57 protein-coding genes (2 of these 57 cut by a window edge) are annotated in these 55,732 nt (G+C 71.1%); 36 read left to right on the top strand and 21 right to left on the bottom strand.

Features of this window, described 5'->3' with window-relative positions; translation table 11 throughout:
• On the bottom strand, positions 1–1,635 hold the 5' portion of the coding sequence (locus HJG52_RS07905) for an ABC transporter substrate-binding protein (protein WP_171242894.1). The gene continues 42 nt to the left of window position 1, outside the view; the window shows 1,635 of its 1,677 coding nt (coding positions 1–1,635); its start codon is at positions 1,633–1,635; its stop codon lies beyond the left edge, outside the window.
• Positions 1,636–1,811: 176 nt separating this feature from the next.
• On the opposite strand from HJG52_RS07905, the gene HJG52_RS07900 reads away from it, so the two are divergent.
• The 6 genes from HJG52_RS07900 (at position 1,812) to HJG52_RS07875 (ending at position 9,041) form a co-directional block, all read left to right on the top strand.
• On the top strand, positions 1,812–2,243 hold the full coding sequence (locus tag HJG52_RS07900) for a (deoxy)nucleoside triphosphate pyrophosphohydrolase (protein WP_171242893.1): 432 nt from the start codon (positions 1,812–1,814) through the stop codon (positions 2,241–2,243).
• A 75-nt stretch (positions 2,244–2,318) separates the two neighbouring features.
• Positions 2,319–4,208 (top strand): translational GTPase TypA, encoded by a 1,890-nt coding sequence (gene typA, locus HJG52_RS07895; protein ID WP_206069982.1) that lies wholly within the window; start codon positions 2,319–2,321, stop codon positions 4,206–4,208.
• Positions 4,209–4,211: 3 nt separating this feature from the next.
• The gene (locus HJG52_RS20700; protein ID WP_171242891.1) at positions 4,212–5,954 is read left to right on the top strand and encodes an ABC transporter substrate-binding protein; all 1,743 of its coding nucleotides are present in this window, start codon (positions 4,212–4,214) and stop codon (positions 5,952–5,954) included.
• Positions 5,951–6,868 carry an N-acetyl-1-D-myo-inositol-2-amino-2-deoxy-alpha-D-glucopyranoside deacetylase gene (mshB, locus tag HJG52_RS07885; RefSeq protein ID WP_171242890.1) on the top strand — a complete coding sequence of 306 codons (918 nt, stop codon included), beginning with the start codon at positions 5,951–5,953 and terminating at the stop codon, positions 6,866–6,868. The genes HJG52_RS20700 and mshB overlap by 4 nt, the downstream gene beginning before the upstream one ends.
• Positions 6,865–7,359 (top strand): flavin reductase family protein, encoded by a 495-nt coding sequence (locus HJG52_RS07880; protein WP_346767622.1) that lies wholly within the window; start codon positions 6,865–6,867, stop codon positions 7,357–7,359. The genes mshB and HJG52_RS07880 overlap by 4 nt, the downstream gene beginning before the upstream one ends.
• A gap of 11 nt (positions 7,360–7,370) precedes the next feature.
• The gene (locus HJG52_RS07875; RefSeq protein ID WP_171242889.1) at positions 7,371–9,041 is read left to right on the top strand and encodes a VanW family protein; all 1,671 of its coding nucleotides are present in this window, start codon (positions 7,371–7,373) and stop codon (positions 9,039–9,041) included.
• Between the two features lie 103 nt (positions 9,042–9,144).
• Here the strand turns inward: HJG52_RS07875 and HJG52_RS07870 are convergent, their stop codons facing one another.
• Positions 9,145–9,555 (bottom strand): VOC family protein, encoded by a 411-nt coding sequence (locus tag HJG52_RS07870; RefSeq protein WP_171242888.1) that lies wholly within the window; start codon positions 9,553–9,555, stop codon positions 9,145–9,147.
• A 135-nt stretch (positions 9,556–9,690) separates the two neighbouring features.
• Positions 9,691–10,725, bottom strand: a complete 1,035-nt coding sequence (locus HJG52_RS07865) for a GNAT family N-acetyltransferase (RefSeq protein ID WP_171242887.1) — start codon at positions 10,723–10,725, stop codon at positions 9,691–9,693.
• Between the two features lie 21 nt (positions 10,726–10,746).
• Here HJG52_RS07865 and fdxA point away from each other — a divergent pair, with 21 nt between their 5' ends.
• On the top strand, positions 10,747–11,073 hold the full coding sequence (gene fdxA / locus HJG52_RS20365) for a ferredoxin (protein ID WP_206069980.1): 327 nt from the start codon (positions 10,747–10,749) through the stop codon (positions 11,071–11,073).
• Entirely contained in the window at positions 11,070–12,194 is a 1,125-nt protein-coding gene (gene dapC / locus HJG52_RS07855) for a succinyldiaminopimelate transaminase (RefSeq protein ID WP_346767621.1), read from the top strand. Before fdxA ends, dapC begins: the two co-directional genes overlap by 4 nt.
• 42 nt (positions 12,195–12,236) lie before the next feature.
• Here dapC and HJG52_RS07850 read toward each other — a convergent pair whose 3' ends face one another.
• The 5 genes from HJG52_RS07850 to HJG52_RS07830 all read right to left on the bottom strand — a co-directional run bounded on the left by HJG52_RS07850 (position 12,237) and on the right by HJG52_RS07830 (position 16,818).
• Positions 12,237–12,680 (bottom strand): DoxX family protein, encoded by a 444-nt coding sequence (locus tag HJG52_RS07850; RefSeq protein WP_171242885.1) that lies wholly within the window; start codon positions 12,678–12,680, stop codon positions 12,237–12,239.
• Positions 12,681–12,795: 115 nt separating this feature from the next.
• Positions 12,796–13,434 (bottom strand): maleylpyruvate isomerase family mycothiol-dependent enzyme, encoded by a 639-nt coding sequence (locus HJG52_RS07845; protein WP_346767620.1) that lies wholly within the window; start codon positions 13,432–13,434, stop codon positions 12,796–12,798.
• Complete coding sequence (locus HJG52_RS07840; RefSeq protein ID WP_171242884.1) at positions 13,431–14,303, bottom strand: fumarylacetoacetate hydrolase family protein; 873 nt, start codon at positions 14,301–14,303, stop codon at positions 13,431–13,433. The genes HJG52_RS07845 and HJG52_RS07840 overlap by 4 nt, the downstream gene beginning before the upstream one ends.
• Complete coding sequence (locus HJG52_RS07835; RefSeq protein WP_430413329.1) at positions 14,303–15,448, bottom strand: cupin domain-containing protein; 1,146 nt, start codon at positions 15,446–15,448, stop codon at positions 14,303–14,305. Before HJG52_RS07835 ends, HJG52_RS07840 begins: the two co-directional genes overlap by 1 nt.
• Positions 15,445–16,818 carry an MFS transporter gene (locus tag HJG52_RS07830; RefSeq protein ID WP_171242883.1) on the bottom strand — a complete coding sequence of 458 codons (1,374 nt, stop codon included), beginning with the start codon at positions 16,816–16,818 and terminating at the stop codon, positions 15,445–15,447. Before HJG52_RS07830 ends, HJG52_RS07835 begins: the two co-directional genes overlap by 4 nt.
• 49 nt (positions 16,819–16,867) lie before the next feature.
• On the opposite strand from HJG52_RS07830, the gene HJG52_RS07825 reads away from it, so the two are divergent.
• The 3 genes from HJG52_RS07825 (at position 16,868) to HJG52_RS07815 (ending at position 20,737) form a co-directional block, all read left to right on the top strand.
• Positions 16,868–17,668 (top strand): IclR family transcriptional regulator domain-containing protein, encoded by an 801-nt coding sequence (locus tag HJG52_RS07825; RefSeq protein WP_171242882.1) that lies wholly within the window; start codon positions 16,868–16,870, stop codon positions 17,666–17,668.
• Positions 17,669–17,773: 105 nt separating this feature from the next.
• Entirely contained in the window at positions 17,774–19,063 is a 1,290-nt protein-coding gene (locus HJG52_RS07820) for a citrate synthase (RefSeq protein WP_171242881.1), read from the top strand.
• 57 nt (positions 19,064–19,120) lie between these two features.
• Positions 19,121–20,737: a phosphodiester glycosidase family protein gene (locus HJG52_RS07815; protein WP_171242880.1), complete on the top strand. Its 1,617-nt coding sequence runs from the start codon at positions 19,121–19,123 to the stop codon at positions 20,735–20,737.
• An 83-nt stretch (positions 20,738–20,820) separates the two neighbouring features.
• Here HJG52_RS07815 and HJG52_RS07810 read toward each other — a convergent pair whose 3' ends face one another.
• Positions 20,821–21,708: a hypothetical protein gene (locus tag HJG52_RS07810; protein ID WP_240977205.1), complete on the bottom strand. Its 888-nt coding sequence runs from the start codon at positions 21,706–21,708 to the stop codon at positions 20,821–20,823.
• Positions 21,709–21,711: 3 nt separating this feature from the next.
• Complete coding sequence (dapD, locus tag HJG52_RS07805; protein ID WP_171242879.1) at positions 21,712–22,644, bottom strand: 2,3,4,5-tetrahydropyridine-2,6-dicarboxylate N-succinyltransferase; 933 nt, start codon at positions 22,642–22,644, stop codon at positions 21,712–21,714.
• A 194-nt stretch (positions 22,645–22,838) separates the two neighbouring features.
• On the opposite strand from dapD, the gene dapE reads away from it, so the two are divergent.
• From dapE to HJG52_RS07765, 8 genes are all read left to right on the top strand, one after another.
• Positions 22,839–23,930 (top strand): succinyl-diaminopimelate desuccinylase, encoded by a 1,092-nt coding sequence (gene dapE, locus HJG52_RS07800; RefSeq protein ID WP_171242878.1) that lies wholly within the window; start codon positions 22,839–22,841, stop codon positions 23,928–23,930.
• 70 nt (positions 23,931–24,000) lie between these two features.
• Positions 24,001–24,795 carry an LOG family protein gene (locus HJG52_RS07795; protein WP_171243151.1) on the top strand — a complete coding sequence of 265 codons (795 nt, stop codon included), beginning with the start codon at positions 24,001–24,003 and terminating at the stop codon, positions 24,793–24,795.
• A 63-nt stretch (positions 24,796–24,858) separates the two neighbouring features.
• Positions 24,859–25,101, top strand: a complete 243-nt coding sequence (locus HJG52_RS07790; protein WP_171242877.1) for a hypothetical protein — start codon at positions 24,859–24,861, stop codon at positions 25,099–25,101.
• 38 nt (positions 25,102–25,139) lie between these two features.
• Positions 25,140–25,448: a DivIVA domain-containing protein gene (locus HJG52_RS07785; RefSeq protein ID WP_346767619.1), complete on the top strand. Its 309-nt coding sequence runs from the start codon at positions 25,140–25,142 to the stop codon at positions 25,446–25,448.
• Between the two features lie 3 nt (positions 25,449–25,451).
• The gene (locus HJG52_RS07780) at positions 25,452–25,922 is read left to right on the top strand and encodes an SRPBCC family protein (RefSeq protein ID WP_171242876.1); all 471 of its coding nucleotides are present in this window, start codon (positions 25,452–25,454) and stop codon (positions 25,920–25,922) included.
• The gene (locus HJG52_RS07775; RefSeq protein ID WP_171242875.1) at positions 25,919–26,500 is read left to right on the top strand and encodes a DNA-3-methyladenine glycosylase I; all 582 of its coding nucleotides are present in this window, start codon (positions 25,919–25,921) and stop codon (positions 26,498–26,500) included. The genes HJG52_RS07780 and HJG52_RS07775 overlap by 4 nt, the downstream gene beginning before the upstream one ends.
• The gene (locus HJG52_RS07770) at positions 26,500–27,690 is read left to right on the top strand and encodes a hypothetical protein (protein ID WP_240977203.1); all 1,191 of its coding nucleotides are present in this window, start codon (positions 26,500–26,502) and stop codon (positions 27,688–27,690) included. The genes HJG52_RS07775 and HJG52_RS07770 overlap by 1 nt, the downstream gene beginning before the upstream one ends.
• A complete protein-coding gene (locus HJG52_RS07765) occupies positions 27,687–28,961 on the top strand; it encodes a hypothetical protein (protein WP_171242873.1) in 1,275 nt (424 codons plus the stop codon). Before HJG52_RS07770 ends, HJG52_RS07765 begins: the two co-directional genes overlap by 4 nt.
• Positions 28,962–29,058: 97 nt before the next feature.
• Here the strand turns inward: HJG52_RS07765 and HJG52_RS07760 are convergent, their stop codons facing one another.
• Positions 29,059–29,868 (bottom strand): enoyl-CoA hydratase/isomerase family protein, encoded by an 810-nt coding sequence (locus tag HJG52_RS07760; protein ID WP_171242872.1) that lies wholly within the window; start codon positions 29,866–29,868, stop codon positions 29,059–29,061.
• A 160-nt stretch (positions 29,869–30,028) separates the two neighbouring features.
• Between HJG52_RS07760 and HJG52_RS07755 the strand changes: the two genes are divergently transcribed.
• The 3 genes from HJG52_RS07755 to HJG52_RS07745 all read left to right on the top strand — a co-directional run bounded on the left by HJG52_RS07755 (position 30,029) and on the right by HJG52_RS07745 (position 32,163).
• Positions 30,029–30,202 carry a DUF3117 domain-containing protein gene (locus HJG52_RS07755; RefSeq protein WP_171242871.1) on the top strand — a complete coding sequence of 58 codons (174 nt, stop codon included), beginning with the start codon at positions 30,029–30,031 and terminating at the stop codon, positions 30,200–30,202.
• A gap of 84 nt (positions 30,203–30,286) precedes the next feature.
• The gene (locus HJG52_RS07750) at positions 30,287–31,810 is read left to right on the top strand and encodes a leucyl aminopeptidase family protein (RefSeq protein WP_346767618.1); all 1,524 of its coding nucleotides are present in this window, start codon (positions 30,287–30,289) and stop codon (positions 31,808–31,810) included.
• Entirely contained in the window at positions 31,807–32,163 is a 357-nt protein-coding gene (locus tag HJG52_RS07745; RefSeq protein ID WP_171242870.1) for a hypothetical protein, read from the top strand. The genes HJG52_RS07750 and HJG52_RS07745 overlap by 4 nt, the downstream gene beginning before the upstream one ends.
• 78 nt (positions 32,164–32,241) lie before the next feature.
• On the opposite strand, the gene HJG52_RS07740 is transcribed toward HJG52_RS07745, so the two are convergent.
• Positions 32,242–32,874 (bottom strand): O-methyltransferase, encoded by a 633-nt coding sequence (locus tag HJG52_RS07740; RefSeq protein ID WP_171242869.1) that lies wholly within the window; start codon positions 32,872–32,874, stop codon positions 32,242–32,244.
• Positions 32,875–33,129: 255 nt separating this feature from the next.
• Here HJG52_RS07740 and sigE point away from each other — a divergent pair, with 255 nt between their 5' ends.
• From sigE to HJG52_RS07720, 4 genes are read left to right on the top strand one after another with little or no spacing between them, the layout of a single operon-like run.
• Positions 33,130–33,786: an RNA polymerase sigma factor SigE gene (gene sigE, locus HJG52_RS07735; RefSeq protein ID WP_346767617.1), complete on the top strand. Its 657-nt coding sequence runs from the start codon at positions 33,130–33,132 to the stop codon at positions 33,784–33,786.
• Positions 33,783–34,445, top strand: a complete 663-nt coding sequence (locus HJG52_RS07730; RefSeq protein ID WP_171242867.1) for an anti-sigma factor — start codon at positions 33,783–33,785, stop codon at positions 34,443–34,445. The genes sigE and HJG52_RS07730 overlap by 4 nt, the downstream gene beginning before the upstream one ends.
• Positions 34,442–36,142: a S1C family serine protease gene (locus HJG52_RS20695; protein WP_240977202.1), complete on the top strand. Its 1,701-nt coding sequence runs from the start codon at positions 34,442–34,444 to the stop codon at positions 36,140–36,142. Before HJG52_RS07730 ends, HJG52_RS20695 begins: the two co-directional genes overlap by 4 nt.
• A 14-nt stretch (positions 36,143–36,156) precedes the next feature.
• Positions 36,157–36,546, top strand: a complete 390-nt coding sequence (locus tag HJG52_RS07720; protein WP_171242866.1) for a twin-arginine translocase TatA/TatE family subunit — start codon at positions 36,157–36,159, stop codon at positions 36,544–36,546.
• A gap of 124 nt (positions 36,547–36,670) precedes the next feature.
• On the opposite strand, the gene HJG52_RS07715 is transcribed toward HJG52_RS07720, so the two are convergent.
• From HJG52_RS07715 to HJG52_RS07700, 4 genes are all read right to left on the bottom strand, one after another.
• Positions 36,671–37,828 (bottom strand): Mrp/NBP35 family ATP-binding protein, encoded by a 1,158-nt coding sequence (locus HJG52_RS07715; RefSeq protein WP_206069977.1) that lies wholly within the window; start codon positions 37,826–37,828, stop codon positions 36,671–36,673.
• Position 37,829: 1 nt separating this feature from the next.
• A complete protein-coding gene (locus tag HJG52_RS07710; protein WP_171242864.1) occupies positions 37,830–38,408 on the bottom strand; it encodes a DUF1003 domain-containing protein in 579 nt (192 codons plus the stop codon).
• Positions 38,401–39,675 carry a magnesium transporter MgtE N-terminal domain-containing protein gene (locus HJG52_RS07705; RefSeq protein WP_171242863.1) on the bottom strand — a complete coding sequence of 425 codons (1,275 nt, stop codon included), beginning with the start codon at positions 39,673–39,675 and terminating at the stop codon, positions 38,401–38,403. Before HJG52_RS07705 ends, HJG52_RS07710 begins: the two co-directional genes overlap by 8 nt.
• Before the next feature lie 99 nt (positions 39,676–39,774).
• Positions 39,775–40,320, bottom strand: coding sequence for a hypothetical protein (locus tag HJG52_RS07700; RefSeq protein ID WP_171242862.1), 546 nt, complete (start codon positions 40,318–40,320; stop codon positions 39,775–39,777).
• A 52-nt stretch (positions 40,321–40,372) separates the two neighbouring features.
• On the opposite strand from HJG52_RS07700, the gene HJG52_RS07695 reads away from it, so the two are divergent.
• From HJG52_RS07695 to HJG52_RS07685, 3 genes are all read left to right on the top strand, one after another.
• Entirely contained in the window at positions 40,373–41,515 is a 1,143-nt protein-coding gene (locus tag HJG52_RS07695) for an HpcH/HpaI aldolase/citrate lyase family protein (RefSeq protein WP_346767616.1), read from the top strand.
• Positions 41,512–42,393 carry an aldolase/citrate lyase family protein gene (locus HJG52_RS07690; RefSeq protein ID WP_171242861.1) on the top strand — a complete coding sequence of 294 codons (882 nt, stop codon included), beginning with the start codon at positions 41,512–41,514 and terminating at the stop codon, positions 42,391–42,393. The genes HJG52_RS07695 and HJG52_RS07690 overlap by 4 nt, the downstream gene beginning before the upstream one ends.
• A gap of 316 nt (positions 42,394–42,709) precedes the next feature.
• Positions 42,710–43,696 carry a L,D-transpeptidase family protein gene (locus HJG52_RS07685; RefSeq protein WP_240977200.1) on the top strand — a complete coding sequence of 329 codons (987 nt, stop codon included), beginning with the start codon at positions 42,710–42,712 and terminating at the stop codon, positions 43,694–43,696.
• Here the strand turns inward: HJG52_RS07685 and HJG52_RS07680 are convergent.
• Positions 43,693–44,472: an alpha/beta fold hydrolase gene (locus HJG52_RS07680; RefSeq protein WP_171242860.1), complete on the bottom strand. Its 780-nt coding sequence runs from the start codon at positions 44,470–44,472 to the stop codon at positions 43,693–43,695. The genes HJG52_RS07685 and HJG52_RS07680 overlap by 4 nt on opposite strands.
• Positions 44,473–44,537: 65 nt before the next feature.
• Positions 44,538–45,377: a serine protein kinase RIO gene (locus HJG52_RS07675; protein ID WP_240977198.1), complete on the bottom strand. Its 840-nt coding sequence runs from the start codon at positions 45,375–45,377 to the stop codon at positions 44,538–44,540.
• Between the two features lie 244 nt (positions 45,378–45,621).
• On the opposite strand from HJG52_RS07675, the gene HJG52_RS07670 reads away from it, so the two are divergent.
• From HJG52_RS07670 to HJG52_RS07645, 6 genes are all read left to right on the top strand, one after another.
• A complete protein-coding gene (locus tag HJG52_RS07670) occupies positions 45,622–46,497 on the top strand; it encodes a hypothetical protein (protein ID WP_171242858.1) in 876 nt (291 codons plus the stop codon).
• Positions 46,497–46,853 carry a GntR family transcriptional regulator gene (locus tag HJG52_RS07665; protein WP_171242857.1) on the top strand — a complete coding sequence of 119 codons (357 nt, stop codon included), beginning with the start codon at positions 46,497–46,499 and terminating at the stop codon, positions 46,851–46,853. The genes HJG52_RS07670 and HJG52_RS07665 overlap by 1 nt, the downstream gene beginning before the upstream one ends.
• A gap of 26 nt (positions 46,854–46,879) precedes the next feature.
• Entirely contained in the window at positions 46,880–47,860 is a 981-nt protein-coding gene (locus HJG52_RS07660; protein WP_171242856.1) for an amino acid permease, read from the top strand.
• Positions 47,861–47,881: 21 nt separating this feature from the next.
• On the top strand, positions 47,882–49,093 hold the full coding sequence (locus HJG52_RS07655; RefSeq protein ID WP_171242855.1) for an acyl-CoA dehydrogenase family protein: 1,212 nt from the start codon (positions 47,882–47,884) through the stop codon (positions 49,091–49,093).
• Between the two features lie 156 nt (positions 49,094–49,249).
• Entirely contained in the window at positions 49,250–49,864 is a 615-nt protein-coding gene (locus tag HJG52_RS07650; RefSeq protein ID WP_171242854.1) for a YflT domain-containing protein, read from the top strand.
• Between the two features lie 39 nt (positions 49,865–49,903).
• Complete coding sequence (locus tag HJG52_RS07645; protein WP_171242853.1) at positions 49,904–50,659, top strand: PIG-L deacetylase family protein; 756 nt, start codon at positions 49,904–49,906, stop codon at positions 50,657–50,659.
• Positions 50,660–50,717: 58 nt separating this feature from the next.
• Here the strand turns inward: HJG52_RS07645 and HJG52_RS07640 are convergent, their stop codons facing one another.
• Positions 50,718–52,250 (bottom strand): aminopeptidase P N-terminal domain-containing protein, encoded by a 1,533-nt coding sequence (locus tag HJG52_RS07640; RefSeq protein WP_171242852.1) that lies wholly within the window; start codon positions 52,248–52,250, stop codon positions 50,718–50,720.
• Between the two features lie 80 nt (positions 52,251–52,330).
• On the opposite strand from HJG52_RS07640, the gene HJG52_RS07635 reads away from it, so the two are divergent.
• Complete coding sequence (locus HJG52_RS07635) at positions 52,331–53,131, top strand: hypothetical protein (protein WP_171242851.1); 801 nt, start codon at positions 52,331–52,333, stop codon at positions 53,129–53,131.
• 46 nt (positions 53,132–53,177) lie between these two features.
• Here the strand turns inward: HJG52_RS07635 and HJG52_RS07630 are convergent, their stop codons facing one another.
• Both HJG52_RS07630 and HJG52_RS07625 read right to left on the bottom strand, forming a co-directional pair.
• Positions 53,178–54,176, bottom strand: a complete 999-nt coding sequence (locus tag HJG52_RS07630) for a DNA topoisomerase IB (RefSeq protein WP_171242850.1) — start codon at positions 54,174–54,176, stop codon at positions 53,178–53,180.
• Positions 54,176–55,732, bottom strand: the 3' portion of a protein-coding gene (locus HJG52_RS07625; RefSeq protein WP_171242849.1) for a glycerol-3-phosphate dehydrogenase/oxidase. 159 nt of this gene lie beyond the right edge of the window; 1,557 of the gene's 1,716 nt are visible here — the last part of the coding sequence; its start codon lies beyond the right edge, outside the window; the stop codon is at positions 54,176–54,178. The genes HJG52_RS07630 and HJG52_RS07625 overlap by 1 nt, the downstream gene beginning before the upstream one ends.

The following is a 55,732-nucleotide window of genomic DNA, read 5'->3' as shown; positions in this document are numbered from 1 at the left end:
CGGGCTCGGGACGAGACCCTTGACCTTCTCGCTGACGACCAGGGCCGGCGGGGAGTGGCTGATCGCCAGACCCGGCAGGTCCTGCTCCATGATCTGCTGGTTCACCTTCTCGTATGCCGCGTTGCGCTGGCCCTCGTCGACGATCGAGTCGGCCGCGTCGAGGTCCTTCGACAGCTGGGCACCGTAGGAGGTGGCGGAGGTGTGGAAGTCGTTCGCCTTGAGGTTGGCGAAGAAGGTGCCGATGAAGTTGTCGGCCGAGTTGTAGTCACCGGTCCAGCCGAGCAGCCACGCGTCGTAGCCGCCGTTGTCGACGGTGTCGAGGTAGCCACCGTTCCACGGCTTGGTGTTGACCTGGACCTTGATGCCGACCGCCTCGAGGTCACCGCGCAGGGCCTCGTAGATCTTCTGGGGGTCCGGCATGTAGGGCCGCGAGACCTCCGACGGGTAGGCGAACAGCAGGGTCATGCCCTCGGCGCCCGCCTCCTTGAGGAGCTGCTTGGCCTTCTCCGGGTTGTACTCGTACGGCTTCAGGCTCTTGTTGTAGCCGGCCACGGTGTCGGGCATGAACTGCGTCGCCACGGTCGCACCCTCGGGCAGCTGGGTCTTGACCAGCTGGTCACGGTTGAGGGCGTAGTAGAGGGCCTGACGGACCTTGAGGTCCTTGAGCTTGGGGTTCTTCTGCGGGTTCAGACCCATGTAGAGGATGTTGAACGCCGGGCGGATGAGGACGTTGTTGCCCTGGTCCTTCAGCCCCTTCCAGTCGGCCGGGTTCGGCAGGTCGTAGCCGTCGATGCTGCCGGCCTCGAGCTCCTGACGACGGGTCGACTCGTCGGGGATGATCTTGAAGACGAGCTTGGCCGTCTTGGCCTTCTCGCCCCAGTAGTCGTCGTTGCGGACGAGCGTCACGGTCTTGTTGGCCTCGTCGAACTTGTCCAGCTTGTACGGGCCGGTGCCAACGGGGTTCTTGGAGTAGGCCGGGTAGCCGAAGCCCTCACCCTGCTTGGTGACGTTGTTGGCGTCGCCGTCCTTGAGCGCCTTGGGCGACTGCATCGAGAACGAGTCGAGCGACAGCGCCGTCGGGAACTTCGAGGTCGGGCGGCTGATCTTGATGACCGCGGTCATGTCGTCCTTGGGCGTGCAGCCCTGGTAGAGGGCGTTGGCGGCGTCGGACTTGAAGGAACCCATGACGTCGGCCCAGTAACCGGCGGGGCCACCGGCGGCGACCTCGTTCTGGTCGAACATGCGCTCGAAGTTGTAGCAGACCGCGGCTGCGTTGAACGGCTCGCCGTCCCAGAACTTCACGCCGTCGCGCAGCTTGAAGGTCCACTCCTTGCCGTCGGAGGAGGACTCCCAGCTGGTGGCCAGCTCGGGCTGGATGTCGGCGGTGCCGGGCTTGATGCCGACGAGGCCCTCCATCATCTGACGGGTGACCCGGAAGGTCTCACCGTCGGTGGCGTAGAAGGGGTCGAACAGCTCGGGGGCACCGGCGGCGCCGAACGTGATGGTGTCCTTGACGTCGCCACCACCGCTGTTCGAGCTGCTGCCGCTGCTCCGGTCCGACTGCGCACAGGCGGCCAGGGTGAGGGCGAGCGCGGCCGTCGCGGCGACGGGTGCTGCCTTCCGCGTGAACTTCATGAATACCTCGCTTGTCTGCGATCTCTGGTCGGTCCCGGTCGGGGCGCCAGGGGTGGTGCAGTGTTCCTCCGTGAGTGGGCACGCGTGCGCACACCCTTCAGCGGTTGGTCAGGGACCCTAGCGAGAACTACGGTTCCTGAGACCACCCACGACGAAAATTGACAAAAGTGAGACCCATGGACGAAAGCCCGCCGCCGCTGCGGTCGGTGGTCGGTGCCGCGATCGTCGACGACCTCCAGCGGCCGACGCGGTTGCTCGCGGCGCGCCGCACCGAGCCGCCGGCGCTCGCAGGCGGCTGGGAGCTGCCAGGTGGCAAGGTCGACCCGGGGGAGAGCGACGTCGAGGCCCTGCACCGCGAGCTGCGTGAGGAGCTGGGGGTCGAGGTCGAGCTGGGCGAGGTCGTGCGCGGCCCGCTCGCGGATGGCCGCTGGCCGCTCGGTGACACCTTCGCCATGACCGTCTTCTGGGCGCGGGTCACCGAGGGCGAGGTGGCGCCCATCGAGGACCACGACGCCCTGCGCTGGCTCACCAGCCGCGAACTGTATGCCGTGTCGTGGCTGCCTGCCGACGTCCCCATCGTGGGAGTCATCGCCGACCGGCTGGGGTGAGCACGCGGCATACCTGTCGCCCGTGCGTGGCGCCGGTGGTCAGGAGCGCCCGAAAAGCCTGAGACAATGGTGACCATGGCTTCACAGACCCGCGACGACATCCGCAACGTCGCCATCGTCGCCCACGTCGACCACGGCAAGACCACCCTGGTCGACAAGATGTTGTGGGAGGCGGGGGCGTTCGGCGAGCACCAGCACGTCGACGAGCGCGCGATGGACTCCGGTGACCTCGAGCGCGAGAAGGGCATCACCATCCTCGCGAAGAACACCGCGATCCACTACGGCGGCAAGGCCGCGGTGGACGCCGGGCTCGCCGACGGCGTCACCATCAACATCATCGACACCCCCGGTCACGCCGACTTCGGTGGCGAGGTCGAGCGCGGCCTGTCGATGGTCGACGGCGTCGTCCTGCTGGTCGACGCCTCCGAGGGACCGCTGCCGCAGACCCGGTTCGTGCTGCGCAAGGCGCTCGCCGCCCGCATGCCCGTGGTGCTGTGCATCAACAAGGTCGACCGCCCCGACAGCCGCATCGCCGAGGTCGTCGACGAGGTCTACGAGCTGTTCATGGACCTCGACGCCGACGAGGACCAGATCGACTTCCCGATCGTCTACGCCTCCGCCAAGGCCGGCCGTGCGTCGCTGAACCGTCCCGAGGACGGCGGCCTGCCCGACGCCGACGACCTCGAGGCGCTGTTCGCGACGATCCTCGACACCATCCCCGCGCCGACGTACGACGACGAGGCGCCGCTGCAGGCCCACGTCACCAACCTCGACGCGTCGAACTTCCTCGGCCGCCTCGCGTTGCTGCGCGTGCACAACGGCACCATCCGCAAGGGCCAGCAGGTCGCGTGGATCAAGACCGACGGCAGCACCGAGCGGGTCAAGATCACCGAGCTGCTCATGACCGAGGCGCTGGACCGCAAGCCGGCCGAGCAGGCCGGCCCCGGCGACATCATCGCCATCGCGGGCATCGCCGACATCATGATCGGCGAGACCCTTGCCGACGCCGAGAACCCCGTGGCTCTGCCCGTGATCACCGTCGACGAGCCCGCCATCTCGATGACGATCGGCACCAACACCAGCCCGCTCGTGGGCCGCGGCCCGACCAAGGGCACCAAGGTCACCGCGCGCATGGTCAAGGACCGGCTCGAGAAGGAGCTCATCGGCAACGTCTCGCTGCGGGTGCTGCCGACCGAGCGCCCCGACACCTGGGAGGTGCAGGGCCGCGGCGAGCTGGCCCTGGCCATCCTCGTCGAGCAGATGCGCCGCGAGGGCTACGAGCTCACCGTCGGCAAGCCGCAGGTGGTGACCCGCCAGGTGGACGGCAAGCTGCACGAGCCGGTCGAGCGCCTCACGATCGACACCCCCGAGGAGCACCTCGGCGCCATCACCCAGATCCTCGCCGCCCGCAAGGGCCGCATGGAGCAGATGACCAACCACGGCACCGGCTGGATCCGGATGGAGTTCCTCGTGCCGAGCCGTGGCCTCATCGGCTTCCGGACCGAGTTCCTCACCGAGACCCGCGGCACCGGCATCGCCCACCACGTGTTCGAGGACTACGAGCCGTGGTTCGGCACCATCACGACCCGCACCAGCGGCTCGCTCGTGGCCGACCGCGCGGGTGCCGTCACGGCATACGCCATGGTCAACCTCCAAGAGCGCGGCACGCTGTTCACCGAGCCGGGCACCGAGGTCTACGAGGGCATGATCGTCGGGGAGAACTCCCGCGCCGACGACATGGACGTCAACATCACCAAGGAGAAGAAGCTCACCAACGTGCGCGCCTCCTCGGCCGACAACTTCGAGAAGATCGTGCCGGCCCGCAAGCTGAGCCTGGAGCAGTCGCTGGAGTTCTGCCGCGAGGACGAGTGCGTCGAGGTGACCCCCGACGCGGTCCGCATCCGCAAGGTCGAGCTCGACCAGACCCTGCGCGCCCGCGCCGCTGCCCGGGCGCGCAACGCCTGACCCGTGAGCCGGTTCGCGAACCGGCTCCGTGCCCGACGCCGTCCCCTGCTGCTCGTGGGGGCTGCCGCGGTGTCGCTGCTCGCCGCCGGGTGCTCCGGTGGCGGCGCGGGTGAGGCTGCCAGCACGGCGGTCAAGGGGCAGCTGTCGGTGCTGTCGCTCGGCCCGGTGGCCACGTGGGACCCGCAGCGGATGTCGTCCGCGCAGGACATGGCCTTTGCCGGCCGGGTCTTCCTGCGGACGCTGACGGCCTTTCCGGCCGGTTCCGACGCGGCCGCCCAGCGCGCCGTCGTCGGCGACCTCGCCACCGACGCGGGCACGCCCGACGCCGCCGCGAAGACGTGGAAGTTCACGTTGCGCAGCGGGGTGAACTGGCAGGACGGGTCACCCGTCACCTGCGAGGACGTGCGGCACGGCGTCTCGCGGTCGTTCGCCGCGCCCTGGGCGAGCGAGGGGCTCAACTACCCGACGGCATACCTCGACATCCCGAGGAAGGCGGACGGCACGTCCGTCTACACCGGCCCGGCGACCACGGACAAGGCCGCCGTCGCGGCCTTCGACAAGGCCGTGTCGTGCGAGGGAACGACGGTCACCTTCCGCCTGTCGACGCCGATGGCCGACTTCAACGAGGTGGTGGCTTCGCCGTCCTTCGCGCCGGTGAAGGAGTCGCAGGACAAGGGCAAGGACGGCACGTATGCCGTGTTCTCCAACGGACCGTACCAGCTCCAGAAGGCGTGGGACCCCAGCTCGGGTGGCACGTTCACGCGAAACCCCAAGTGGGACAAGGGATCTGACCCTGTCCGCAAGGCCCAGCCAGAGACGATCCGCTACGTCGAGGGCACCGAGTCACAGACCGCTGCGCAGCAGGTCCTGAGCGACGACCCCGCCCACCGGCAGTCGGTGACCCTCGACTCGGCTCCGCCGGCCATGCAGCAGCACATCCAGTCGGACAGCGGGCTGCGGCAGCGGTCGGTCAACCCACCCAGCCAGTTCGTCGACTACCTCGCACCCAACTTCTCCCAGGGCGTCATGCGCACCCCCGCTGTGCGCAAGGCCTTGGCCCTGTCGACCAACCGGGACGGCTACATCGCCGCGCTGGGAGGCTCCAGCGCCGCCACGCCCACGACCAGCCTCATCGGCCCGGCCCTCCCAGGCCACCGAAAGGACGCCACCACGCCACTGGCGCCTGACACGGGGGCGGCGCGGGCGGCGCTGCAGTCCTCCGGGCTCACGCTGCCGGTGAAGATCCGGGTGTCCTACCGGTCCACGCCGACCGCCGACAAGGCGATGGCCGCGCTCATGAACGGGTGGCAGGACGCAGGCTTCGCGGTGACGCTGCAGCCGATCGCCAAGGACTACTTCACGACGATCGCCGACACCAAGCGGGTCAGCCAGACCGACGTCTTCTGGGCCAACTGGGCGCCGTCGTGGCCGTCGGCCGGCACGGTGATCCAGCCGCTGTTCGACAGCCGCCTCAACCTCACCAGCGAGGGCAGCGGACGCGACTACGGGCGCTTCGCCGACGCCGGTGTCGACAAGGAGATCACGCGGATCACGGGCCTGGCCGACACCGGTGCGCAGGCCGAGGCGTGGAGCAAGCTCGACCAGTCGCTGGTCGACCGCGGCGCCTACGTCGCGCTGGCCCAGCGACGCTCGTTCTTCGTGGCGGGCACCGACGTCAAGGGGCTCGCGTCGAACGAGGCGCTGGGCGGGTTCGTCGACCTGGCCACGATCGAGGTCACCCGGTGACCGACGTCGCCCCGGTGCTCTTCGTGCACGCGCACCCCGACGACGAGACCCTCACCACCGGGATCGCCATGGCCCACCTCGTGTCGGCCGGGGTGCCGGTGCACCTGCTGACCAGCACCCTGGGGGAGGAGGGTGAGGTCATCCCGCCCGAGCTGGCACACCTCGACTCCGCCCACGACGACGCGCTCGGACCCCACCGGCTCGGCGAGCTGCGGGGCGCCATGGCCGAGCTCGGGGTCACCCATGAGCTCCTCGGGGCCGACGAGGCACGGGGCCGGCTCTCCCGGTGGCGCGACTCCGGGATGGCGGGCACACCCACAGCGGCCAACCCCGCGGCATACGTCAACGCCTCGCTCGACGAGGCGGCCGGGCTCGTGGCCGACGTCATCCGCCGGCTGCGGCCGCGCGCGGTGGTGACCTACGACGCCGAGGGCGGCTACCGGCACCCCGACCACATCCAGACCCATCGCGTCACCCGTGCGGCGGTCGCCTCGCTGCCCGAGGGCGAGCGACCGTCCCTGTATGCCGTGGTGACGCCGATGTCGTGGGCGCGCGAGGACCGGGCCTGGCTGGCCGAGCACCTGCCGCCTGACAGTGGGTGGGCGCTGCCGCCGGTCGACGGCGAGTACCCGCCCGGCGTCGTGCCCGACGAGGTCGTGACCCATGCGGTTGAGCGCCCGGATCTCGCCCCGCGACAGGCGGATGCATTGCGCCACCACCGCACGCAGGTGACCGTGCGAGGCGACACGTACGCCCTGTCGAACGACATCGCCGCACGGCTCTCCGGACGTGAGGGGTTCGTGCGGATCGACCCGGTGACGGGCCTGCCGATGGCCTCGGGCGAGGATGGTGGGTATGCCGCGACCGAGGACTTCGTGCCGCGTCGCCGGGCCGAGGGGGAGGGACCTGCGTGAGCACGCCTGCCGAGCGTGACCGGTTCCGGCTGGCGATGGGGCGGTTCGCCACCGGGGTCACGGTGCTGACGACCTTCGCCGGTGGGCACGACCACGCCATGACGGCCAACGCCATCACCTCGGTGTCGATCGACCCGCTCCTGGTGCTGGTCAGTGTCGAGCTGGACGCGCGGTTCCACGACGCCATCGTCGACTCCGGGGTGTGGGGCGTCAGCGTGCTGGCCGCGAGCCAGCGTCCGGTGGCCGAGTGGCTGTCCACCCAGGGCCGTCCGCTGCACGGCCAGCTCGACCGGATCCCCCACACCAAGGGGCCGGAGACCGGCGTCGCGCTCATCGACGGAGCGCTGGCGCACCTCGAGCTGCGCACGACGGCGATTCACCCGGCGGGTGACCACAGCATCGTCGTCGGCGAAGTAGTGTCCATGTCGAGCCACGAGCACCCGGGCGATGCCCTGGTCTACTACCGCAGCCGCTACCAGGCGCTGCCCTGAGGAGAACGCCCGTGAGGGAGAACGGATCCGCCGCCCTGAGGGGGACGATCGCCGTCGCCGTGCTCGCCGCGGCATACGTGGCACTCGCGCTCTTCCTCGGTCGCCACGTGCCCGCCAACACCTCGGTCGCCGGCGTGCCCATCGGTGGGATGTCGCCCGACTCGGCGGTGCAGACGCTCGAACGGGCGCTCGCGCCCAAGCAGAAGGCCCCCGTGGTGATCCAGGCCGAGGGGACGAAGCAGGAGCTCCAGCCCGCCGAGGCCGGGCTCGCCTTCGACCTGCCCGGGACCGTCGACGGCCTGACCGGCTTCAGCCTCAGCCCGGCGGACCTGTGGACCCACCTCACCGGCGGCAGCGACGAGCCGCTCAGGACGACGGTCGACAGGAGCAAGCTCGAGGCAGCCGTGGGCAAGGCCGGCAGCTCGCTGAACCGCAAGGCCGTCGAAGGGGCGATCGCGTTCGCCGACGGCAAGGTCAAGGTCACCGAACCCGTTGTCGGACGGACACTTTCGGCAGCCGCGACGGCTGACGAGATCGCCAAGCGCTGGCCCACCGAGGAGCCGGTGGCCGCCAAGTTCGACACGACTGAGCCGAAGGTGTCGGCGCAGGAGGTCGAGCGGGCGAACCGCGACTTTGCGACCCCGGCCGTGTCGGGACCGGTCAAGGTCGTGGCCGGCTCGAAGACCTTCTCGGTGGCTCCGGCCGAGTACGCAGGGGCGCTGTCGATGAAGGCAGATGCGTCCGGGAAGCTCCAGCCGGTCGTCGACGACACCAAGGTCGTGGCCGCCGTCCGCGCCGCCGCGGCCAATGTGGGCCTGGAGAAGAAGGCGCAGGACGCCAAGATCACGTTCAGCGGCACCAAGCCGGTCGTGACGCCCGCCGTCGTCGGCACCAGCCTCGACCCCAAGTCGATCGGGTCTGCGTTCACCGCGGCCCTCACCTCCGCCGACCGCACGGCGAAGGTCGCGACGACCGTCGTGCAGCCGAAGCTCACGACCGCCGAGGCCAACAAGATCAAGCCCAAGGAGATGATCTCGACCTTCTCCACGCAGTTCCCCTACAACCCGCCGCGCACCGAGAACATCACGATCGCCGCGCGCACCCTCAACGGCACCTACGTGGCGCCGGGGGAGACGTTCTCGCTCAACGGCAAGCTGGGGCAGCGGACGGCCGCCAAGGGCTACAACTCCGCCCCGGTCATCATCAACGGCCGGCTCACCAAGGACTACGGCGGCGGCATCTCGCAGCTGTCGACGACGCTGTTCAACGCGATCTTCTTCTCCGGGGCCAAGATCGAGGAGCACCACCCGCACAGCTTCTACATCTCGCGGTACCCCGAGGGGCGCGAGGCCACGATCTCCTGGCCCGACGTCGACAACCGGTTCACCAACGACACCGGCTACGGCATCCTCATCCAGGCCGGTGTCTCGGGGAACTCGGTGACCGTCTCGTTCTATGGCACCAAGGTGTGGGACATCGAGGCGGTCAAGGGTCCGCGGCGCAACGTCGTCCAGCCCAAGACCATCGTCGACAACAAGAAGGGCTGCGTCACCCAGACCCCCACGCCCGGCTTCGACGTCACCGTGACCCGCATCTTCAAGAAGGGCGGCAAGCAGGTGAAGTCCTCGCAGTTCAACACGCACTACATCCCCGAGGACAAGGTCACCTGCACCAACCCCTGAGCCACAGCTTTTCCGCGTCATGCGCAAAGCGTGAACTTCGCTCGGGCTACTAGGGCGAGCGAAGCTGAGGTTTCCCGCTTGACGCGGAAAAGCTGAGGTCGGGTCAGTCGGTCACGAGGTGCGCGTAGGGGTCGGGCCGCTCGGACTCGCTGCGCAGGACGCAGAACTCGTTGCCCTCGGGGTCGAGCAGCGTCGCCCAACCGCCACCGTCGGGCGTGCGCAGGTCCTGGTGCATGCGCACGCCGAGCTCGAGCAGCCGCTCGACCTCCTCCTCGCGGGTGCGGTCGGTCGGGGTGAGGTCGAAGTGGAGGCGGTTCTTCACGGTCTTGCCCTCAGGCACCTCGATGAACAGCACCCGCTGTCGGCCGTCCGGGGACAAGATCATGCACTCCTCGTGGCCGGGCAGGTTCGGGTCGCGGGGGTCCTCGGAGAACCCGAGCACCTTGGACCACCAGTGCGACTGTGCGTGGGCGTCACGGGAGTCGACGGACGTGTGCGAGATGCGGCTGGTCACGCGACGACCGCCCGAGGACACGACCGAGCGCCAGCGAGGGAGGCCCGGAAGGCGGAGGAGCGGAGCCAGTTCAGTGAGGTCATGGCGGACAGCCTTGTGCCCCCACGCCGCCCAACGCCAGTGGTTATGGGCCCGTCACGGCTGGGTGAGGTAGACGTACCCCGAGTGCCGTTCGAAGCCCATCCGCTCGTAGAGCCGGATCGCGACCTCGTTGTCGGCCTCCACCTGGAGGTGGACGAGCCGGACTCCCTCGTCGAGTGCCGCGCGGGCGAGCCGTGCGGTGAGGTGGGCGGCCAGGCCACGACCTCGGTATGCCGGGTCGGTCCGGACCGCGCCCAGGCCCGCCCAGCCGTGGGCGAGGGCCAGGCGTCCGACTGCGACCGGGGTCGTGCCGGCAGCACCCCGCTCGCGCAGCCCGAGCTGCTGGGAGAGCCCGCCTCCGGGGATGGTGCTGGCGAAGAGCTGGCGCGGTGAGCCTTCGAGGACGCCCCGCAGCACAGCCGGGTCGACGCCCTCGCCCCTCGGGTAGCCCTGGAGCCAGCCGGCCGTCAGGGTCTCCTCGATCACGACCTCGGGGCCGCCTGGGTCGGCACTGGCGACCCGGTCCGTCGGCGCCGTCATGGTGAGGCTCCGGCTGCCGACCGTGTAGCCACGGTCCACGAGAAGGGCGCCCAGCGGGTCGGCCGCGGGGTCGAAACCCTCCGGTCCTGCGAGGGTGACCTTCGCAGGGAGGCCGCGTGCGGCATACCACTGCTCGACCCGGTCAAGCGCGCTGGAGAGGGGCAGGCCGGGGTCGCCGAGCGGCACGACCGAGTTGCCGCGCTGGGTGAAGCCGGACGACGCCCGCAGGACCCAGCCGCCGAGCGACTCGCTCTCCACCGCGCCCCATGAGGGCGTGACGAGGCGCTGGAGGTCGGCCACGCTGGTCGTCCGGTGGGGTGCGCCCGTCCGGGTGGGCTTGGGCGGCACCTCCTTGGCGGCCACGACCCGGTCTCGGGCGACGACGACCTCGCCCGAGGAGGTGCCGATGGTGAGCTCTTGCTCGGTGCGTGAGAGCAGCTCGCCGACGGTGTCGGTGAGCGTTGCCCCGGTCGTCGGGTCGGGTGTCTCGAGGCGCCATCGGACCACGACCCGAGACGTGAGGGGGAGGTGTTCGCCGAGGTCACCCATGGGCCGAATAGTATGAGCGGCATGACCTACGTGATCGCCCAGCCGTGCGTCGACCTCAAGGACAAGGCCTGCATCGAGGAATGTCCCGTCGACTGCATCTACGAGGGTGAGCGCTCGCTCTACATCCACCCCGACGAGTGCGTCGACTGTGGCGCCTGCGAGCCGGTGTGCCCGGTCGAGGCGATCTACTACGAGGACGACACCCCCGAGCAGTGGGCCGACTACTACAAGGCCAACGTCGAGTTCTTCGACGACCTCGGCAGCCCCGGTGGTGCGGCCAAGCTCGGTGTCATCCCCAAGGACCACCCGCTGATCGCCGACCTGCCCCCGCAGGAGCACGACGAGTGAGGAGCCCCCGGGCTCTGCCTGACTTTCCCTGGGACTCGCTCGCTCCGTCCAAGGAGCGGGCGAGTGCCGTTGCTGGAGGCATCGTCGACCTGTCGGTGGGGACGCCGGTCGACCCGACGCCGCAGGTCGTCCAGGACGCACTGCGCTCGGCGGCCGATGCGCCCGGCTACCCGCAGACGTGGGGCACGCCCGCGTTGCGCGAGGCGGTCGCTGGGTGGTTCGCGCGGCGGCGCGGCGTGCCGGACGTCGACCCCGACGGGGTGCTGCCGACGATCGGCAGCAAAGAGCTCGTGGCCTGGCTGCCGACCCTGCTGGGTCTTGGGCCCGGTGACGTCGTCGGTTTCCCCCGCATCGCCTACCCGACCTACGACGTGGGTGCCCGGCTGGCCGGCGCGACGCCGCAGGTGGTCGACGGGCTCACGGCACTCGGCCCGATGACCGCGTCGACCACGCCAAAGCTGTTGTGGCTCAACACCCCCAGCAACCCGACTGGCAAGGTCCTCGGCGTCGAGCACCTGGCGAAGGTCGTCGCCTGGGCGCGGCAGCACGGTGTGGTCGTGGCGAGCGACGAGTGCTACGCCGAGCTCGACTGGCGCGACGACGCCGAGGGGCTCACGACGCCGTCCATCCTCGACCCACGGGTCACGGGCGGCTCCCACGAGGGGTTGCTCGCGGTCTACTCGCTGTCCAAGCAGTCCAACCTCGCCGGCTACCGCGCGGCCTTCGCCGCCGGCGACCCCGCACTGGTGAAGCAGCTCCTCGAGGTGCGCAAGCACGCCGGGATGATCCCGCCGTGGCCGGTGCAGGTCGCGCTCACCGCAGCGATCGGTGATGACGCACACGTCGCCGAACAGAAGCAGCGGTATGCCGCGCGGCGGGCCGTGCTGCGTTCTGCCGTCGAGGGTTTCGGTCTGCGCATCGACGAGTCGGAGGCCGGCCTCTACCTGTGGGCGACGCGCGACGAGGACTGTTGGACGACCGTCGACCAGCTGGCGCAGCGCGGCATACTCGTCGCGCCCGGCGCCTTCTATGGCGAAGCGGGTCGCCAGCACGTGCGCATCGCGCTCACGGCCAGTGACGAGCGCATCGCGACGGCAGCCGAGCGGCTCCGGGCCGGCTGACCCGCCGGGAAGCGGGAGCCGGGCCAGGAGCCGCCCGCCCCGTCAGGCCGGCGTGGCCGCCGGTGCCGCGCCTCGGCGACGGGCCAGCGCACCGTCGAGGCTGAACGTGCCCGCCCCCATCGCCGCCAGCGCGAGGGCGCCTGCGGCGAGGGCGAGCACGTAGGACGGGCCGCCGTTCGCGACGAAGAACCCGTTGCCCTGGTGGGCGATGAGGGCGGCGGCGACCATGTGCAGCGCGAGCAGGCTGCCCACGACCGGGGTGAACGCCCCGAGCATGAGGGCGATGCCGCCACCGAGCTCGAGCACGATGGCGACCAGTGCGGCCGCGTCAGGGACGGGGGCGCCCATGCCGGCGAACCCCTCCTGGGTCGCGGCGACGCCGTTGGTGACCAGCTTCTGCCAGCCGTGCATGACGAAGATGAAGCCCAACCCGAGTCGGGCGACGAGCGCGAGCACGTCGCGGGCGGGGGATGGGAGGGAGCGCATCAGGGTCCTTTCGTCGGGGGCGGTGATGCAGGAGGGCGACGCCGGGCGAAGCCCCTACTGACAGTAGGAAAACGGGCTGGACGAAACCTGAACGGCGCCTGACACCGGTGCTGGCTCAGAGCCAGCTGCCGAGCTGCGGCGGCTTGCTCGAGCGGCCGGTCAGCCAGGCCACGAGCGCGGCTCCGGAGTCGCCGGCGGCGTGCCGCTTGGCGGCGTCCGAGGCCAGTGCGGCGCGCAGGTCGCCCGGCACGGCCTCGAACCCGAACCCGCGCTCGAGGTCGACGGCGTGGATCCACACCTCACGGGTACGCATCCACAGCGTCTGCGACGCCGGGATCTCGCGGCCCTGCGCGGTGCGCACCAAGGCATCCCACGCCGAGTCGGGAAGCTCGTCCCACTGCCGGGCCAGAGCCTGCGAGGACTCGTGGGCCGCGTCCCGCAGCGTCGCCGGGTCGAGCCGCGAGCTCTCCTCGATGTCGCGGTCACGGGCCTCCTGGCTCGAGTACATCGGGGTCTCGACGCCGGTCCGCGCCCAGGTCAGCAGGCGCCCCAGCGCCAGCGCGTTCTGGTGCACGTGCGCGACGACGTGCGCCCGGGTCCATCCCGGCAGCAGGCTCGGCGTCGCCCACGCGTCCGGGGTCGCGGCCAGGTCGTCGACGAGGTCGAGGAACGTCGTGGTCCCGTCGGTGACCCACCCGTATGCCGCGCGGGCCCGCTCGGGGGCACCCGCCGGCATACCTGCGGGTGCACTCACGCCGGCGCCTGCGTTGTGGGCGGGGCGGTCACCGGGTTCACGCACTGGCCGAGCCCGGCGATCTGGGTGGTGAGGACCTCACCTGCACGAAGGTAGCGCGCCGGCTGCCGCGCGTGCCCGACGCCGCCGGGAGTGCCGGTGGCGATGACGTCGCCGGGACGCAGGGTGAGGATCTGTGAGACGTAGGCGACGAGCGCGACCGGGTCGAAGACGAGGTCGCCGGTGTCGGCCTTCTGCACGGTCTCGCCGTCGACGGCGCAGCTGAGCTCGAGCCGCGGGCGGACGCCCCCGTCGAGCTCGTCGGGCGTGACCAGCCACGGCCCGAACGGTGTTGTCGCCTCGAACGTCTTGCCCTGGAGCCACTCGGGGGAGCGGTACTGCCAGTCGCGGGTGGTGACGTCGTTGAGGACCCCGAACCCGGCGATGGCGTCGGCCGCGGTGGCCTCGTCGGCGCGCCGCACGGTGCTGCCGATGACGACCGCGAGCTCAGCCTCCCAGTCGACGGCGTCGGAGTTGTCAGGCAGGGCCAGCTCATCCCGCGGGCCGATGAGGGCTTCGGGGTACTTGGCGAAAAGCGTTGGGAACTGGGGGAGTTCGCGGCCCATCTCGAGGATGTGGTTGCGGTAGTTGAGGCCCACGCACACGATCTTGGCCGGCCGCGGCACGAGCGGCGCGAAGTCGAGCGAGTCCGCGGCCAGGTCGAGCTCGACGAGGTCCGGTGACTCGGCGCGCTGGCGCCAGTGCGGGTCGGACAGGAAGTCGCCGAGGTCGGACGCCCCGAGGTCGAGCACCCGGTCGCCGTCGACCCGCACGGCCCGTGTGGTGGTCGCCCCGTCGATGGTCGTGGCGCGAATGGTGGAAAGGTGCATCACTGCTCCTGACCGGCGACCTGGACGCGGTCCAGGTGGAGCCGTTCGTAGATGGGGGTGTCGCTGAACCGGAAGAGGTCGACTGCCTCAGCGGCGCCGATCGTGAAGGGCACCCAGGACGGGACGACGAACAGGTCGCCAGCCGCGAGGTCCCACGTCCGGTCACCGACGATGACCTCCGCCCGGCCGGTGAACACCTGCCAGACCGACGACCCGACCTCCTGGCGTCTCGCGGTCGCGGCACCGGCACGCAGCCGGTGGAACTCGGTGCGCAGGGTCGCCATGACGTCGGCGCCGGTCGCCGGGTTGGCGAACCGGACGGCGGCATGGCCGGGTTCCACCACCCCCGCGTGGCCGGCGTCCTCGAGCGCCAGCTGGTCGGCGAGTGCGCGATCCGTGTGTTCCCAACGGTATGCCGCGAGCGGCGAGCTGGGTGCCGGGCGGGCAACCTGGGAGAGCGGCTGGAGGCCCGGGTGGCCCCAGAGCTGCTCGGACCGGGAGCGGTCCGGCGTCTCGGTGCTGCTCACCTGCTCCGGCCCGAACTCGAAGAACGTCGAGTCGATGCCGTGCGCGAACGGGATGTCCAACCCGTCGAGCCAGGCCATCGGCTCGGTCGCGATGTTGTGGTGGCCGTGGAAGTGCCAGCCGGCCGTGAGCAGCAGGTCGCCGCGGCGCATCGCGACCGGGTCGCCGTCGACGACGGTCCACACGCCCTCGCCCTCGACCACGAAGCGGAACGCGTTCTGCGTGTGGCGGTGCTCCGGGGCGACCTCGCCGGGGCAGAGGTACTGGATCGCGGCCCACATGGTGGGGGTTGCGAACGGCCGGCCACCCAGGCCCGGGTTGGCCAGGGCGATGGCCCGCCGCTCACCGCCGCGTCCGACCGGGACGAGCCGGCCCGACTCCTGCGCCAGGGGCAGCAGGTCACCCCACTGCCAGGCGTGCGGCACGGCTCGCGAGGTCGGCTCCATCGGCATCAGCTCGCCGATCTCGGTCCACAGCGGCACCATGTGCTGCCGGTCGAACGCGGCATACAGGGCGTCCAGCTCCGGGCTCGGATCGGGTTGTGCGGCAACGGGTTCCGGCACGACGCTCAGCTGGCTGGGTCTGGCGGCGGGTGGTGGCGCAGCAGGACTGCTGGTCACGAGGTTGCTCCTTCGGTGACGGGGCGGTCAGGGGTGGTCGTGGCCGTCGGCGAGGCGCCGGACGGGTGTGCGACGGCGGGCTCGACCGCCGCCGCGACGTCGGTCGTCGCGGTCGCGGTGCGTCGCGGGAGTGCGAGCAGCAGGAGCGCGGCGGCGCCGGCCACGGCGGCGAAGACGAGGAAGTTGGCGTCGACGCCGAGCCCGCGGGCCAGGAGCAGGCCGCCGACCTGCGGACCGACGACGGCACCGATGCGCCCGACCCCGAGCGCCACGCCGAGGGCGCTGCCACGCACCGAGGCGGGGTAGCGGTCGGCGATGGCGGCCAGGACGAGGCACTGGGTGCCGTGCGTGCCGACGCCGGCGAGGACCAGCACGGCATACGTCAAGGGCACCGACGGGTGGGTGAGCATGGCGACCAGGGCGACGGCCGCGAGGGCCGAACCCGCCGCGGCCACGCGGCCCGGCCCGAAGCGCACCCCCGCGGCAGCGGTCAGCAGCGAGCCGAGGACGGCGCCGAGGTTGAGCGCGAGCAGGAAGGTGAGGGCGGAGCCGAGCTCGAACCCGCTCTGCCGCATCAGCTGCGGCAGCCAGGTGCCGAGGCCGTACCAGGTGAACAGCACCAGCGCGGTGGTGGCGCAGAACAGGACGGTGGCTCGCACGTAGGGGGCCCGGAACAGTGCGCTCACCGGCTCGCGCACGGTGGTCGCGGCCGGGGCGGGAGCCAGTCCGAACCGGGCCTCGAGGGCGACCGCCTCGTCGACCCGGCCCTGGCTGCGCAGCCAGACCGGCGACTCGGGCAGCCAACGCAGCGCGATCGGCACCACGACGGCGAGTGCGACGAGCGCGACGACGAACATGGTGCGCCAGCCCGACGCGGGGATCACCCAGATGCCGAGTATGGCGGCAGCCGCGCCGCCGATCGGCACGCCGGACATCATGAGGGTCGACACAACCGAGCGGTGCCTGGCGCTGACGTACTCGGCGGCCAGCGCGTTGGCCGACGGCACGAGTCCGCCGAGTCCCAGGCCGGCGAGGAGGCGGAAGGTGCCGAACTGGCCGGGCGACTGGGCCACCGCGCAGAGCGCCGTGAACACCGAGAACCACACCGTGCACAGCAGCACCGTGCGGCGACGGCCGATCCGGTCGGCGAGTGCGCCGGCACCCAGGGCGCCCATGAGCATGCCGACGAAGGCGAGAGCGCCGAGGGTGCCGGCGGTGGCCTTGGTGAGGTTCCAGCCGGGCTCGGCGAGCAGACGCGGCAGGACGGTGCCGTAGACGATGAGGTCGTAGCCGTCGAAGACGACGATGAGCCAGCACAGTGCGGTGACGAGCACGGAGCCGGAGCGCGCCGTTGCGTTCCTGGTTGTCATGCGCTGGACCGTAGGCCGAATCCTCCTGTGCGGAATAGGATGTTCTGTTGTGAGGAACAAGCCAGCGTATGCCGTCGATGCCGTGGACCACGCCCTCCAGCTCGCGACGTTGTTGCGGCAGGAGGGGCGGCTGCGGGTCACCGATGCGGCGGCGGCGCTGGGTGTGAGTCGTTCCACAGCCCACCGCCTCCTGGTCACCCTCGTCTACCGCGACTTCGCGGTGCAGGACCGCGACCGGTCCTACCTGCCGGGCCCCCTTCTCGTTCCGGCGTCCCCGGCCGACCCGGCGGTGCTGCCCGGGGCACCGTCGGTGGTGCGGCTGCGCCAGGTCGCGCGTCCCCACCTCAACCAGGTGGTCGCCGAGACGGGGGAGTCGTGCAACGTCCAGGTCCTGGCCGGCCAGCAGGCCCACGTCGTCGCCTACGTCGAGGGTCCGGGGTGGCTGCGCGTGGGCGACCGGTTCACCCGCGAGTGGGATGCCTGGCTCACCTCAGGTGGACGAATCCTGTTGTCCCAGTTGGGAGATGACGAGCTGGCCGAACGCCTGCCGTCCTGGCCCGCCGCTCGTGTCGAACGTCTCCAGCGCGAGCTGGAGGTGTGCCGGCGGCGGGGCTACGCGGTCAACGACCAGCTCACCGAGGACGGCGTGACCGCCCTCGCCGTCCTCGTGCGAGCCCCCCAAGGTATGCCGCTCGCGGCCATCGCGCTCGCGCTCCCGACGCCGCGTTTCGACCGCGACCTCGTCCCCGCCTGGGTGGGTGCCCTGTCGGCCGCATCCGCCCAGATCACGCGCGATCTCGGCGGCGCGCACGCGGCATACGACGCTCTGGGGGCGAGCCCGCGAGGGTGAGGGCGGATTGTGGGCGCCCACGCACGGTGGGGTAGCGTCGAAGTGCGCGAGGCGCGCCACCTGACCGGCCCGCCCGCCCCTCCGACGCACGTGAAGGATCGACGCATGAGCAACGACGGCGCCACGCTGAAGGCCGATGGCAAGGACCTCGACCTCCCCCTCGTGAAGGCGACCGAGGGCAACAACGGGTACGACATCTCCAAGCTGCTCAAGGAAACCGGCAACACCACCGTCGACATCGGCTTCGTCAACACCGCGTCGTGCAACAGCGCGATCACCTACATCGACGGTGACGCGGGCATCCTGCGCTACCGCGGCTACCCGATCGAGCAGCTCGCCGAGAAGTCCAGCTTCCTCGAGGTGTCCTACCTGCTCATCTACGGCGAGCTGCCGACGACCGAGCAGCTGGAGGACTTCGACCAGAAGATCCGCCGTCACACCCTGCTGCACGAGGACCTCAAGGCGTTCTTCGGCGGCTTCCCGCGCGACGCCCACCCGATGCCCGTGCTGTCGTCCGCGGTCTCGGCGCTCGGCACGTTCTACCAGGACAGCCTCGACCCGTTCGACAAGGAGCAGGTGGAGATCTCGACGGTGCGGCTCATGGCCAAGCTGCCGACGATCGCGGCCTACGCCTACAAGAAGTCGGTCGGCCAGCCGTTCCTCTACCCCGACAACTCGCTGTCGCTGCCGGAGAACTTCCTGCGCATGACGTTCGGGTTCCCGGCCGAGCCGTACGACCTCGACCCCGACATGGTCAAGGCGCTCGACCTGCTGCTGATCCTGCACGCCGACCACGAGCAGAACTGCTCCACCTCGACGGTGCGTCTGGTCGGGTCGGCTCAGGCCAACCTGTTCAACTCGGTCTCGGCCGGCATCCACGCCCTGTCGGGTCCGCTGCACGGTGGCGCCAACTCGGCCGTGCTGGAGATGCTCGGCGGCATCTACGACAACGGTGGCGACGTCGACACCTTCGTCAAGAAGGTGAAGAACAAGGAGGACGGCGTCAAGCTGATGGGCTTCGGCCACCGGGTCTACAAGAACTACGACCCGCGCGCCGCCATCATCAAGAAGAGCGCCGACACCATCCTCAACAAGGACGGTGTCTCCGACCCGCTGCTCGACATCGCCCTCAAGCTCGAGCAGGTGGCCCTCGAGGACGACTACTTCGTGGAGCGCAAGCTCTACCCGAACGTCGACTTCTACACCGGCCTCATCTACAAGGCGATGGGCTTCCCGACCAAGATGTTCACGGTGCTCTTCGCCCTCGGCCGGCTGCCGGGCTGGATCGCTCAGTGGCGCGAGATGATCGAGGACCCGCAGACCAAGATCGGCCGCCCGCGCCAGATCTACGTCGGCGAGACCGAGCGCGACTACACCCCGATCTCCAGCCGCTGACCAGCGGTTCACTTTCTCGACGCGCGCCGTTGCCCTGGCGGTCCTAGCGTCTGGGGCATGAGGCGCACTCGGGCAGCAGCGGTCGGCACCATCCTCCTCGGCGTCACCACCGCACTCGCGAGTGCGCCGGTGTATGCCGCGTCGCCGCCTTCCCGGGCGGGCGCGGCCTCCGCGTCTGGTCCGCTCGATCTGGGGCCGGCCGGTCTCGCGGAGAGCCGCACGTCGCGTGAGGTGCAGCCCGGCGTGACGTGGACTCAGATCGTTCGCGGCGCGGCGGACCCGGCGGTGCGCTGGGTCGTCGAGGTGGGCATCCCGAGCGGGTCGACCAGCCCGGATCCGGACGCGCCCCCGCGGGCGATCCAGGACGAGACGAGTGCCGTCGCCTTCGCTTCCCGGCTGACCGCTGCCGGGTTCCCCGCCCGTGCCGAACGGGTGCTGCAGCCCGCCATGGCCGACGTGCCCGCCGGCGAGCTCGGCTGGCGGGTGCGCCTCGAGCGCACGTTCGCGACGCAGGCAGAGGCGAACGCGCAGAGCGCGCGGCTGCGTGCCGCCGGCTTCAGCGGACGGGCCTGGTATGCCGGGTGGGACGGCACGTCGTCGGCCCGCGGTCCGTGGACGGTCAACGTCGTGACCATCGACCCCAAGCGCTTCAAGGGAACCCTGGGCGGCACGTACGGTCCGGACCTGGAGAAGCGCGAGACCCCGAGCTGGTTGAACTCGTACGAGCGGGCGTCCGTCACCCTCAACGCCGGGTTCTTCGTCTTCGACCCCAAGGCCGGTGCCGAAGGCGACCCGGCGGGCGCAGCTGTCTACGACGGCATACTCGAGTCCGAGCCCGTGGGCTCGCGTCCCGTCCTGCTGCTGGATCGAAAAGCCAAGCGCACCAACGTCATTCGTCCTACGTGGTCCGCGCAGGTGAGGCTGCCCAGCGGAGTGCGAGAGCTGGACGGTCTCAACCGCGTGCCCGGGCTCATCCGCAACTGTGGCGGCACCAGCGACGACGTCGTGACGGCGCTGCCGTTGCACGACGTCACGTGCACCGACGGCGACGAGCTGGTGCTCTTCACCACCGCGTTCGGTGCGTCGACCCCGGCCGGGGCGGGAGCCGAGGCGGTGCTCGACCGGCAGGGCCGGGTGGTGTCCGTTGCGCAGACGCGTGGGGTGCAGCTCGGCGACGGGCAACGGTCGATCCAGGGGATCGGGAGCGACGCCGCGCTGGTGAGCGCGCTTCAACCCGGCGACCGCGTGCGCACGGACACCGAGCTGCGTTCCGGTGGGCGCCCGGTCGACCTGCCGGGCCGCGCTGTCATCAACGGCGGTCCGGAGCTGGTGCGTGATGGTCAGGTGCACGTCACCCAGCGGCAGGACGGCATGGTGCACCCGGGTGAGCCGAGCTTCGCCTACGGCTGGGTGCTCCAGCGCAACCCGCGCACCTTCGCCGGTGTCGACGCCGCGGGCCGCACCCTGTTCGTGACGGTGGACGGGCGCCAGCTGGGCGAGCTGGGCCTGTCGATCCCCGAGACCGCGGCGGTGGCCCGCTCACTGGGCATGGTCGAGGCGATGAACCTCGACGGCGGCGGCTCGACCGCGCTCGTCGTCGACGACCGGCTGGTGTCGCACCCATCCGACGCAGCGGGTGAGCGCGCTGTGGGTGACGCGATCTTCATCCGCTGATGCTTCCTCCCCGTCGCCCGGGCCGTTCGAGGTAATCGCCGACCGGCACCGGGCAGCCGATGACCTCGAACCGGCAGGTGACGTCAGGGGAAGGTGACGGTCACGGTGGTCTTGCCCGCGGTCTTGCCCTTGACCTGTCGCCACGACCAGCCGTCGGAGTCGCGGGTCCGGGTCCACTCGCGCTCGCCGACGCGCACCTTCGTGGCGCCGAACTGCGAGGCCTTCGCCACGGCATACGCGCCCGTCGCCCACGCGACCCGCTCGGACGGCGCGTCGACGGTGAACGTCTTCCCGCGGACGGTGCCCTTGACGCCCTGCTCGGTCGACAGCGCCTCGCCGAGCGCGCCGGGGTTGCCCTCGGCGGCGTCGTCGAGCCGGCAGCCGAGGCCGGCGGGGGAGTGCCCCATCAGCGTCGACGCGAGCAGCCGCCCCTCCTGCTCGTGGTCGGCATACGCCTCGGGGTAGGCGCTCTTCTGAACCTTCTGCGCGATCTCGGTGATGCGCATCCCCTCGTAGCCCTTGATCTTCACCAGCGCGTCGTAGAACTTGTTGGTGGCGTAGACCGGGTCGAGGATCTGCTCGACCGTGCCCCATCCCTGGCTCGGCCGCTGCTGGAAGAGGCCCACGGAGTCGCGGTCGCCATAGCGCAGGTTGCGCAGCTTGGACTCCTGGATCGCCGTGGCGATGGCGATGGTCGCGGCTCGCGCGGGCAGGCCGCGCTTCTCCGCGACCGCCGCGATCGTTGCCGCGTATGCCGTCTGGCTGGGGTCGAAGGTCACGCTCTGTCCCAGCGCAGTTGCCTGGCAACGCGGGCCGCCGAAGTTGTGGCGGATCCCCTGGATGCCGAGGACACCGGCCACGACGAGCCCAATCGCGAACGCCAACAACACGATTCGCGTGACCAGCTTGCGCAGTCTGCTGTGGTGGTGCTCCTCGGCGAGGACGACACCGCGCCGGGTGCGAGCGGGCATGGCTCAGTCGTTGGCGTGCAGTGCGGAGTTGAGCACGATGCCGTGCCCGTCGCGCGCACGGGCCTCGACGGTGCCGGTCACCGAGTTGCGCAGGAACAGCAGGTTCGACTGGCCGGACAGCTCGCGCGCCTTGACGACGCGGCCGTCGGTCAGCGTGACCTTGGTGCCGGCGGTGAGGTAGAGCCCGGCCTCGACGACGCAGTCGTCGCCGAGGGCGATGCCAAGCCCGGCCTCGGCGCCTAGCAGGCAGCGCTGGCCGATGCTGACGCGCTCGGTGCCGCCACCGGAGAGGGTGCCCATGGTGGAGGCGCCGCCACCGATGTCGGAGCCGTCTCCCACGACGACCCCTTGGCTGATGCGGCCCTCGACCATCGACGAGCCGAGGGTGCCGGCGTTGAAGTTGACGAAGCCCTCGTGCATCACCGTGGTGCCCGGCGCGAGGTGGGCGCCGAGCCGGACGCGGTCGGCGTCACCGATGCGCACCCCGGTGGGGACGACGTAGTCGACCATGCGCGGGAACTTGTCGACACCCAGCACCTGCACCGGCCCGCGGCCCCGCATGGCGGCCCGCGTCAGCTCGAATCCTTCGACGGCACAAGGGCCCTGGGTGGTCCAGACGACGTTGACGAGCACCCCGAAGAGGCCGTCGAGGTTGACCGAGTTCGGCGGGGTGAGGCAGTGCGAGAGCAGGTGCAGGCGCAGGTAGGCGTCGGACGGGTCGGCCGGCGCGGTGTCGAGGTCGATCTCGGTGGTGACGAGCTCGCGGCGCACCTTGCGGACGTCGTCCTTGCCGACGAGGGCTTCGAGCTCGGCCGGGGCCTGGGCGTCGGCGGGGCGGTTCCCGAGGGCAGGGGTCGGGTACCACGTGTCCAGGACCGACCCGTCCTCGTGGATCGTGGCCAGGCCGTGCCCCGAGGCGGTGCGCTCGCTGCTCATGGGTCCCAGCCTAGAGGGCTGCCCTGAACGCTCCCTGACACCCCGGCTGCGAAACTTTGGGCCAAAGTTCGGCTCTGCTCGGAAGGTTCCGGGCACCAGCGAAGTTTGGGCCAAAGTTCGGGCGTGAGGACGCTGGGCCTGGGAGGCGCGGGGAGGCCCGGGATCCGCTGGGGGGACCGGATACCGTGGGCGCCATGGCTGAACCCGCCCCCAGCACCCCGCCCGCGCTCGACCTGTCGGCCGACATCACGACCCTCACGGCGGCCCTGTGCGACATCGAGTCGGTGAGCCTCGACGAAGCCGCGATCTGCGACGCCATCGAGACCGCCCTCGCCCCGCTCGAGCACCTCGCCCTCACGCGGATCGGCAACACCCTCGTGGCGCGCACCGACCTCGGGCGCGACGAGCGGGTCGTCCTCGCCGGGCACATCGACACCGTGCCGCTCACCACCGACCCGGCCAACCTGCCGACCCAGCGGCGGGGGGACGAGCTCTGGGGTCGTGGCACGGTCGACATGAAGGGCGGCGTCGCTGTCCAGCTCAAGGCAGCTCTGGTCACCGAGCCGAGCCGCGACCTCACCTTCGTCTTCTACGAAGGTGAGGAGATCGACAGCCAGTACAACGGGCTCCTCCACATCCACCAGCAGCGCCCCGACCTCATCGAGGACGCCGACTTCGCCGTGCTGCTCGAGCCGACCGGCTCCATCGTCGAGGGCGGCTGCAAGGGCACCCTGCGGGTGGACGTCGTGACCAAGGGGATCGCCGCGCACAGCGCCCGTCCGTGGAACGGCCACAACGCCATCCACGACGCGGCCGAGGTGCTCGCCCGCCTCGCGGCATACGAGCCGGAAACCGTCATGGTCGACGGCCTCGAGTATCGCGAGGCGATGAACGCGGTCGGCATCGCCGGCGGCATCGCGACCAACGTCATCCCCGACCGGTGCGTCGTCACCGTCAACTACCGTTACGCGCCGGACAAGTCCGAGGACGACGCACTCGCCGTGGTCAACCAGCTCTTCACCGACTTCGTCGTCACCGTCAACGACAACGCGGGCGGCGCGCGGCCCGGGCTCGACCGGCCGGCGGCCAAGGCGTTCGTCGAGGCCCTCGGTGTCGACGTCGTGGCCAAGCAGGGGTGGACCGACGTCGCGCGGTTCTCCGCGATGGGGGTGCCCGCCGTGAACTTCGGGCCGGGCGACCCCAACCTGGCCCACCACGACGAGGAGCGCGTGCCCGTCGCCCAGCTCGAGTCCGCCGAGGCCGCCCTGCTGCGCTGGCTGGCGTAGGTAGGTTGGCGACGTGAGCGACGACCAGCTGACCGACGACAAGCCGACCGGTGACACGCCGGCCGACGACCTGACCCAGACCAGCGGCGCCACCGAGCGCGACTACGACTACCACACGGGCCCGGTGACCCTGCGCGGATCGCGCGTCCCCGGCACCACCACCGACCAGCGCCTCCTCGACAGCCGTGGCCCGAGCGACTGGGTGCACACCGACCCTTGGCGGGTGCTGCGCATCCAGAGCGAGTTCGTCGAGGGCTTCGGCGCGCTCGCCGAGCTCGGGCCGGCCGTGTCCGTCTTCGGGTCGGCGCGCACCAAGCCGGACAGCCCCTTCTACGAGCTCGGCACCGAGGTGGGTCGTCGCCTGGTCGAGGCCGGGTATGCCGTGATCACCGGTGGCGGGCCGGGCGCCATGGAGGCGGCCAACAAGGGCGCCCGCGATGCTGGCGGGGACAGCGTCGGCCTTGGCATCGAGCTGCCCTTCGAGCAGGGCCTCAACGAGTACGTCAACCTCGGGGTCAACTTCCGCTACTTCTTCGCGCGCAAGACGATGTTCGTCAAGTACGCGCAGGGCTTCATCGTCCTGCCGGGCGGCTTCGGCACCCTCGACGAGCTGTTCGAGGCGATCACGCTGGTGCAGACCCAGAAGGTCACGTCGTTCCCGATCGTGCTGATGGGCCGCGAGTACTGGTCGGGCCTGTTCGAGTGGTTGCGGGGCACCCTGCTCGCGGAGGGCATGGTCGCGGCCAAGGACATCGACCTGCTGCACCTCACCGACAGCGTGGACGAGGCCATCGACATCATCGTCGCGGCCGACAAGCACGCCGAGGACGCGGCACCCGCGGTCACGCCCAAGCGCCCCGAGTAGACCGCCTGCACCCCCAGCGGGCGACCCATGGACGCGGGAGCCCGTCCCGCGCGACAATGGCTCATGGCCCTCGTCTCCCCGATCCCACGTCACGGCGATGTCGTCGTGGGTCGGGACGTGGCCGGGCGCACGCTGCGTATCTCGGGCCACCCCGGCACCGGCCGGGTGGTGCTGTCGATCTGGCAGGACAACGTGTGCAAGGCGACCGTGCGCCTCGCCGTCGACGACGTGCCGCACGTCGTCGAGATGATCACCCGCAGCGCCATCACCCCAGCCGACGAGGCCGAGGCGGGACACGCGGGCTGAATGTGCCACGCACAGCCTGACGTGCGACGATCAGCCGCGTGATCTGGGTGTTCTTCATCGTCATGGCCGTGGTGGTGGTCGGCGGCTTCTTCGCGCTGCTCACCGGCCGTCTCGGCTACGACCCGATGGCTCCGGCCACCACGACCCAGTCCGCGCCGGTCCTCTCCGACGAGATCGCCGCGAGCGAGATCCCCACGATCCGGTTCGACACCGCGCTGCGCGGCTACCGCATGGACCAGGTCGACGCCGTGCTCGACCGGCTCCAGGACCGCATCGAGGAGCTCGAGGCCGAACGCGCGCAGGGTCACCGGGTGCCGGACGAGCCCGGTCCCGGCCCCACGGCCTGAACCATGGCGGCGCTCCACCTCACCCGCGACGCCACCGCACCGCCCACGGTGCTGTGGGACGTCGTCACGGACTTCGCGGCATACGAACGCTGGATGCCGGTGACCACGATGCGTCTCGACGCGGGCACCCAGCGAGCGGGCTGGGGCTTCGCCGCGCGCAGCGGCGTGGGGCCCCTGGGGTTCACCGACTCGATGCTCGTCACCGCCTGGGACCCGCCGAGCGACGTCCGCAGCGGTCACTTTCGCGTCGTCAAGACCGGTGCGCTGCTCGGCGGTCGCGTCGACGTGCGCGTCGAGGCCCGTGGCACGGGCAGCCGCCTGGTGTGGGAACAGGACCTCGTCGTGCGCCCCCTTCCCCTCAAGTCCCTCACCGACCCCGTCGTCACCCTCAGCGGGCAGCTCCTCTACGGACGGGCGCTCGACTCCATCGTCGCCGAGGCCGACCTCGTTGCCGCCCAGGGGCGACGGCGGTGAGCGGCGTCGTCGTCGGCGAGGACGGCCTCGCCCGCTGCGCCTGGGGTGCGTCGACGCCGGAGTATGCCGTCTACCACGACACCGAGTGGGGCGTGCCGGTGCGCGGGGAGCAGGCGCTCTACGAACGACTGACGCTCGAGGCGTTCCAGTCGGGCCTGGCGTGGATCACCATCCTGCGCAAGCGTGAGGCGTTCCGGGCGGCGTTCGCCGGCTTCGACCCTGAGGTGGTCGCTCGCTTCGACGAGCGCGACCGGGAACGGCTCATGGCCGACGCCGGCATCGTGCGCAACCGGCTCAAGGTCAACGCCGCCATCGCCAACGCGGGTGCCGTCCTGCGGCTGCGCGACAGCGGTGGTCTCGACGAGCTGGTCTGGTCGCACGCGCCCGCCTCGCACCCGACGCCGCGGACGCTCGCCGACGTGCCGGCGACCTCACCCGAGAGTGTGGCCCTGGCAAAAGCGTTGAAGCGCAATGGTTTCGTCTTCGTCGGACCGACGACGATGTATGCCGCGATGCAGGCCTGCGGGCTCGTGGACGACCACCTGGCCGGATGCCACCGGTCGGGTCGCTCACGGTGATGCGCTCGCTGACGGCCCGGGTCGTCCTCGTCTACCTAGCCCTGCGCGCCGTCTCGACGGTGCTGCTCGTCCTCGCCAGCCGCGACCAGCCGGTCATGCTCGACTGGACCGGACCAACCGTCGAACCCCTCGACATGACGGTCCTGTGGGATGGCGGCTGGTACCGGCACATCGCCGAACAGGGCTACCCCCACGTGCTGCCCGTCGACCCCAACACCGGCCGCGTGGCGCAGAACGCCTGGGCCTTCTACCCGCTCTTCCCACTGGTGTCCCGGCTGTTGATGGATGTCACGGGCCTCGGGTTCGCCGTCGTGGCATCCAGCGTCTCACTTCTCTGCGGGCTCGGTGCGGCGGTGGTCATGGCGCGCCTGCTCGCGGACCGGGTCGGACCGAGCGTCGCGCTGGCGACCGTCGCGGCCTGGGGCGCCTTCCCGGCGGCCGTGTCGCTCCAGATCGCCTACACCGAGGCGATGGCGATGCTGGTGCTGTGCCTGCTCCTGTGGGCGGTGATGCGGCGGCAGTGGGTCGCGGTGGGTGGGCTGGCCCTGGTCCTGGGCCTCACGCGACCCATCGCGGTGCCGGTGATCGCCGTCGTCGCGGTCGCGCTGTTCCTGCGCTGGCGTCGGCGACGCATCGAGCCGATTCCCTTGGGGGAGTATGCCGCTGGCGTGTGGGCGCTGGGAGCGACCGGTCTCGGCGCGGGGCTCTGGCCGCTCATAGCGTGGCGGGTCACGGGTGTCCGCGACGCCTACACCCAGACGATGGCGTCGTGGCGGGTCGGCGGCGAGATCGAGCCCCTCAAGCCCTGGCTCGGCATGTCGCAGTGGGCGTTTCGCCACTTCGAGGGCGGCGACGTCTACGGCCCTGTGGGGCTGGCAGCCCTCGTGACGGCCATCGTCGTGCTCACCCTCGGCCCGTGGGCGACCGCGCTGGGACCGGAGCTACGCACGTGGTGCCTGGCCTACCCGGCATACCTGGCCCTCGTCCTCGACCCCTTCACGAGCATCTTCCGTTACGCCATCCCGCTGTTCCCGCTCCTCGCGGTCATGCTCGGCGGCGGTTGGCTCGACCGGTCGGCGCGCTGGCTCGGCGCCCGGACCGTGGCGCTCGTCGGCCTCGGCCTCGTCGGGCAGGTGGCCTGGATCTGGAAGCTGCTCGTCTTCCACCCACCGTCGGACTACCCGCCGTGAGCGCCGTCGGCCTCGCCTCGCTGCGCACGTCGGCCGGCCGAAGTGCGTTGGCGCAGAAGGCGCTTCGTCGTCCCGTCGTCTTCCTGCTGTCGGTCTACGTCGTCACCCGGGTGCTCGTGCTGCTCGCGATGTGGGTGGCCGCGACGTGGTTCCAGACGCCGGCGGGCGTCGGCCACACCGACCCGAACCTGGCCGACGTCCTGGGTGGCTGGGACAGCGTCTGGTACGAGCGGATCGCCCAGCGCGGTTACCCCGTCCCTCTGCCCGCCGACCCGGAGACCGGCGAGCTGACCTACAGCGCGTGGGCGTTCTACCCGGTGTTCCCGTTCCTCGTGCGCGGCCTCATGGCGGTGGGGATCCCGTTCCTCGGGGCGGCCGTCGCGCTGAACCTCGTCCTCGGCGCCGTCTGCGCGCTGCTGGTCTGGCGGTGCTTCCACTTCGCGTTGCACGCCTCGCCACAGCCGGCGCGCGACCGCCTGGCCCTGGCGGCCGCAGCACTCTGGTGCCTCTACCCGGCCACCGGCGTCCTGGTGATGCCCTACACCGAGGCGCTCGCCGGTGTGCTCATCGCAGGCTCGTTGCTCCTCCTCATGCAGCGCAGGTATGCCGCGGTCGCGGCCGTCGCGGTCGTGCTCGGCTTCACGCGGGCCGTGGCACCGGCGATGGCGTGCGCGGTGCTGGCCCACCTGGTGCTGCGCTGGCGCGAGGACCGGGCGGCGGGGGTCGCGCCGTTGTCGGGGCAGCGGTGGTCGGCCGCCCTCATGCTCGGGGTGCTCGGAGTCACGTCGGTGGCCTGGCCGGTCGTGGTCGGTGTCGTGAGCGGTCTGCCGCGGGCCTTCTTCGACGTCCAGGCGGCGTGGGGGCAGAAGCCGGCGTCGGGGCCCTTCGTGCTCTGGCTGTCGTGGGCCTGGGACGCGCACGGGTTCTTCGGTGTGCTGGTGCTCGTCGCCCTCGTCGCGACCTACATCACCCTCATCCTCGGCCGCCACGGGCGCTGGCTCGCGGTGGAGCTGCGCGTGTGGGCGCTGGCCTACCCGCTCTACCTGCTCGCGGTGGTCCGTCCGATCACCAGCATGTGGCGGTTCCTGTTGCTGGACTTCCCGATCGCCGCGCTCGTCGCCTCGGTGGCAATGCGCACGTCGTCCGGTGCGCGGGTGGTGCCGCACTGGCGTCGCCGGGTTGCGGTCGTGGCCGTGGTGCTGGTGATCGGCCTGTTCTGGTTCACCTGCACCCTGCTGACCTACACCCCCTGGAACGCCACGCCCCCGTGAGGTGACCCACCCGCAAACCCTGCGTTGCACGGCATACCTCGGGTTGATCACCCAACGTAAGCCCCGCAACGAGGGGTTTGCGCCGAGTCGCGGCGCGTCAGTGGCCCGTGAAGGTGGGCTTCTCCTTGGCGAGGAAGGCGTCGACGGCTGCCCGGTGGTCGGCACTGGCACCGGTGAGCGCCATGTACTCGCCCTCGGTCGCCAGCGAGTCGGCCAGGGGGTGCCCGGCGCTGAACGCCACCGCCCGCCGGATCGAGCCGTAGGCCAGGGTCGGCCCCGCCGCCAGCTGCTGCGCCACCTCGCGCACCCGCGCCTCGAAACCGTTCGCCGGCACCAGCTCGGTCACCAGCCCCAGCGCCAGGCACTCCTCGGCGGGCACCGTGCGCGGCAGCAGCAACAGCTCCTTCGCGCGCGCCGGCCCGACGAGCCGCTGCAGCCACCACGACGAACCCGAGTCGCACGACAGCGCGATCCCCGCGAAGGCCAGGTTGAAACCGGCCGTGTCGACCGCGACCCGCAGGTCCGCCGCCATCGCGAACGCCGCACCCGCACCAGCCGCGACGCCGTTGATCGCAGCCACCACAGGCTTGTTCATCGTGGCGAGCAGCTCGGCGATCGGGTTGTAGTGCTTCGGTACGGTCTCCCACAGTGACGGGTCGTCCCCGGTCAGGAGCTGCACGTGCTCGCGCAGGTCCTGCCCGACGCAGAACGCCCGGCCCGACCCCGTGAGCACGACGCAACGCACCGCGTCGTCGTCGGCCACCTCCGTCAGGGCGGCCAGCAGCGCCTCCTTGGTGGGGGTGTCGAGGGCGTTCATCGCGTCGGGCCGGTTGAGGCGCACGGTGGCGACGGCGCCGTCGCGCTCGACGACGACAGGGGCGGTGGACGAAGTGGCGGCGTCGGTCATGGGCGCCATCATGCCGGTCACCTCGGCACCCGGATTTCACCTGTGAGCCCGTTCACGGGATAATGGAGCAAATCTGGCGCGCACCGAGGGCTAGCAAACGAATGCCGGCGTGGACCCGCGTGGCCAGCCACCGACCACGCCAGGAGGAAGGACACATCCCATGGCGGCAATGAAGCCGAGGACTGGCGACGGCCCCCTCGAGGTGGTCAAGGAAGGTCGCGGCATCGTCCTGCGCATGCCGCTCGAGGGTGGTGGCCGTCTCGTCGTCGAGATGACCCCCGACGAGGTCCGGGCCCTCGGCGACGCAATCGAGAACTGCGAGGGGCTGAAGTAACCCAGCCTCCCCGAAAGAGCCCCTGTCCGGCGTGAGCCGACAGGGGCTCTTTCCTGTCCCGCGAGCCTCGATAGGCTCGCGGGCGTGCCCGACCCCGAGCTGCTGACCCCTGCCACCAGCGACTGGACCGTCCGCGGCGATGCGCTCGCCGACGTCCTCGCTGACCTCGACCCGGACGACCTCACCCTGGCGCTGCCGGTGCCGGGCGAGGGTATGCCGCCGCGCGGCGCCGTGGGCGCCGCCCTCGCCCTCGTGGGGCTCGACGCCGAGGTGGTCGCCGCGACGTACGAGCCATCGGCGAAGGCCGGTGACACGACGACGATCCCGCTGCCGCCGGGGGAGCGGGCGGCCCGCCGGGTGCTGCTCGTCGGCGTCGGCGGGGGTCGACCCGAGGACCTGCGCGCAGCCGGCGCCGCGGTCGGTCGCGCGGGCCGCGGGAAGTCCGCGGTGGTGACCACGATCGGTGCCGGTGCAGGGGCAGGCGCGCAGGCGGCATACGCGGAAGGTGTTGCCCTGGGCGGGTTCACGCCCCCGAGCTGGCGCAGCGAACGCAGCCAGGCACCCAAGCCGCCCGCCGGGCAGGTCGTCCTCGTCGGACGCTACGACGCCGACGCGGTCCACCGTGCCGTGGTCCGCGCGCGGGCCACGATGCTCGCGCGCAACCTCGCCGTCGTGCCCTCCAACACCAAGAACCCGGCGTGGATGGCGGCGCAGGCGCGCACCCTCGGCCGGCGTGCGGGTCTGGACGTCAAGGTCTGGAACGAGCGCGACCTGGCGGCCCAGGGCTTTGGCGGACTCCTTGCGGTCGGCGGTGGTTCCGCCACACCGCCGCGGCTCGTCCAGCTCGACTACGTGCCCGACGGAGCCACCGCGAAGACGCCGCGAATCGTCTTGGTGGGCAAGGGGATCACCTTCGACACCGGGGGTCTCGACATCAAGCCGGCCGAGGGGATGCTCGCGATGAAGACCGACATGAGCGGGTCGGCGATCGTCCTCGCGGTGCTCGCCGCCTGCCGCGAGCTCGAGGTGCCGGTGCGGGTGACCGGGCTGCTGGCGCTCGCCGAGAACGCCGTCGGCGGCGGGTCCTACCGGCCCGGTGACGTGCTCACGCAGTACGGCGGCCGCACGGTCGAGATCGGCAACACCGACGCCGAGGGGCGCATCGTCATGGCCGACGCGCTCGCCTACGCCGACCTCGAGCTCGACCCCGACGTGCTGCTCGACATCGCCACGCTCACCGGCGCCGCCCGCGTCGCCCTGTCGCGGTCGATGGCGCCGGTCTATGCGACCGACGACCGGTTGGGCGCGGAGCTCGTGGCCGCCGGTGACGCGACCGGGGAGCCGCTGTGGCCGTTCCCGCTGGTCGAGGACTACCGGGCGATGCTCGACAGCGACGTCGCCGACATCAACCACATCGCGGGACTTGGTGGCGGGGGCGGCTCGATCACGGCAGCGTTGTTCCTGCGGGAGTTCGCGGGATCGCGACGCTGGGCCCACCTCGACATCGCCGGGGTCGGGAGGTCCGACGTCGACCGCGGAATCCTCACCAAGGGCGGCACGGGCTTCGGTGCCCGGCTGCTGCTGCGCTGGCTGGAGGAGATGGGATGAACGCCGGGTACGGGCTGACGGTGCGCTGGTCGCTGCAGGACGCCCCGCCGGACGTCGCCGACAAGCTGCGCGAGTACGTCGTGGGCACGTCATTGGCCAAGTTCATGTTCCTCGACGGGCTGGCGTTCAAGACGTGGCGGATGGTCGAGGGTGAGTGGTTCGAGGGCACCTACGTCTTCGACCAGGCGGTCTACCGCGACGACTTCGCCCAGGAGTTCAGCGCCACCGCGGACGAGTCGGCAGGCAGCAAGATCATCGGGTCGGCCCCGGTGCTCATCGAGCCGTTCGAGGTCGTCGCCATCGCCGAGGGACCCGAGGGCTTTCGGCGCGGCCCAGGTCCCGGCCACGCCTGACCCCCTCGCGATTCGAGGTAAAAACGCCGACGAATCCGGTGCAGTATTACCTCGAACCGGCGGGCGCGCCGGCGGGCGTCAGCGCTTGACGGCCGCCAGGACGCCGTCGCCGACGGGCAGCAGCGCCGGCACGAGCGCCTCGTCGTCACGCAGGCGCTTGCCGAGGTCGCGCAGCGTGGTGGTGTCGTTGTCGCGCGACGCCGGGTCGGCGACCTTGTCGTGCCAGAGCATGTTGTCGAGGGCCAGCACGCCACCGGAGCGCAGCAGCCGTATGCCGTGGTCGACGTACTCGGGGTAGCTCGCCTTGTCGGCGTCGATGACGACCATGTCGTAGGCCCCGTCGGTCATGCGGGGCAGCACGTCGAGCGCGCGGCCGGTGATGACGCGGGTGCGCTGGTGGGCGATGCCGGCCTCGGCGTACGCCTTCTTGGCCGCGCTCTGGTGCTCGGGCTCGACGTCGATCGTGGTGAGGATGCCGTCCTCGGGCATGCCCTGCAGCAGCCACAACCCGGACGTACCACCGCCGGTGCCGATCTCGACGACCGACTTCGCGGCGACTGCCGCGGCCAGCAGCCGCAGCAGCGCACCGGCGCCGGTGCCGACCGGCACGGCCCCGAGCTCGGAGCCCCGGGCACGGGCGGCCTCGATGACCTCGTTCTCGGGCACGAACTCCTCGGCATACGCCCAGCTGGCCGACTTCAGTGCGCTCATGACCGGCAACCCTATCGCCGCACGGCGCCTCCTTGCGTCTGCGTGAACGGCTGCTCCAGCCACCATCCACGCAGACGCAAGCAGGCGGCATACCGCAACGTCTGCATGGATGCCCGCCGGCGGGGCAATAACGCAGACGGAAGCGGGCGGACGGCATACAGGCAACGTTCAGGTTGTTCGGGAACCATGAAGGGCACTTGGTCGTCTGGCCAGGTGCAGCCCGCGCCCGCACGGCGCGACAACGGAGGTGACCGCGTGACCGCGACCGACACGATCGGCGCGACCCAGGGGGACGTCAGCGAGCAGACCGCCTGGGTCCCCCCGACCTGGGAGGAGATCGTCGAGCAGCACTCTGCGCGCGTCTACCGCCTGGCCTACCGCCTGACCGGCAACCCGCACGACGCCGAAGACCTCACGCACGACGTGTTCATCCGCGTCTTCCGCTCGCTGCACTCCTACCGCCCCGGCACGTTCGAGGGCTGGCTGCACCGCATCACCACCAACGTCTTCCTCGACAAGATGCGCCGCAAGCAGCGCATCCGCTTCGACGCGCTCTCCGACGAGTCCGCCGCCCGGCTGCCCAGCCGCGAGCTCGGACCCGAGAGCGCCTACGACGCCACTCACTTCGACGACGACGTGCAACGCGCGCTCGACTCGCTGTCGCCGGAGTTCCGCGCCGCCGTCGTCCTGTGCGACATCGAGGGCCTGTCCTACGAGGAGATCGCAGCCACGCTCGGCATCAAGCTGGGCACCGTGCGCTCGCGCATCCACCGCGGCCGCGCCCAGCTGCGCGAGGCCCTCGCCCACCGCGACCCGAGCCTGGGTCGTCCCGCGACCGACGCAGACCGCACCCCCACTCCGACCAAGCGCCGACTTCCCGTGCTGGGCCGGGCGGTGCCGGGGCACCAGTGAGCCGCCTCGGTATGCCGGGTGGCCAGGCGGGCGCGCGAGGCGCCCGCTGTCTGGGCGACCTCGTGACGGCATACGCCGACCGGTGCATGGACGACGCGTCGCTCCTGCACTGGGACCGCCACCTCGTGACGTGCCCGCGCTGCCGGGCGGCCGTCGAGGGCGAGCGGCGAATGCTCGGCGCGCTGCGCAGCCCCTCCAGCTCGATGGTGCCCGGTGACCTGCGCAGCATGCTGCTCGCGGTCGCGTCCGAGGTCGCAGCCGAGCCGCCGGCCCAGCAGGAAGCCGCCCCCCGGCGCCAGTGGGTGCCGCCGGTGCCCGTCGCACCCGTCCCGGTCGTCGACCGGTGTGCGCCCGCGCTGCACCGGTCGGCCCGTCGCGCGACCGTGTTCGCCGGCCTCGCGGCCAGTGCCACGGCTGCCGCCACGTGGGGAGTCGTCATCGCGGGCGCCGGTCCGGCCACGACTGCGACCACGAGCTCCTTCACTCCGCAGGTGACCCCCGCCGTGCAGCGGGCGCGCACCCCGGCGCAGGGCGTGATGCCGGCGTCGTACACCGTGTCGCACCTGGGCGCTTCGCCCTCGGTGTTGCCGGTCCGGACGGTCCAGGCCAGCCCCGCGGTGAGCGTGGTGCGGCACCGTTCGGCAGAATCGACCCCATGACGGACGAGCGCGACGACCGCGCGCCCCAGCCCGACGCCGCCGACGGTGCTGCTGACGGCGCGCAGCCGCACCAGGGCGAGCCGGTGTGGGACCCGTGGGCGCCACCGCGCGAGACCCCTGTCGCCGACCCCGGCACGACCGACCCGTCGGCGCCTGGAGCGTCCGCGCCTGGGGCGTCGTCCGCGCCCACGCAGCCGGTCGACACCACGCCGCAGTGGGCGGACACCACGCCCCAGTGGGCGGACGACCGCACCCGCGGCCAGGCGCAGGACCACACCCAGCCCGTCGACCTGAACCAGACCCAGGAGATCGCGCCCGGTCAGCCGCCCACCCACGGTGAGCAGGCGGCATACGGGGCATCCGCCGTGGGCGGCGCCCACCCCCGTGGCGCGCAGCCGACCGGCTGGCCCGCCGACCCGGCCGCGCACCAGCCGCCGGGCACCGACGCGCACGCCGGCCAGCAGGCGTCGCCGGGCACGGGCTGGGACCCGATCAGCGCGCCCGTCGCGAACGCCGGGTATGCCGGGTCGCCGCAACCGTGGGTCGGTGAGCGACCCGTCGAGCCCAGCGCGCCACAGCAGAAGGGTCCCGGCTGGGGCGCCCTCGTCGCCGTGGCGGCCGCGGCTGCCCTCGTCGCCGCGATCCTCGGTGGGATGTTCGGTGGCTGGCTGGGTGCGACCGACCGGGTCGACTTCGGCAGCCTCGACCGCGCGCCCTCGTCGATCCCACAGGCCGGCCCCGGGTCGACCGCGCGACCGGAGGGCTCGGTCGCGAGCATCGCGGCCAAGGCCCTGCCCAGCGTCGTCACCATCAAGGTGCGGGGCGCCGACGGTGCCGGCACCGGGTCGGGCTTCGTCCTCGACAAGGACGGCCACATCATCACCAACAACCACGTGGTGGCGGGCGCCGCCGACAACGGCACGATCAAGATCGAGCTGTCCGACGGCAACGAGATCGACGCGACGATCGTCGGCCGCGACGCCTCCTACGACCTCGCGGTGCTGCGCACCAGCCGCCGCGACCTCGAGCCGCTCACCATGGGTGTCTCCAAGGACGTCGTCGTCGGTGACCAGGTGATCGCCGTCGGAGCGCCCCTGGGCCTTGAGTCGACCGTGACGAGCGGCATCGTGAGCGCGCTCAACCGACCGGTCAGCCCGGGTGGTGACGGCAACACCCAGTCCTACATCAACGCCATCCAGACCGACGCCGCCATCAACCCCGGCAACTCCGGCGGCCCGCTGCTCAACATGCAGGGCCAGGTGATCGGCGTCAACACCGCCATCGCGCGGATCCCCGGTGCCACCGACACGCAGTCGGGCAACATCGGCGTCGGGTTCTCGATCCCCAGCGACCAGGTGGTGCGGACCGCGGAGCAGCTGATCAAGACCGGGTCGGCGCAGCACCCGGTCATCGGCGTGGTGCTGGACCGGCAGTTCACCGGGGACGGGGTCAAGGTCCTCGAGCGGCGCACGGCCGACAGCGGCGCCCCGGTCGAGGCCGGTGGCCCGGCCGACAAGGCCGGCATCAAGCCCGGTGACGTGATCGTCGAGTTCGACGGCAAGAAGGTCACGGACGCCGACGACCTGGTGGTCGCCATCCGCTCCAAGAACGTCGGTGACACGGTGCCGATCAAGGTGCGCCGCGGAAGTGAGACCATCGACGTCAAGCTGACCCTTGCCGGCAAGTCCGGCAGCTGACCCACGGAGCGCGCGTGCTTGACGTCAACGGCTGGGAGTTCATCCTCCTCATCGTGATCGCTGTCGTGGTCCTCGGGCCGGAGCGGCTGCCGGAGTATGCCGCGAAGCTGGGTCGGTTGGTGCGCCAGGTGCGCGGGATGGCCGAGGGCGCGAAGGGGCAGCTGCGCGAGCAGATGGGTCCCGAGTTCGACGACATCGACTGGCGTCAGTACGACCCGCGCCAGTACGACCCGCGGCGGATCGTCCGTGAGGCGCTGCTGGACCCGAATCCCGTGGAGGGCAACGGATCTGCCGCCCTCGCCGGCGGGGCGGGTGCGGCAGCGGCGGCCGGTGCCTCCGCGTCACGCGGCAGCATCGGACGCGACCCGGCCCTGCCGACGCCCTTCGACGACGACGCGACCTGACTCGCGGAGCCGGCCACGCGGCATACCGGTGTGGCGCGGTGACTTCGCTCGCGAACCTTGAGGTTCGCTCGCTCCACTAACGCGAGCGAAGCCAGCTTTCGCGCATGACGCGGAAAAGCTGGGGTCAGCGGGTGACGGGGGACAGGCCGAGGGAGCGGCCGGCGAGGCCGCGCGAGCGGGTGCCGAGGCCGCGGGCGATGCCGCGCAGGGCCACCGCGGCCGGGGACTCGGGGTTGCGCAGCACGACCGGCGTGCCCTGGTCGGCGCCCTCACGCAGGTTGGTGTCGAGCGGGATCTGGCCCAGCAGCGGCACCTCGGCGCCCACCGACCGGGTCAGCGACTCGGCCACGGCCTGACCGCCTCCGGACCCGAAGATCTCCTGCCGCGAGCCGTCGGGCAGCTCGAGCCACGACATGTTCTCGATGACACCGACGATGCGCTGATGTGTCTGCAGCGCAATGGATCCCGCCCGCTCGGCCACCTCGGCAGCGGCCTGCTGCGGTGTCGTCACCACGAGGATCTCGGCCCCCGGGATCAGCTGCGCTACGGAGATGGCGATGTCGCCGGTGCCGGGCGGCAGGTCCAGCAGCAGCACGTCGAGGTCGCCCCAGAACACGTCACCGAGGAACTGCTGCAACGCCCGGTGGAGCATCGGGCCGCGCCACACGACGGGCTGGTTGCCGGGCACGAACATGCCGATGGAGATGACCTTCACGTCGTGGCTGACGGGGGGAAGGATCATGTCGTCGACCTGGGTCGGCTTGTGCTCCACCCCGAGCATGCGCGGCACCGAGAACCCGTAGACGTCGGCGTCGACGACCCCGACCCGCAGCCCCTGCTCGGCCAGCGCCGCGGCCAGGTTGACCGTCACGGACGACTTGCCGACGCCACCCTTGCCGGACGCCACGGCATACACCCGCGTCAGCGAGTTGGGCCGGGCGAAGGGGATCTCGCGTTCGGGGGTGCCGCCCCGCAGCTGCTGGCGCAGCTCGGCGCGCTGCTCGTCGCTCATCACGCCGAGGGTGACGTCGACGGCGGTGACGCCGGGCACCTTGGCGAGCGCGGCCGTGGTGTCCTTGGTGAGCGTGTCCTTCATGGGGCAACCGGAGACCGTGAGCAGGATCGTCACGGCGACCCGGCCCGCCTCGTCGACGGTGCAGCTCTCGACCATGCCCAGCTCGGTGACGGGCTTGCGGATCTCGGGGTCGATGACCGTGGCCAACGCCTGGCGGAGCGCGTCGTCGGTCACGGGTGCTGCGGTGGGGGCGGACATGCCCTCCATGCTAGGTCGCGGCCTTGTCCTTCGATGCATCGCCGTCGGTGCGAGCGGTGTCGGCATCGTCACGTCGGCGGACCTCCAGGCCCCGGTCCTCGAGCTCGTCGAGCAGGCTGCGCAGCTCGGAGCGCACGAAGTCACGGGTCGCGGCGTCACGCATCGCGTGCCGCAGCGCCGCCACCTCGCGGGTGAGGAACTCGGTGTCGGCGAGGTTGCGCTCGTCGCGGGCGCGGTCCTGCTCCAGTGCCACCCGGTCGCGGTCGGCCTGCCGGTTCTGCGCGAGCAGGATGAGGGGTGCGGCATACGACGCCTGGAGGCTGAGGATCAGCGTGAGCAGCGTGTAGTTGAGCGAGCGCGGGTCGAACTGCGCGGACTCCGGTGCCCAGGTGTTCCACGCCAGCCACACCGCCACGAACACCGTCATGCCGATGAGGAACTGGGCCGTGCCCATGAACCGGGCGAACGCCTCGCTCCACCGCCCGAAGGTCTCCTGCGAGAACGACGGCAGCCGCACCACGCGGCGGCGGGCCTCCCGCGGCTGGTCGAGCCGTGACGAGGCGTCGCGGCGGCGGTCGCGCTCAGCCATGGGTCACCTCGCGCCGCTCCTCGCGCCAGTCGTCGGGGAGGATGTGGTCGAGCACGTCGTCGACGGTCACGGCGCCGATGAGCCGTCCGTCGTCGTCGACCACGGGCACGCCGACCAGGTTGTAGGTCGCGAGGATCCGCGTCACCTGACCGAGCGGCGCGTCGGCCGTGAGCGGCTCGATCTCCTTGTCGAGTATGCCGCCGACGGCACCGTGCGGGGGCTCGCGCAGCAGCCGCTGGATGTGCACGATGCCGAGGAACTTGCCGGTCGGGGTCTCGTGCGGGGCGCGGCAGACGTAGACGGTGGAGGCGAGGGCCGGGGAGATCTCGGCGCGGCGCACGACGGCCAGCGCCTCGGCGATCGACGCCTCGGGCCCGAGGATGACCGGTTCGGTCGTCATCATGCCGCCGGCCGACTCCTCGTCGTAGGTCAGCAGCCGGCGCAGGTCGGCGGCCTCCTCCGGCTCCATGAGCTGGAGGAGCTCCTCCTGGCGGGAGGCCGGCAGGTTGTGCAGCAGGTCGGTGGCGTCGTCGGGCTCCATCGCCTCGAGGACGTCGGCCGCGCGCTCGACCGGGAGGGTCTCGAGGATCTCGACCTGGTCGTCCTCGGGCAGCTCCTCGAGGACGTCGGCGAGCCGCTCGTCGGCCATCGCCTCGGCGACCTCGGCGCGACGTTGCGGCGGCAGGTCGTGGATGACCTCCGCGAGGTCGGCGGACTTCAGCTCGTCGTAGGTCTCCAGCAACATCGCCGCCGACTGGCCCTGCGGGGTCTGGTGGATGCCGCTGACGTCCTCGACCGGCACGAGCGCGGTCTCGCCGCGACGGCGCCGGAACGCACCCAGCGAGCCCCGGGGCGCGCCACGGCGCACGAAGACCTTGGAGATCGACCAGTCGCGGTTGTTCTCGCGCTCGATCGCGACGTCCTCGACGGTGGCCTCGTAGTCGCCCTCGGGGTCGCTGACGGTGACCGGCCGCTCGAGGATCTCGGCCATGACCAGCACCTCGTTGGTGCGCTGCTCGAACCGGCGCATGTTGACCAGCCCGGTGGTGATGACCTGACCGCCGTCGACCGAGGTCACGCGGGTCATGGGCACGAAGACCCGACGACGCCCCGGCACCTCGACGACGAGACCGATCACGCGCGGCCGGCGGCGCGAGGCGGCGAAGGTGACGACGACGTCGCGGACGCGACCGACCTGGTCGCCCAGCGGGTCGAACACGCTGAGGCTCACCAGCCGGCCGACGAAGACGCGCGACGGGGTGCTCACCCCGCAAGGTTATCGGGCGGGCGAGGTGGGTCCGTGCAGGTGAGGGGGCTGGTGGCGCCCGGTGTGGCTTGGTTCGATCCCGTATGCCGCGTGGCCGGCTCAGGAGCCTTCGGGCCGCCGGGTGCCGCGGCGCCAGCGAGGACGACCACCGAAGTGCTTGGGCCGCCAGGTCGCGGTCGTCGCCTCGCTCGGCGGGACCTGCGCGGCGCCCGAACCGGACTCGTAGCTTCCGGGTGCCTCGACCGGTGCGCCGTACGGCTTGAACGCGCGGACCGTGCACTGCGCCGCCCACCGGGCGACGACGTCGTCGGTGGCGTTGAGCCGCTCACCCTTGAGGGCCTCGGTGGCCGATTCCCACCGTGGGTCCTCCGGCCGGACCTCCTCGGCGGTCGCGTGGACGACGAGCAGCCGGCCGCCGGTGTCCTTGCTGCGCAGGATCAACGTGACGTCGCCCGGCAGCCACGGCAACGTCTGCTCGCCCGGCCCGGACACGGCATACACGGTGTCGTCGGCCCAGGCGTGCCAGAACGGCCAGGCGCGGTCGTCCGGCGGCTGCACCCACATGAGGCCGCTCTTGTTCGCGGCCTCGGCGAAGAGCGCGGTGATGTTGACCGGTGCGGGGGCGTCCGGCGCGGTGTCACTCACACCGTGAACTGTGTCATAACCGGGTGCGCGGTGCCGCTGCTAGTTTCGCCGCGTGCGCAGCCCCAAGGACTTCTTCGCCCCGCTCGCCGTCGGCGCCCCGACGCCCCTGCGCGAGATCCCCGCCAGGCCGAGCCGGGCCATCCACTTCTTCGACCCGAGCAACGAGAAGATGGCGGCCAAGATCCCCGCCATGGTCGGCACCGTCGACGTGCTGCTCGGCAACCTCGAGGACGCCGTCAAGGCGGACAGGAAGGAGGCCGCGCGCGAGGGACTCGTCGCGATCGCCAAGGCGACCGACTTCGGCGAGGACACCCAGCTGTGGACGCGCATCAACGCCCTCGACAGCCCGTGGGTCCTCGACGACCTCACCACGTTGGTGACCGAGATCGGCGACAAGCTCGACGTCGTCATGGTGCCCAAGGTGCAGGGGCCGGAGGACATCCACTACGTCGACCGGATCCTCGCCCAGCTGGAGGCGCGGGCCGGTCTGCAGCGGCCGATCCTCGTGCACGCGATCCTCGAGACCGCCCGCGGTATGGCCAACGTCGAGGCGATCGCCGGGGCGAGCCCGCGCATGCAGGGCATCTCGCTGGGGCCGGCCGACCTCGCCGCGGACCGGCGGATGAAGACGACCCGCGTCGGTGGCGGCCACCCGGGCTACCTCGTGCGTCAGGACCCGGTCGACGGTGACGTCGAGGGGTCGGAGCACCCCCGCCCGACCTACCAGCAGGACCTGTGGCACTACACGATCGCCCGGATGGTCGACGCCTGCGCGATGCACGGGATCTTCCCGTACTACGGGCCGTTCGGGGACATCAAGGACGTCGTTGCGTGCGAGGACCAGTTCCGCAACGCGTTCCTCCTCGGCTGCGTCGGCACGTGGTCGCTGCACCCGGTGCAGATCGAGATCGCCAAGCGCGTGTTCAGCCCGTCCGCCGAGGACGTGGCGCACGCGCGCCGCGTGGTCGAGGCGATGGGTGACGGCACCGGGGCGGTGATGCTCGACGGCAAGATGGAGGACGACGCATCGCTCAAGCAGTGCCAGGTGATGCTCGAGCTCGCCGAGCGCCTCGCCGCGAACGACCCCGACCTGGCCAAGCTGTATGCCGTGGACGCTGCGTCTGCGTCAACGGTTGCCATGGCAACCACTCACGCAGACGCAAGCAAGGGTGACGGGGAAGGTGCGGCGCAGTGAGTGGTGACCAGGCGGCATACCGCCCTCGTCGGTCGGTGCTCTATCTGCCGGCGTCCAACGAACGCGCACTCGAGAAGGCCAAGACCCTGCCCGTCGACGCCCTGATCCTCGACCTCGAGGACGCCGTCGCCCCGGACGCCAAGGAGCAGGCGCGCGAGAACGCTTGTGCCGCAGCGCGATCCGGTGAGTACGGCCGGCGTGAGGTGACGATCAGGGTCAACGGCCGGGGCACGCAGTGGCACCTCGACGACCTGCGGGCCGTGGCGGCGGCGGGTCCCGACGCCGTCGTGGTCCCCAAGGTCGGGTCGGCGCGCGAGGTGGAGCAGCTCGTCGCCGCCCTGGAGGAGTATGGCGCGCCGGAGCACACCCAGCTGTGGGCCATGGTGGAGACGCCGCAGGCGATGCTGCACTGCGAGGAGATCGCCGGCGCCTCGGAGCGGCTCACCGTCCTGGTCATGGGCACCAACGACCTGGCCAAGGAGCTGCACGCCGAGCACGTGCCCGGACGGGCGCCGTTGCTGACGGGGCTCTCGCTGTGCCTGTTGGCGGCTCGTGCGACGGGCACGGTGATCCTCGACGGCGTCTACAACGATGTGAAGGACGCCGAGGGTTTCGAGGCCGAGTGCGTGCAGGGCCGGGAGTTCGGGTTCGACGGCAAGACCCTCATCCACCCGGGGCAGGTCGAGGTGTGCAACCGCACCTTCGCCCCGAGCGCCGAGGCGGTCGAGGACGCCCGCGGCATCGTCGCAGCGTGGGAGGCAGGCGCCGGGTCTGGCGTCGTCACGCTGGGCGGCCGGATGATCGAGCAGCTCCACGTCGACACCGCCACCAGGGTCCTGGCCATCGACGAGGCCATCCGCGCGCTCGACGAGGCGTGACCGCAGGCCCCGGCGGCGCGGCATACCAAGCGCTCGAAACCGGCCCGAAACGGCCATCGACAGGTCCGCGAAAAAAGTCCCCAACCGGGGCAACCTTTCGTCACCCTCCCGCGTCTAGGAGGGTGCGGTCGTCCTCGGGGGGAGGGCGGCCGCACCAGTTTCCGGGCCTGCCGTCCCACGTCGTGGGGCGGCAGGCCTCGTTCTGGTCACGGTCGGCGATTCTCTCGTGGTGGCGCCAACCCGGCGGTGGCCTCGTGCGTCAGCATGACCGCAGACTTCGTTCGGCCGCCCGGGGGCGGTCATGGAAGGGGACACCATGGATCGCAAGCACACCGGTCGTGTCGGCACGGGGGTCGCCGGCGCACTCGCCCTCACGCTGTTGCTCGGTGCGTGCGGGGTGTCGCTGGGTGGGGGGTCGTCGACGGACGGCGGGCAGGCAGGCGGGATGCCCTCGAGCTCCTCGAGCAGCTCAGCCCCCGCGCCGAGCGAGACGACGACGGAGCCGGCGCAGACGGCCACGAGCACGACCACCCCGCCGGCGGGCACGACCACCAAGCCCGCGCCGACCAAGCCCTCCGCGAGCAAGCCCCCGGCCAAGCCGAGCCGGACCACGACCACTGCGCCGAAGCCGACGACCAAGCCCACGCCGAGGCCCACCCCCAAGCCCACGAACACCACGCCCAAGCCGCCGCCGCAGCCGCAGGCGGGGGACACCCTCAAGCCCGGCGACGACGGCGCCTACGTCCAGCAGGTCCAGCAGCGGCTCAACAACCTCGGCTACTGGAACGGCGCGGCCGACGGCAGCTACGGCCAGCTCACGTCGCAGGCGGTCATGGCACTGCAGAAGGCGGCCGGCATCGGGCGCGACGGCGTGTTCGGCCCGGCGACGGCGCGGGCCCTCGAGAACGGCGTGCGCCCGGCCTCGCGGGTCGGCGGGACCGGCATCGAGATCGACAAGGCGCGGCAGCTGCTGCTCGTGGTCCGCGGTGGCCGGGTGACGATGATCCTCAACACCAGCACCGGTTCCAACCAGCCCTACAAGACCAAGAGCGGCGGCACGGCTGTCGCGACCACGCCGGCCGGGTCGTTCCAGACGTTCCGGTCGGTCGACGGCATGGACCGCGCCCCGCTCGGTGACCTGTGGCGGCCCCGCTACTTCAACGGCGGCATCGCCGTGCACGGTTCGACGTCGATCCCGGGGTACCCCGCCTCCCACGGCTGTGCCCGCGTCAGCAACGCCGCCATGGACATGATCTGGGCCAATGGGCTCATGCCGATCGGCGGGCGGGTCACCGTCTACTAGGAGCCGTACTGGCGGCGCACCCAGGCGAGCTGCGCCGAGGCGTGCTCGCGCCAGTAGCCCGTCGTGTGGGCACCGGCGTCGATCGTGAGGTGGGCCGATGGCAGGGCGCGGCCGAATGCGCGGTTGGCCGCGGCGAACGGGTCGTCGCGACCGCAGTCGAGGCGCACCGGGATCCGCGACAGGACCGCGAGGCGCTTCGGCGCGAACACGTCGTGGGCCTCGAAGTCCTCCCGGTCGTCGAACGCGCCGGGAGCGCTCGAGCCGGGGGAGGTCCACAGCGCGGCACTCTCGGCCACCACCGCGGCGACGCGCTCCGGGCCCAGCTGGGACGCGAGCAGCAGTGCGCCGTACCCGCCCATCGACCACCCGAGCAGGGCGATCTTGCCGGCGTTGCCGTTGCGGCGCGGCAGCATCGGCAACAGGTCGTCGACGACGACGGCACCCGGGTCGTCGCCGCCTCGACGCCGGTGCCAGTAGAGGTTGCCGCCGTCGATGGACGCCAGGCTGAGCCGGTTGTCGTTCAGGTGGTCCTGGAGGCCCAGGTCGAATGCGGCGTCGGCGTTGCCGCCCTTGCCGTGCAGGACCACCACCGTGGGTCGGCTGTCGTAGTCGCCCTCGCGCTGGATTGCGAAGCGCCAGTTGACCTTTCGGCCCGGCCAGTGACGTGAGGTGATGGTGCCGCGGTCGGTGGTGAGGTCGTCGCCGGAACAAGCGGACAGCGCGAGCGCGCCGGCACCGATCGCCCCACCGATGAGGGTCCGCCTGGTCACCTCCATGGGGCGAGGTTATGCCCGGTATGCCGCGTGGCCGAGCCGGCCACGCGGCATACCTGGGCCTGTGGTCACCAGCGCGAGGTGGCCTCGGCCACCAGGTCACCCAGCAGCTCGCCCTCGTCGACCTCGAGGCCCCTGGCGGTGAACCACCGCGTCATGTTGGTGACGTCGCGCTCGAGGAACTCGAAGCCGCGCGGGTTGCCGATGATGTCGACGATCTGCGGCCAGTCGATGAGGACGAGGCGTTCGCCGTCGAGCAGGACGTTGTAGGGCGACAGGTCGCCGTGGGTCCAGCCGCGCTGGGCGAGCGCGGTCATGGCGGCGCGCAGCTGCTCGAAGAGCTCGACCAGCAGGTCGCGGTCGGGTCGTGTCTGGGCGAGGCGTGGTGCCGCCTCGCCGTCGCGGCCGATGAACTCCATGAGCATCTCGCGGTCGTTGAGCTGGACGGGGTACGGGACGGGAATTCCCATGTCCCACAACGTTCCCAGCGCCTCGAACTCGGCGAACGCCCACTGCCCGGACAGCAGCTCTCGACCGAACTCGGTGCGCCGGGCCATGGCGCGCATCTCGCGGCTGCGACGCACCCGGCGACCCTCCTGGTAGCCGGCGTCGCGGTGGAACATGCGCCGTTCGCTTGTGCGGTAACGCTTGGCCGCCATCCACGTGTCCAGCGCCGGTTTCGTGGTGCCGTCGGGCACCCAGCGGCGCACGATGTGGACGTCGGCCTCCTTGCCGGTCTTGAGGACACCGAGGTCCTCCTCGACGGCGGCGAGGGCGGTGATGACCCACTCGGGTCGGGGTTTCGGACCGTGCGTGGCACCGTCCCAGCTCGACCAGCGCTCGCCCTCGGGCGGCGCGTCAGGAAGGCTGTCGAACGAGAACTCGGGGCTCTCTCCAAAAGCGTGCAACGGATGACTCCATCGTGAGAAGGGGGTGGGCGCGAAGGCAGCCCGGGACCGTCGTGGACATGTCGCCCTCCTCGGAGCCGTGGCGGCACGGTGTGTGCCGCGGTGTCCGGTCATCGTGGCAGGCGGGGAGCGGCGGTCGCCACCGGTTTTCGAGGGCTGTCCAGTGGTTGTCTGCTGATCTCGTGACAGACCGCTGCCAAGCGACTACTTTGTTGCACTACAAGCTGCGACAAAGGGGGTCGGAATGTCAGCTGTCGGATGGTGGCTGGGTGCCGCCGTGCTGGCGGGACTGCTGCTGCCGCTCGCTCCAGTGCTGCGGCGCCGTGCGGTCATGCGCGCCGCCACAAGGGTCGCGCGCGCGACCCAGCCGGCCGAGCCGGGAGCTGACTGGCCGGCGCTGTACGCGCGGCTGTCCGCCCGGCAGCTGGGCGCGCAGGTCGGCGGCGCCGTGGCTGGGGCGGCCGCCCTGGTGCTCGTCGCAGCGGCCAGTGATCTGCCGGATCCCTTCGTGATGGTCGGGTTCGTCGCCGTGTCGGCTGGCCAGTCGTTCGGAGCCCTGATCGGCAACTTGGTCGGGGCGCGTCGTGTTGCGGTTGCTTCGCCGGTCGCCTCGTTGTCGCCACGGGAGTTGAGGCGATACCTGACTCCACTGGAGGCCTTCCTGTCCCGCGTCGTCCCATGGGTCTGCGCCGCGAGCGTCGTCGTGGGGGTGCTGTGGTGGGCCGAGCGACGTGAAGCGGCAGCGCTCGCCGCTGCAGCGGTCAGTGCGGCGTGCCTGATCACGTGCCTGGCCGCCGACCAGCTCGCCGGGCGGACGTTGCGCGGAGCCATGCCGGTGTCGACCGACGGCGGCCTTGTGTGGGCAGAGGTCCTTCGCGCCACGCTGCTTCGTGACGCGTATGCCGGTCTGGGGTCGGTCGCAGCAATGGGGACCGGTCTTGCCATGATGCTCGCGATTTCCTCAACGGCGGTTCCGGACGCCATCCCGGGCTGGGTGCGGATCCCGTCGGTTGGGCTCGTGGTCATGGGGTTGGGCTTGAGCGCACTGCTCGGGCTTGTGTCCATGAGCGACAGCCAGCATCGCTGGGCGATGGAGCACGTGCAGGCGGTGGCACGCTGATGCTGATCCGCCTCGACCTGAGCTCGCCGGTCCCCGTCTATGAGCAGATTGTGACCACCGTCGTCTCGGCGATCTCCGACGGCACAATCGTCGCGGGAGGCAGGTTGCCCACCGTCCGCCAGCTCGCCGGCGACCTCGGCGTGGCGACGAACACGGTCGCCAAGGCCTACCGCCAGCTCGAGGCCGAAGGACATGTGGCCACGCTGGGACGCAATGGCACGGTTGTGCAGCCCCCCGCGGCTGACGGGCGCTCCGAGGACGAGCTCCAGGCGGCCGCGATGTTGCTGGCGCGCACGGCCCAGCGTCGAGGGCTCGATCTCAACACCACGATCGGTCAGCTACGCCAGGCATGGTGAGTCGCGAGGGGTGGTAGACCGGACGGGTGACCAACGGCAGCGACCCCTTCCTCGATCTCGTCGAGCGGGTGGCGGACGACCTCGGGCGACCGGAGGGTGGGTCGCTTCGCGGATCCGAGCTCGCCGCCGAGGCGGGGTTCTCGAGGTTCCATTACGACCGGCTCATCGAGGCGGTCTCGGGGGAGACCCCCGCGAGGTTCCTCGCGCGAATCCTGTTGGAGCGGGCGGCATACCGCATGACGACGAGCGAACGCACGCTGCTCGATGTCGCGACCGAAGCCGGCTTTGGGTCGCATGCTGCGTTCACGCGCGCCTTTCGTCGCGCCTACGGGATGACGCCGTCGAGCTGGCGGGAGCGGCCGGGCCGGTACCAGCTGGAGGCTCCGAACCAGGTGCACTTCCACCCACCCGGCGGCTTGCGGATCCCGGCCGCCGGGGCGGGAGTCGACATCGCTGCAGGCGGGGTGGACGGAGGGTCGCCGCTCCTGGCCGTCCTCGACGTGACAGGAGCCGCGTGGGTGCAGCCCCTGGTGCGGGTGGGCGCCGTGACCGCGAGCCTCGGTGCCTTGCTGGCCCTACTCGCGGGTGTCTCGCGCACGACCCTGGCCATGGCGCGGGAGCGGGACCTGCCGGAGCGGCTGGCGCAGATCGAGCAGCGACACTCGGTGCCACGGACCGCCCAGGTGGTGATCGGCCTGGTGGTGATGTCACTGGTTGCCTTGGTCGACCTGCGCGGTGCCATCGGCTTCTCAAGCTTTGGGGTGCTGGTCTACTACGCCGTCGCCAACCTCAGTGCGCTGCGCCAACCACCAGAGGATCGGTACTGGCCCCGACTCCTCGGCGCGGTGGGGCTCGTGGGCTGCGTCACGTTGGCGGCGATGTTGCCGCTGGCGTCGGTGCTCAGCCGGCTCTGCGTGCTGCTGGCGGGGTGCCTCTACCGACTCGTCGTGGCGCGGCGACAAGGTGGTGGGGAGGCTCACACGGCGCAGCGGTACCCGGAAACCTGACCCGTCGGCATACTCGCCACCATGTCCCGACTCCAGACGACCGACGGCCTGACCGAGGAACAGACCGAGCTGCTGAAGCTGGTGCGGCAGTTCGTCGACGAGCAGATCATCCCTGCCGCGCAGGAGCTCGAGCACGCCGACGAGTACCCGACGGAGATCGTCGAGGGCATGAAGGAGATGGGGATCTTCGGGCTGATGATCCCGGAGGAGTACGGCGGTCTGGGTGAGTCGCTGCTGACCTATGCCCTGTGCGTCGAGGAGATCGCCCGCGGCTGGATGTCGGTGAGCGGCATCATCAACACCCACTTCATCGTGGCGTACATGCTGCTCCAGCACGGGACCGAGGAGCAGAAGCAGAAGTACCTGCCGAAGATGGCGACCGGCGAGATCCGTGGAGCCTTCTCGATGAGCGAGCCCGGCCTGGGGTCGGACGTCAGCGCGATCCGCACCAAGGCCGTAGCCGGTGCTGGTGAAGGTGCCGACCAGGAGTGGACCATCACCGGTCAGAAGATGTGGCTGACGAACGGTGGCAGCGCGAATCTCGTTGCAGTGCTGGTGAAGACGGACCTCGGCGCCGACTCGGTCTACCGCAACATGACGACCTTCCTCGTGGAGAAGGAGCCCGGTTTCGGCGAGACGGCTCAGGGCGTGACCGTGCCGGGCAAGATCGAGAAGATGGGCTACAAGGGCGTCGACACGACCGAGCTCGTGCTCGAGGGGCACCGGACCACCGGCGCGCAGATCCTGGGTGGCGAGCCCGGCAAGGGCTTCTACCAGATGATGGACGGGGTCGAGGTGGGCCGCGTCAACGTGGCCGCGCGCGCCTGTGGGGTGGCGATGCGGGCGTTCGAGCTGGGCATCGACTACGCCCAGCAGCGCGAGACGTTCGGCAAGAAGATCGCCGAGCACCAGGGCATCCTCTTCCGGCTGGCCGACATGGCGACCAAGGTCGAGTCGAGCCACCAGATGATGGTCAAGGCGGCCAAGCTCAAGGACGCCGGGGCGCGCAACGACCTCGAGGCCGGGATGGCGAAGTACCTGGCGGCCGAGAACTGTGCCGACGTGGTCGAGCAGTCGTTCCGGATCCACGGGGGCTACGGCTACTCCAAGGAGTACGAGATCGAGCGCCTCTACCGCGAGGCGCCGATGCTGTTGATCGGCGAGGGCACCGCGGAGATCCAGAAGATGATCATCGGCCGGCGACTTCTCGAGGAGTTCAAGCTCAAGGGCTAGGCCCGTATGCCGCGTGGTCGCCGAGGAGCTTCGCACGCGAACCTTGTGCTTCGCTCGTGTCAGTAACCCGAGCGAAGACAGCTTTCCCGCATGACGCGGAAAAGCTGGGGCCGGCGCGTTCAGGCAATGTCCAGCGGGCTTTGACAGACTGGGGTCATGAGCACGCAGCCCGCCGCCGCACTGGCACGCAACCGCGCCGTCCTCTCGCTCGAGTACCCCATGTCGCTCGGACGTTACGACACGTACGAAAAGGCGCAGAAGGCCGTCGACTACCTGTCGGACCACGAGTTCCCCGTGCAGAACGTGCTCATCGTCGGCACCGACCTCAAGCAGCTCGAGCGCGTCACCGGACGACTCACCCGCGGCCGCGTCGCCGTCGGCGGACTGGTGTCGGGCGCCTGGCTCGGCCTGTTCGTCGGCCTGATCTTCTCGCTGCTCGGGGCCAACAACGGGGCGGGCTTCCTCGGGGTCGTGATGACCGTCGTCTTCGGCGCCATCTTCGGTCTGATCTGGGCGCTCATCGGGTACGCCATCACCGGCGGCAACCGCGACTTCACCTCCGTCATGCAGGTCGTAGCCACCCAGTACGAGGTGCTCGTCGAGCACAAGTTCGCCACCCAGGCCCGTGAGCTGCTCGCCAAGATGGACCCCATGGCCGCAGCCCAGGAGCAGGTCCGCCAGGCCCGCGAGCAGGAGGCCGCCCGGACCGCCGAACAAGCCCAGCAGCCAGCCCAGCAGCGGGAGCAGCCGCCGGCCCCGCCCACCCTCTGACGGAGGCGGCCAGCCGGCCACGCGGCATACCGTGGGCGCATGACCGAGCCAGCGCAAGGCGCGCCGCCCACCCTCGAACCCTTCGGCGACGACTTCGAGTCCGTGCTGTGCATCGTCGCCCACCCCGACGACATCGAGTACGGCACCGCCGCCGCGGTCGCGAAGTGGACCGCCGCCGGCAAACGCGTCACCTACTTCCTGCTGACCCGCGGCGAGGCCGGCATCGACACGATGCCGCCCGACGAGGCTGCGGGCGTGCGCGAGCAGGAGGAGCGCGACGGCGCAGCGGTCGTCGGTGTCAGCGAGGTCGACTTCGGCACCCACCGCGACGGCGTCGTCGAGTACGGGCTGGACCTGCGCCGCGACATCGCGCGTGAGATCCGGCGCCGCCAGCCGGACGTCGTGATCACCGGCGACTACGGCGACCGGTTCGTGCAGGGCATGCTCAACCAGGCCGACCACCGCGCGGTCGGGCTCGCGGCCGCCGACGCGTGCGCCGACGCCGGCAACCGGTGGATCTTCCCCGAGCTCGTCGACGAGGGCTTCGCGCCGTGGCACGTGAAGCGGCTCTGCTTCGTCGGCACGCCGCGACCGACGCACTTCGTCGACGTCACGGGCTACCTCGATCTGGCTGTCGGCTCACTCGAGGCGCACGCGGCATACAACGCCGCCCTCCCGGACACCTTCCCCAAACCGGCCGAGCTCGTGCCGATGATCCTGGAGATGGGCGCCAAGGCCGCGCAGGTCGACGGTGTCACCCACGCCCTCGTGCTCGACGTCGTCAACCGACGCTGACGAGTTGAGTGCCTGAGACCTCCCCCTGGGGCGGTCTCAGGCACTCAACTCGCGAGGTTCAGCGGGCCTGAACCTCGCGGATCCACGCCTCGACGTCAGCGGAGGTGCGCGGCATGGCGGCCGAGAGGTTCTCGTGGCCGTCCTCGGTGACGAGCACGTCGTCCTCGATCCGCACGCCGATGCCCCGGAACGCCTCGGGCGCCTTGAGGTCGTCGGCCTTGAAGTACAGGCCCGGCTCCACGGTGAGGATCATGCCCGGCTTCAGCTCGGCGTCCATGTACTCCTCGCGGGTCGCGAGGGCACAGTCGTGCACGTCGATGCCGAGGTGGTGGCTCGTGCCGTGGACCATCCAGCGCCGGTGGTACTGGCCGTGCTCCTTGTCCAAGGTCGCCTCGACGTCGACGCCGTCGGGCAGCAGCCCCCACTTCTCCAGGTGCTCGGCGATGACGCGGATCGCGGCCGCGTGCACGTCCGAGAACTTGTTGCCCGGCTTCACCGCGGCGAGCCCGGCCTCCTGCGCGGCATACACCGCGTCGTAGATCTCGCGCTGCGCGTCGCTGAAGGTGCCGTTCGCCGGCAGGGTGCGCGTGATGTCGGCCGTGAACAGCGAGTCGACCTCGACGCCGGCATCGAGCAGGATCAGGTCGCCGTCACGCAGCTCACCGGTGTTCTTGATCCAGTGCAGCGTCGTGGCGTGGTCGCCCGCCGCGGCGATCGAGTCGTAACCGACCCCGTTGCCCTCGTGCCGGGCGACGAGCCCGAAGACACCCTCGACCCAGCGCTCACCCCGCCCCTTGGCGACGGCCTCCGGCAGGTCGGCAATGACGGCCTCGAAACCCAGGCGGGTGGCGGCCACCGCCTTGCGCATCTCCTCGATCTCCCACTCGTCCTTGATCATTCGCAGGTGCGAGAGGAAGTGGGCGAGCTCGTCGTCGGCCTCGGCGAGGTCCTCCTGGTCGGCCGACTGGGTTGCCTCCGACACCCCGGCCTGCGTGGTCGACTCGGTCGTGCGGGCCTCGTCGAGCTGACGGGTCAGGTCACGGTCGGCGTCGCGCACGACCCGCACGGTCACCTCGCCGGCATCCTTGACCACGGCGTCGGCGAACTCGTCGAGGTGCCGCCCGCTCACACCCAGCTCGAGCTCGATGTCCTCGATCGTCGGCCGAGCGCCGACCCAGAACTCCCCGTAGCGAGTGTCGGCGAAGAACTCGTCGGTGTCGCGGCCGGCCAGCGGACGGAAGTACAGGACCGCCTCGTGCGTGCCGTCGTCGCGCGGCTCCATCACCAGGACGGCGTCGGGCTCACGGTCACCGCCGAGCCCGGTGAGGTGGGCGAACGCACTGTGCGGCCGGAACACGTAGTCGGTGTCGTTGCTGCGCACCTTCAGGCCGCCGGCGGGGATCACCAGCCGGTCACCCGGGAAGGCGGCGCTGAGGGCGTCGCGGCGGGCGGCGGCATACCGCGCGGCCTCCGTCTGCTCGGTGACGCCCGGCGTGCGGGGCGCCCAGTCCTCGGCGATGAAGGCGCGCAGCTCGTCGGTGGTGGGCCGGGCGCGGTTCTCGGGCTTCTGCTGTTCCTCGCTGACGTTCACCCATCCATCGTGCCACGGGACGAAACCCCCTCGTCCTTCTGGTGGATTTGGTCCTATTCGTCCTTTGTCACGATCGTCCGATGGGGAGGCACCGAGGCAGCGCGCGGCATCCGCTGGTGCTGGTCGCCGTCCTGACGGTGGTGGCCGTGCTCCTCGCGGGTGGTGGCGCGTATGCCGTGTGGCGGGCATTCGACGAGCCGTCGCCGGGTGAGGTGGCGCCGACCGTGACCGCCGGTGGCGGGTCGAGCGTCGGGGCCGAATCCGTGGAGACAACGGGTCCTGGCACCACCGGGCCGAGCAGCTCGACGACGAGTGGAAGCAGCACGACCGGGAGCAGCACGAGCAGCGGCCCGTCCGCCGAGGCGACCGCGGCGCTGCAACGGTGCGTCACGACGGTCCGCGCCCAGGAGTCCCTCGCCAAGGCGGTGGCCGGCTCCGCCGCCAGCTGGCAGACCCACACCGATGCCCAGCGACGCATGGAGGCCGGCACGTTCACGGCCGCTCAGACGGCAGCCGCCTGGGCCCGGTCGAAGGCCAGGGGGCCGGCCGACCTCAAGGCCTACGCCACCGCGAACGCCGCGGTGAAGCAGGCCGGTCAGGGCTGCGCCGACGTCGATGCGAAGACGGCCGGCAGCCCCCTGGCGGCGAAGGCATCGGCCTGTGCCGAGCGCTCCACCCGGCTGGCGGCGGTCCAGGCCGCCGGCGGCAAGGTGCAGTCCGAGTGGTCGGCGCACATCGCGATGATGGCCAACAAGGCGCACACCAACAAGGCGGCCTACCACGAGCGGTGGCTGGGGATGGTCAAGGACGCCGGGCCGACTCTGACGGCCTACCGGACAGCGGCCGCCGCTGCGGCCAAGGCGCCGGCCTGCACCGCCTAGCGCACTAGCGCACTAGCGCACCACGCCCGTCGTCCGCGCGAAATCGTCAGTCTCCCAACAGGTTTCGCACAGCCTTCTCCACCGCGGCCTGTCGCCGGTCCGGGTTGCGGAACCGGCTGGGGTCGACGTCGATGGTGGTCCCCGACTCGTAGCGCTCGATGACCCGCGGGTCGATGTAGGACTTCTTGGCGATGGTGGGGGTGTTGCCGAGGTAGTCGGCGACCTCCTCGACGCACGCCTTCACGGCCCGGCGTCGGGATGCCTTCGTGTCACCGGCTTCGTCGGTGGTCGCGAGCGACTCAGCAGCCAGCACCGTGGCATGCCAGGTGCGGAAGTCCTTGGCCGTGAGCTCGCCGCCGAACAGTTCCGCGAGGTACTCGTTCACGGTCCCGGCGTCGAGGTCCTTCCACCCGCGCCCGTTCCGGTAGGCGAGTAGCCGCTCGCTGCGGGAGCGCCTGCGGCGCATGCGATCCAGCGCGGCAATGGCCTGTCGGTCGTCGATCGTCACCGTGTGCTCGATGCCCGACTTGCCGACGAACGAGAACACCAGCTCCCCACCGCGGCGTCGCACGTGCCGACGCTCCAGTGTCGTGAGCCCGAACGACCCGTTGTCCTCGGCGTAGATGCCGCTGCCGATGCGGAAGTAGCCGAGGTCGAGGAGGCGGAACGCGGTCGCGGCCGCCCGCTCGGGCGGCATACCGTCGACGGCGATGTCGCGCGCGACCCGCCGCCGGGCCTTGGGCAGGCCCTGTGCGACCACGAGCAACCGGTCGAACTTCTGCTGGTCCCGCTTGGCTCGCCAGTCCGGGTGGTAGAGGTACTGCCGCCGACCGGCGGCGTCGGTGCCGACGGCCTGGAGGTGACCCCGGTCGTCGGGGCAGATCCACACGTCCTCCCAGGCCGGAGGGATGGCCAGCGACTTGACCCGTTCGACGTGCCTGGCCGCCAACCGGCGACCGGCCCCGTCGAGGTAGGTGAAGCCCTTGCCCGCCCTGCGCCGCGTCCAGCCCGGTGACTCCGGGGACACCCGGCGCAGGCGTGGCATCAGATGGTGCTGTCTGGTCCGCTGCGACGGGCTTCGTCGGCCGAGGCGTCGTCGGGCATGGTCTGGCTGATGCGTTCGGCCTCGACCCGGCCGAGGTAGATGTCGATCTCCTCCCGGGTCTTGGCGTCGTCCCAGCCGAGGACGGGTGCCACGAGCGCGGCGGCGACGGGTGCCGCGCTGACGCCGCGGTCCCAGGCCTCGATCGAGGTTCGGGTGCGGCGGGTCAGGACGTCGGTGAGGTGCAACGCGCCCTCGTGCGACGCGGCATACACGATCTCTGCGGCGAGGTGGTCCTCGGCGCCCTCGAGCGGCTGGCCGAGCTCGGGGCGTTCGGCGATGAGGGCGAGCAGCTCGGGGGTCAGGGAGCCGTAGCGGCGCAACAGGTTCTCCACCCGGGCGACGTGCAGGCCGGCGTCGGCGGCGAGGGTCTGGCGCTGGTTCCACAATGCCTGGAAGCCCACGGCACCCAGCAAGGGCACCGTGTCCGTCGTCGACTGGGCCGTCTTGCCCGGCAGTGCCTGCGCGGCCTCGTCGATCGCGTCCTTGGCCATGACTCGGTAGGTCGTGTACTTGCCTCCGGCGACCACGACGAGACCGGGCGCCGAGTGGGCGACGACGTGCTCGCGCGAGAGCATCGACGTCGACTCGGACTCACCCGCGAGCAACGGCCGCAACCCGGCATACACGCCCTCGACGTCCTCGTGCGTGAGGGGGGTGGCGAGCACCTTGTTGACGTGCTCGAGGAGGTAGTCGATGTCGGCGGCCGTCGCGGCCGGGTGGGCCTTGTCGAGTCGCCAGTCGGTGTCGGTGGTGCCGATGATCCAGTGGCGGCCCCACGGGATGACGAACAGGACCGACTTCTCGGTGCGCAGGATCAGCCCGGTGCTGGAGTGGATGCGGTCGCGTGGCACGACGAGGTGGACGCCCTTGCTGGCGCGTACGTGGAACTGGCCGCGCTCGGCGAGCATCGCCTGGGTGTCGTCGGTCCAGACGCCGGTCGCGTTGACGACCTGCTTGGCGTGGATCTCGAACTCGGTGTCGGTGAGCTTGTCGATCGCCCGCACCCCGGTGACCCGCTCGCCCTGGCGCAGAAACCCAATGGCCGCAACGCGATTCGCAACGTGGGCGCCGTAGTGGGCCGCGGTGCGGGCGAGCTCCATGGTGTGGCGCGCGTCGTCGACCTGGGCGTCGTAGTACTGGATGGCGCCGGTGAGGGCGTTGCTGCGCAGGCTCGGCATCTGGCGCAGCGCCTGCTTGCGGGTGAGGTGCCGGTGGCGGGGGAGCCCGGCGTCATGGCCGGCGCCGAGGGCCATGGTGTCGTAGAGCGCGATGCCCGAGCCGACGTAGGCGCGTTCCCACACGTGGTGCGACAGCGGGTAGAGGAACGGCACAGGGCGGACCAGGTGTGGCGCGAGCCGGGTGAGGAGGAGGCCGCGCTCCCGCAGCGCCTCCCGGACGAGGGCGAAGTCGAGCATCTCGAGGTAGCGCAGCCCGCCGTGGATCAGCTTGCTCGAGCGCGACGACGTGCCGCTGGCGAAGTCGCGTTGCTCGATGAG

The sequence above is a fragment of the Knoellia koreensis genome, assembly GCF_013041615.1.
Lineage (GTDB): Bacteria > Actinomycetota > Actinomycetes > Actinomycetales > Dermatophilaceae > Pedococcus > Pedococcus koreensis.
Note: the sequence above shows the minus strand (reverse complement) of the source record. Positions and strands in the feature narration are given on the sequence as shown.

What these genes read in the sequence shown, in the direction of transcription:
- HJG52_RS07900 (WP_171242893.1), top strand. Translation starts at nt 1,812, where the DNA reads ATGGACGAAAGCCCGCCGCCGCTGCGGTCGGTGGTCGGTGCCGCGATC.
- typA (WP_206069982.1), top strand. Translation starts at nt 2,319, where the DNA reads ATGGCTTCACAGACCCGCGACGACATCCGCAACGTCGCCATCGTCGCC.
- HJG52_RS07865 (WP_171242887.1), bottom strand. Translation starts at nt 10,725, where the DNA reads ATGGGTGACCTCGGCGAACACCTCCCCCTCACGTCTCGGGTCGTGGTC.
- fdxA (WP_206069980.1), top strand. Translation starts at nt 10,747, where the DNA reads ATGACCTACGTGATCGCCCAGCCGTGCGTCGACCTCAAGGACAAGGCC.
- HJG52_RS07850 (WP_171242885.1), bottom strand. Translation starts at nt 12,680, where the DNA reads ATGCGCTCCCTCCCATCCCCCGCCCGCGACGTGCTCGCGCTCGTCGCC.
- HJG52_RS07840 (WP_171242884.1), bottom strand. Translation starts at nt 14,303, where the DNA reads ATGCACCTTTCCACCATTCGCGCCACGACCATCGACGGGGCGACCACC.
- HJG52_RS07830 (WP_171242883.1), bottom strand. Translation starts at nt 16,818, where the DNA reads ATGACAACCAGGAACGCAACGGCGCGCTCCGGCTCCGTGCTCGTCACC.
- HJG52_RS07820 (WP_171242881.1), top strand. Translation starts at nt 17,774, where the DNA reads ATGAGCAACGACGGCGCCACGCTGAAGGCCGATGGCAAGGACCTCGAC.
- HJG52_RS07815 (WP_171242880.1), top strand. Translation starts at nt 19,121, where the DNA reads ATGAGGCGCACTCGGGCAGCAGCGGTCGGCACCATCCTCCTCGGCGTC.
- HJG52_RS07810 (WP_240977205.1), bottom strand. Translation starts at nt 21,708, where the DNA reads ATGCCCGCTCGCACCCGGCGCGGTGTCGTCCTCGCCGAGGAGCACCAC.
- dapD (WP_171242879.1), bottom strand. Translation starts at nt 22,644, where the DNA reads ATGAGCAGCGAGCGCACCGCCTCGGGGCACGGCCTGGCCACGATCCAC.
- dapE (WP_171242878.1), top strand. Translation starts at nt 22,839, where the DNA reads ATGGCTGAACCCGCCCCCAGCACCCCGCCCGCGCTCGACCTGTCGGCC.
- HJG52_RS07790 (WP_171242877.1), top strand. Translation starts at nt 24,859, where the DNA reads ATGGCCCTCGTCTCCCCGATCCCACGTCACGGCGATGTCGTCGTGGGT.
- HJG52_RS07780 (WP_171242876.1), top strand. Translation starts at nt 25,452, where the DNA reads ATGGCGGCGCTCCACCTCACCCGCGACGCCACCGCACCGCCCACGGTG.
- HJG52_RS07770 (WP_240977203.1), top strand. Translation starts at nt 26,500, where the DNA reads ATGCGCTCGCTGACGGCCCGGGTCGTCCTCGTCTACCTAGCCCTGCGC.
- HJG52_RS07760 (WP_171242872.1), bottom strand. Translation starts at nt 29,868, where the DNA reads ATGACCGACGCCGCCACTTCGTCCACCGCCCCTGTCGTCGTCGAGCGC.
- HJG52_RS07755 (WP_171242871.1), top strand. Translation starts at nt 30,029, where the DNA reads ATGGCGGCAATGAAGCCGAGGACTGGCGACGGCCCCCTCGAGGTGGTC.
- HJG52_RS07745 (WP_171242870.1), top strand. Translation starts at nt 31,807, where the DNA reads ATGAACGCCGGGTACGGGCTGACGGTGCGCTGGTCGCTGCAGGACGCC.
- HJG52_RS07740 (WP_171242869.1), bottom strand. Translation starts at nt 32,874, where the DNA reads ATGAGCGCACTGAAGTCGGCCAGCTGGGCGTATGCCGAGGAGTTCGTG.
- HJG52_RS20695 (WP_240977202.1), top strand. Translation starts at nt 34,442, where the DNA reads ATGACGGACGAGCGCGACGACCGCGCGCCCCAGCCCGACGCCGCCGAC.
- HJG52_RS07715 (WP_206069977.1), bottom strand. Translation starts at nt 37,828, where the DNA reads ATGGAGGGCATGTCCGCCCCCACCGCAGCACCCGTGACCGACGACGCG.
- HJG52_RS07710 (WP_171242864.1), bottom strand. Translation starts at nt 38,408, where the DNA reads ATGGCTGAGCGCGACCGCCGCCGCGACGCCTCGTCACGGCTCGACCAG.
- HJG52_RS07685 (WP_240977200.1), top strand. Translation starts at nt 42,710, where the DNA reads ATGGATCGCAAGCACACCGGTCGTGTCGGCACGGGGGTCGCCGGCGCA.
- HJG52_RS07680 (WP_171242860.1), bottom strand. Translation starts at nt 44,472, where the DNA reads ATGGAGGTGACCAGGCGGACCCTCATCGGTGGGGCGATCGGTGCCGGC.
- HJG52_RS07670 (WP_171242858.1), top strand. Translation starts at nt 45,622, where the DNA reads ATGTCAGCTGTCGGATGGTGGCTGGGTGCCGCCGTGCTGGCGGGACTG.
- HJG52_RS07665 (WP_171242857.1), top strand. Translation starts at nt 46,497, where the DNA reads ATGCTGATCCGCCTCGACCTGAGCTCGCCGGTCCCCGTCTATGAGCAG.
- HJG52_RS07655 (WP_171242855.1), top strand. Translation starts at nt 47,882, where the DNA reads ATGTCCCGACTCCAGACGACCGACGGCCTGACCGAGGAACAGACCGAG.
- HJG52_RS07650 (WP_171242854.1), top strand. Translation starts at nt 49,250, where the DNA reads ATGAGCACGCAGCCCGCCGCCGCACTGGCACGCAACCGCGCCGTCCTC.
- HJG52_RS07645 (WP_171242853.1), top strand. Translation starts at nt 49,904, where the DNA reads ATGACCGAGCCAGCGCAAGGCGCGCCGCCCACCCTCGAACCCTTCGGC.
- HJG52_RS07635 (WP_171242851.1), top strand. Translation starts at nt 52,331, where the DNA reads ATGGGGAGGCACCGAGGCAGCGCGCGGCATCCGCTGGTGCTGGTCGCC.
- HJG52_RS07630 (WP_171242850.1), bottom strand. Translation starts at nt 54,176, where the DNA reads ATGCCACGCCTGCGCCGGGTGTCCCCGGAGTCACCGGGCTGGACGCGG.